Annotated in this window: 77 protein-coding genes (2 of these 77 cut by a window edge); 15 read left to right on the top strand and 62 right to left on the bottom strand. The window is 72.3% G+C overall.

The annotated features are described in order from the left end of the window. Positions 1-84, top strand: the end of a protein-coding gene (locus tag R4Z62_RS16585) for a helix-turn-helix domain-containing protein (RefSeq protein ID WP_491520204.1). It extends 141 nt beyond the left edge of the window; the window shows 84 of its 225 coding nt (coding positions 142-225); its start codon lies off the left edge, out of view; it ends in the stop codon at positions 82-84. Positions 85-155: 71 nt separating this feature from the next. On the opposite strand, the gene R4Z62_RS16580 is transcribed toward R4Z62_RS16585, so the two are convergent. After that, positions 156-335, bottom strand: a complete 180-nt coding sequence (locus R4Z62_RS16580) for a hypothetical protein (RefSeq protein ID WP_491520203.1) — start codon at positions 333-335, stop codon at positions 156-158. Positions 336-666: 331 nt separating this feature from the next. Here R4Z62_RS16580 and R4Z62_RS16575 point away from each other — a divergent pair, with 331 nt between their 5' ends. Beyond that, positions 667-903 carry a GntR family transcriptional regulator gene (locus R4Z62_RS16575; RefSeq protein ID WP_491520202.1) on the top strand — a complete coding sequence of 79 codons (237 nt, stop codon included), beginning with the start codon at positions 667-669 and terminating at the stop codon, positions 901-903. Positions 904-943: 40 nt separating this feature from the next. On the opposite strand, the gene R4Z62_RS16570 is transcribed toward R4Z62_RS16575, so the two are convergent. From R4Z62_RS16570 to R4Z62_RS16405, 34 genes are all read right to left on the bottom strand, one after another. Next, positions 944-1,312, bottom strand: coding sequence for a hypothetical protein (locus R4Z62_RS16570; RefSeq protein WP_491520201.1), 369 nt, complete (start codon positions 1,310-1,312; stop codon positions 944-946). Continuing rightward, on the bottom strand, positions 1,302-1,733 hold the full coding sequence (locus tag R4Z62_RS16565; protein ID WP_491520200.1) for a hypothetical protein: 432 nt from the start codon (positions 1,731-1,733) through the stop codon (positions 1,302-1,304). The genes R4Z62_RS16570 and R4Z62_RS16565 overlap by 11 nt, the downstream gene beginning before the upstream one ends. Further along, positions 1,733-1,999, bottom strand: a complete 267-nt coding sequence (locus tag R4Z62_RS16560; RefSeq protein ID WP_491520199.1) for a holin — start codon at positions 1,997-1,999, stop codon at positions 1,733-1,735. The genes R4Z62_RS16565 and R4Z62_RS16560 overlap by 1 nt, the downstream gene beginning before the upstream one ends. A 3-nt stretch (positions 2,000-2,002) precedes the next feature. After that, positions 2,003-2,782: a peptidoglycan recognition protein family protein gene (locus tag R4Z62_RS16555; RefSeq protein ID WP_491520198.1), complete on the bottom strand. Its 780-nt coding sequence runs from the start codon at positions 2,780-2,782 to the stop codon at positions 2,003-2,005. 10 nt (positions 2,783-2,792) lie between these two features. Next, positions 2,793-3,272 carry a hypothetical protein gene (locus R4Z62_RS16550; RefSeq protein ID WP_491520197.1) on the bottom strand — a complete coding sequence of 160 codons (480 nt, stop codon included), beginning with the start codon at positions 3,270-3,272 and terminating at the stop codon, positions 2,793-2,795. A 1-nt stretch (position 3,273) separates the two neighbouring features. Further along, positions 3,274-4,482, bottom strand: coding sequence for a hypothetical protein (locus tag R4Z62_RS16545; RefSeq protein ID WP_491520196.1), 1,209 nt, complete (start codon positions 4,480-4,482; stop codon positions 3,274-3,276). Between the two features lies 1 nt (position 4,483). Then, positions 4,484-5,629 carry a hypothetical protein gene (locus R4Z62_RS16540; protein WP_491520195.1) on the bottom strand — a complete coding sequence of 382 codons (1,146 nt, stop codon included), beginning with the start codon at positions 5,627-5,629 and terminating at the stop codon, positions 4,484-4,486. 12 nt (positions 5,630-5,641) lie between these two features. Continuing rightward, positions 5,642-6,496, bottom strand: a complete 855-nt coding sequence (locus R4Z62_RS16535) for a phage distal tail protein (protein ID WP_491520194.1) — start codon at positions 6,494-6,496, stop codon at positions 5,642-5,644. A gap of 1 nt (position 6,497) precedes the next feature. After that, positions 6,498-9,335, bottom strand: coding sequence for a phage tail protein (locus R4Z62_RS16530; RefSeq protein WP_491520193.1), 2,838 nt, complete (start codon positions 9,333-9,335; stop codon positions 6,498-6,500). A 9-nt stretch (positions 9,336-9,344) separates the two neighbouring features. Next, positions 9,345-9,497, bottom strand: coding sequence for a hypothetical protein (locus R4Z62_RS16525; protein ID WP_491521885.1), 153 nt, complete (start codon positions 9,495-9,497; stop codon positions 9,345-9,347). Further along, the gene (locus tag R4Z62_RS16520; RefSeq protein WP_491520192.1) at positions 9,470-9,994 is read right to left on the bottom strand and encodes a hypothetical protein; all 525 of its coding nucleotides are present in this window, start codon (positions 9,992-9,994) and stop codon (positions 9,470-9,472) included. The genes R4Z62_RS16525 and R4Z62_RS16520 overlap by 28 nt, the downstream gene beginning before the upstream one ends. A gap of 93 nt (positions 9,995-10,087) precedes the next feature. After that, complete coding sequence (locus R4Z62_RS16515; RefSeq protein WP_491520191.1) at positions 10,088-10,651, bottom strand: major tail protein; 564 nt, start codon at positions 10,649-10,651, stop codon at positions 10,088-10,090. A 35-nt stretch (positions 10,652-10,686) separates the two neighbouring features. After that, positions 10,687-10,989, bottom strand: a complete 303-nt coding sequence (locus R4Z62_RS16510) for a hypothetical protein (RefSeq protein ID WP_491520190.1) — start codon at positions 10,987-10,989, stop codon at positions 10,687-10,689. Further along, a complete protein-coding gene (locus R4Z62_RS16505; RefSeq protein ID WP_491520189.1) occupies positions 10,986-11,438 on the bottom strand; it encodes a hypothetical protein in 453 nt (150 codons plus the stop codon). The genes R4Z62_RS16510 and R4Z62_RS16505 overlap by 4 nt, the downstream gene beginning before the upstream one ends. Further along, entirely contained in the window at positions 11,438-11,887 is a 450-nt protein-coding gene (locus tag R4Z62_RS16500) for an HK97-gp10 family putative phage morphogenesis protein (protein WP_491520188.1), read from the bottom strand. The genes R4Z62_RS16505 and R4Z62_RS16500 overlap by 1 nt, the downstream gene beginning before the upstream one ends. A gap of 20 nt (positions 11,888-11,907) precedes the next feature. Beyond that, the gene (locus R4Z62_RS16495; RefSeq protein ID WP_491520187.1) at positions 11,908-12,594 is read right to left on the bottom strand and encodes a hypothetical protein; all 687 of its coding nucleotides are present in this window, start codon (positions 12,592-12,594) and stop codon (positions 11,908-11,910) included. 3 nt (positions 12,595-12,597) lie between these two features. Then, on the bottom strand, positions 12,598-12,876 hold the full coding sequence (locus R4Z62_RS16490; protein WP_491520186.1) for a hypothetical protein: 279 nt from the start codon (positions 12,874-12,876) through the stop codon (positions 12,598-12,600). Positions 12,877-12,937: 61 nt separating this feature from the next. Continuing rightward, positions 12,938-14,227, bottom strand: coding sequence for a phage major capsid protein (locus R4Z62_RS16485; protein WP_491520185.1), 1,290 nt, complete (start codon positions 14,225-14,227; stop codon positions 12,938-12,940). A 366-nt stretch (positions 14,228-14,593) separates the two neighbouring features. After that, complete coding sequence (locus R4Z62_RS16480; RefSeq protein ID WP_491520184.1) at positions 14,594-15,259, bottom strand: HK97 family phage prohead protease; 666 nt, start codon at positions 15,257-15,259, stop codon at positions 14,594-14,596. After that, on the bottom strand, positions 15,259-15,609 hold the full coding sequence (locus tag R4Z62_RS16475; protein ID WP_491520183.1) for a hypothetical protein: 351 nt from the start codon (positions 15,607-15,609) through the stop codon (positions 15,259-15,261). Before R4Z62_RS16475 ends, R4Z62_RS16480 begins: the two co-directional genes overlap by 1 nt. A gap of 2 nt (positions 15,610-15,611) precedes the next feature. Beyond that, the gene (locus R4Z62_RS16470) at positions 15,612-15,869 is read right to left on the bottom strand and encodes a hypothetical protein (protein ID WP_491520182.1); all 258 of its coding nucleotides are present in this window, start codon (positions 15,867-15,869) and stop codon (positions 15,612-15,614) included. A 2-nt stretch (positions 15,870-15,871) separates the two neighbouring features. Beyond that, positions 15,872-18,187: a phage portal protein gene (locus tag R4Z62_RS16465; RefSeq protein ID WP_491520181.1), complete on the bottom strand. Its 2,316-nt coding sequence runs from the start codon at positions 18,185-18,187 to the stop codon at positions 15,872-15,874. Between the two features lie 7 nt (positions 18,188-18,194). Further along, positions 18,195-19,547, bottom strand: a complete 1,353-nt coding sequence (locus R4Z62_RS16460; protein WP_491520180.1) for a terminase large subunit domain-containing protein — start codon at positions 19,545-19,547, stop codon at positions 18,195-18,197. Then, entirely contained in the window at positions 19,544-19,966 is a 423-nt protein-coding gene (locus R4Z62_RS16455; protein WP_491520179.1) for a hypothetical protein, read from the bottom strand. Before R4Z62_RS16455 ends, R4Z62_RS16460 begins: the two co-directional genes overlap by 4 nt. A gap of 176 nt (positions 19,967-20,142) precedes the next feature. Beyond that, the gene (locus tag R4Z62_RS16450; RefSeq protein WP_491520178.1) at positions 20,143-20,607 is read right to left on the bottom strand and encodes a hypothetical protein; all 465 of its coding nucleotides are present in this window, start codon (positions 20,605-20,607) and stop codon (positions 20,143-20,145) included. Between the two features lie 126 nt (positions 20,608-20,733). Then, positions 20,734-20,979, bottom strand: a complete 246-nt coding sequence (locus R4Z62_RS16445; RefSeq protein ID WP_491520177.1) for a hypothetical protein — start codon at positions 20,977-20,979, stop codon at positions 20,734-20,736. Further along, positions 20,976-21,254 carry a hypothetical protein gene (locus R4Z62_RS16440; protein WP_491520176.1) on the bottom strand — a complete coding sequence of 93 codons (279 nt, stop codon included), beginning with the start codon at positions 21,252-21,254 and terminating at the stop codon, positions 20,976-20,978. Before R4Z62_RS16440 ends, R4Z62_RS16445 begins: the two co-directional genes overlap by 4 nt. Before the next feature lie 168 nt (positions 21,255-21,422). Then, on the bottom strand, positions 21,423-21,875 hold the full coding sequence (locus tag R4Z62_RS16435) for a hypothetical protein (RefSeq protein ID WP_491520175.1): 453 nt from the start codon (positions 21,873-21,875) through the stop codon (positions 21,423-21,425). Between the two features lie 8 nt (positions 21,876-21,883). Further along, positions 21,884-22,021 (bottom strand): hypothetical protein, encoded by a 138-nt coding sequence (locus R4Z62_RS16430; protein WP_491520174.1) that lies wholly within the window; start codon positions 22,019-22,021, stop codon positions 21,884-21,886. Positions 22,022-22,155: 134 nt separating this feature from the next. Further along, on the bottom strand, positions 22,156-22,758 hold the full coding sequence (locus R4Z62_RS16425; RefSeq protein WP_491520173.1) for a hypothetical protein: 603 nt from the start codon (positions 22,756-22,758) through the stop codon (positions 22,156-22,158). Further along, a complete protein-coding gene (locus tag R4Z62_RS16420; RefSeq protein ID WP_491520172.1) occupies positions 22,755-23,267 on the bottom strand; it encodes a hypothetical protein in 513 nt (170 codons plus the stop codon). The genes R4Z62_RS16425 and R4Z62_RS16420 overlap by 4 nt, the downstream gene beginning before the upstream one ends. Further along, on the bottom strand, positions 23,264-23,833 hold the full coding sequence (locus R4Z62_RS16415) for a hypothetical protein (RefSeq protein ID WP_491520171.1): 570 nt from the start codon (positions 23,831-23,833) through the stop codon (positions 23,264-23,266). Before R4Z62_RS16415 ends, R4Z62_RS16420 begins: the two co-directional genes overlap by 4 nt. Before the next feature lie 7 nt (positions 23,834-23,840). Next, positions 23,841-23,987 carry a hypothetical protein gene (locus R4Z62_RS16410; protein ID WP_491520170.1) on the bottom strand — a complete coding sequence of 49 codons (147 nt, stop codon included), beginning with the start codon at positions 23,985-23,987 and terminating at the stop codon, positions 23,841-23,843. Between the two features lie 5 nt (positions 23,988-23,992). Further along, a complete protein-coding gene (locus R4Z62_RS16405; protein ID WP_491520169.1) occupies positions 23,993-24,790 on the bottom strand; it encodes a DUF2637 domain-containing protein in 798 nt (265 codons plus the stop codon). Positions 24,791-24,974: 184 nt separating this feature from the next. Between R4Z62_RS16405 and R4Z62_RS16400 the strand changes: the two genes are divergently transcribed. Together R4Z62_RS16400 and R4Z62_RS16395 are read left to right on the top strand one after the other, a co-directional pair. Then, positions 24,975-25,256, top strand: coding sequence for a hypothetical protein (locus tag R4Z62_RS16400; protein WP_491520168.1), 282 nt, complete (start codon positions 24,975-24,977; stop codon positions 25,254-25,256). Between the two features lie 53 nt (positions 25,257-25,309). Continuing rightward, positions 25,310-25,591 (top strand): hypothetical protein, encoded by a 282-nt coding sequence (locus R4Z62_RS16395; RefSeq protein ID WP_491520167.1) that lies wholly within the window; start codon positions 25,310-25,312, stop codon positions 25,589-25,591. Between the two features lie 63 nt (positions 25,592-25,654). Here the strand turns inward: R4Z62_RS16395 and R4Z62_RS16390 are convergent, their stop codons facing one another. The 22 genes from R4Z62_RS16390 to R4Z62_RS16285 all read right to left on the bottom strand — a co-directional run bounded on the left by R4Z62_RS16390 (position 25,655) and on the right by R4Z62_RS16285 (position 36,093). Then, positions 25,655-25,828, bottom strand: coding sequence for a hypothetical protein (locus tag R4Z62_RS16390; RefSeq protein WP_491520166.1), 174 nt, complete (start codon positions 25,826-25,828; stop codon positions 25,655-25,657). A gap of 80 nt (positions 25,829-25,908) precedes the next feature. Then, positions 25,909-26,118, bottom strand: coding sequence for a hypothetical protein (locus R4Z62_RS16385; protein ID WP_491520165.1), 210 nt, complete (start codon positions 26,116-26,118; stop codon positions 25,909-25,911). A gap of 2 nt (positions 26,119-26,120) precedes the next feature. Further along, complete coding sequence (locus tag R4Z62_RS16380) at positions 26,121-26,315, bottom strand: hypothetical protein (protein WP_491520164.1); 195 nt, start codon at positions 26,313-26,315, stop codon at positions 26,121-26,123. Further along, a complete protein-coding gene (locus tag R4Z62_RS16375; RefSeq protein WP_491520163.1) occupies positions 26,312-26,527 on the bottom strand; it encodes a hypothetical protein in 216 nt (71 codons plus the stop codon). Before R4Z62_RS16375 ends, R4Z62_RS16380 begins: the two co-directional genes overlap by 4 nt. Further along, entirely contained in the window at positions 26,524-26,760 is a 237-nt protein-coding gene (locus R4Z62_RS16370) for a hypothetical protein (RefSeq protein ID WP_491520162.1), read from the bottom strand. Before R4Z62_RS16370 ends, R4Z62_RS16375 begins: the two co-directional genes overlap by 4 nt. After that, positions 26,757-27,317 (bottom strand): hypothetical protein, encoded by a 561-nt coding sequence (locus R4Z62_RS16365; RefSeq protein ID WP_491520161.1) that lies wholly within the window; start codon positions 27,315-27,317, stop codon positions 26,757-26,759. Before R4Z62_RS16365 ends, R4Z62_RS16370 begins: the two co-directional genes overlap by 4 nt. A 33-nt stretch (positions 27,318-27,350) precedes the next feature. Next, positions 27,351-27,908 (bottom strand): WhiB family transcriptional regulator, encoded by a 558-nt coding sequence (locus tag R4Z62_RS16360; RefSeq protein ID WP_491520160.1) that lies wholly within the window; start codon positions 27,906-27,908, stop codon positions 27,351-27,353. Positions 27,909-27,953: 45 nt separating this feature from the next. Then, the gene (locus tag R4Z62_RS16355; RefSeq protein WP_491520159.1) at positions 27,954-28,406 is read right to left on the bottom strand and encodes an Lsr2 family DNA-binding protein; all 453 of its coding nucleotides are present in this window, start codon (positions 28,404-28,406) and stop codon (positions 27,954-27,956) included. 1,039 nt (positions 28,407-29,445) lie between these two features. Then, entirely contained in the window at positions 29,446-29,691 is a 246-nt protein-coding gene (locus tag R4Z62_RS16350; RefSeq protein WP_491520158.1) for a hypothetical protein, read from the bottom strand. Further along, positions 29,691-29,882 carry a hypothetical protein gene (locus R4Z62_RS16345; protein ID WP_491520157.1) on the bottom strand — a complete coding sequence of 64 codons (192 nt, stop codon included), beginning with the start codon at positions 29,880-29,882 and terminating at the stop codon, positions 29,691-29,693. Before R4Z62_RS16345 ends, R4Z62_RS16350 begins: the two co-directional genes overlap by 1 nt. Before the next feature lie 44 nt (positions 29,883-29,926). Continuing rightward, entirely contained in the window at positions 29,927-30,349 is a 423-nt protein-coding gene (locus R4Z62_RS16340) for a hypothetical protein (protein ID WP_491520156.1), read from the bottom strand. After that, positions 30,346-30,846, bottom strand: a complete 501-nt coding sequence (locus R4Z62_RS16335) for a hypothetical protein (protein ID WP_491520155.1) — start codon at positions 30,844-30,846, stop codon at positions 30,346-30,348. The genes R4Z62_RS16340 and R4Z62_RS16335 overlap by 4 nt, the downstream gene beginning before the upstream one ends. Beyond that, the gene (locus tag R4Z62_RS16330) at positions 30,843-31,127 is read right to left on the bottom strand and encodes a hypothetical protein (RefSeq protein WP_491520154.1); all 285 of its coding nucleotides are present in this window, start codon (positions 31,125-31,127) and stop codon (positions 30,843-30,845) included. The genes R4Z62_RS16335 and R4Z62_RS16330 overlap by 4 nt, the downstream gene beginning before the upstream one ends. Further along, positions 31,124-32,053, bottom strand: a complete 930-nt coding sequence (locus R4Z62_RS16325) for a hypothetical protein (protein ID WP_491520153.1) — start codon at positions 32,051-32,053, stop codon at positions 31,124-31,126. The genes R4Z62_RS16330 and R4Z62_RS16325 overlap by 4 nt, the downstream gene beginning before the upstream one ends. After that, on the bottom strand, positions 32,050-32,940 hold the full coding sequence (locus R4Z62_RS16320; protein WP_491520152.1) for a PD-(D/E)XK nuclease-like domain-containing protein: 891 nt from the start codon (positions 32,938-32,940) through the stop codon (positions 32,050-32,052). Before R4Z62_RS16320 ends, R4Z62_RS16325 begins: the two co-directional genes overlap by 4 nt. After that, a complete protein-coding gene (locus R4Z62_RS16315) occupies positions 32,937-33,347 on the bottom strand; it encodes an HNH endonuclease signature motif containing protein (protein WP_491520151.1) in 411 nt (136 codons plus the stop codon). Before R4Z62_RS16315 ends, R4Z62_RS16320 begins: the two co-directional genes overlap by 4 nt. Then, entirely contained in the window at positions 33,347-33,607 is a 261-nt protein-coding gene (locus tag R4Z62_RS16310; RefSeq protein ID WP_491520150.1) for a hypothetical protein, read from the bottom strand. Before R4Z62_RS16310 ends, R4Z62_RS16315 begins: the two co-directional genes overlap by 1 nt. Next, on the bottom strand, positions 33,604-34,077 hold the full coding sequence (locus R4Z62_RS16305) for a hypothetical protein (protein WP_491520149.1): 474 nt from the start codon (positions 34,075-34,077) through the stop codon (positions 33,604-33,606). Before R4Z62_RS16305 ends, R4Z62_RS16310 begins: the two co-directional genes overlap by 4 nt. A gap of 106 nt (positions 34,078-34,183) precedes the next feature. Next, positions 34,184-34,948, bottom strand: a complete 765-nt coding sequence (locus tag R4Z62_RS16300) for a hypothetical protein (RefSeq protein ID WP_491520148.1) — start codon at positions 34,946-34,948, stop codon at positions 34,184-34,186. Beyond that, on the bottom strand, positions 34,945-35,376 hold the full coding sequence (locus tag R4Z62_RS16295; RefSeq protein ID WP_491520147.1) for a DUF6197 family protein: 432 nt from the start codon (positions 35,374-35,376) through the stop codon (positions 34,945-34,947). The genes R4Z62_RS16300 and R4Z62_RS16295 overlap by 4 nt, the downstream gene beginning before the upstream one ends. A gap of 93 nt (positions 35,377-35,469) precedes the next feature. After that, the gene (locus R4Z62_RS16290) at positions 35,470-35,808 is read right to left on the bottom strand and encodes a hypothetical protein (RefSeq protein WP_491520146.1); all 339 of its coding nucleotides are present in this window, start codon (positions 35,806-35,808) and stop codon (positions 35,470-35,472) included. Positions 35,809-35,814: 6 nt separating this feature from the next. After that, the gene (locus R4Z62_RS16285) at positions 35,815-36,093 is read right to left on the bottom strand and encodes an XRE family transcriptional regulator (protein WP_491520145.1); all 279 of its coding nucleotides are present in this window, start codon (positions 36,091-36,093) and stop codon (positions 35,815-35,817) included. Positions 36,094-36,358: 265 nt separating this feature from the next. On the opposite strand from R4Z62_RS16285, the gene R4Z62_RS16280 reads away from it, so the two are divergent. Continuing rightward, complete coding sequence (locus R4Z62_RS16280) at positions 36,359-36,730, top strand: helix-turn-helix domain-containing protein (RefSeq protein ID WP_491520144.1); 372 nt, start codon at positions 36,359-36,361, stop codon at positions 36,728-36,730. A 494-nt stretch (positions 36,731-37,224) separates the two neighbouring features. After that, complete coding sequence (locus R4Z62_RS16275; RefSeq protein ID WP_491520143.1) at positions 37,225-38,466, top strand: tyrosine-type recombinase/integrase; 1,242 nt, start codon at positions 37,225-37,227, stop codon at positions 38,464-38,466. A gap of 303 nt (positions 38,467-38,769) precedes the next feature. On the opposite strand, the gene R4Z62_RS16270 is transcribed toward R4Z62_RS16275, so the two are convergent. From R4Z62_RS16270 to R4Z62_RS16260, 3 genes are read right to left on the bottom strand one after another with little or no spacing between them, the layout of a single operon-like run. After that, complete coding sequence (locus tag R4Z62_RS16270) at positions 38,770-39,993, bottom strand: polyprenyl synthetase family protein (RefSeq protein WP_491520142.1); 1,224 nt, start codon at positions 39,991-39,993, stop codon at positions 38,770-38,772. Further along, positions 39,990-40,802: an ABC transporter permease gene (locus tag R4Z62_RS16265; RefSeq protein WP_491520141.1), complete on the bottom strand. Its 813-nt coding sequence runs from the start codon at positions 40,800-40,802 to the stop codon at positions 39,990-39,992. Before R4Z62_RS16265 ends, R4Z62_RS16270 begins: the two co-directional genes overlap by 4 nt. A gap of 1 nt (position 40,803) precedes the next feature. Further along, entirely contained in the window at positions 40,804-41,442 is a 639-nt protein-coding gene (locus tag R4Z62_RS16260) for an ATP-binding cassette domain-containing protein (protein ID WP_355476619.1), read from the bottom strand. A gap of 212 nt (positions 41,443-41,654) precedes the next feature. Here R4Z62_RS16260 and R4Z62_RS16255 point away from each other — a divergent pair, with 212 nt between their 5' ends. Together R4Z62_RS16255 and R4Z62_RS16250 are read left to right on the top strand one after the other, a co-directional pair. Further along, positions 41,655-43,157 (top strand): class I adenylate-forming enzyme family protein, encoded by a 1,503-nt coding sequence (locus R4Z62_RS16255; RefSeq protein ID WP_491520140.1) that lies wholly within the window; start codon positions 41,655-41,657, stop codon positions 43,155-43,157. 236 nt (positions 43,158-43,393) lie between these two features. Continuing rightward, positions 43,394-44,662 (top strand): wax ester/triacylglycerol synthase domain-containing protein, encoded by a 1,269-nt coding sequence (locus R4Z62_RS16250; protein ID WP_491520139.1) that lies wholly within the window; start codon positions 43,394-43,396, stop codon positions 44,660-44,662. 407 nt (positions 44,663-45,069) lie between these two features. On the opposite strand, the gene R4Z62_RS16245 is transcribed toward R4Z62_RS16250, so the two are convergent. Further along, positions 45,070-45,774, bottom strand: a complete 705-nt coding sequence (locus R4Z62_RS16245; protein WP_064534109.1) for a DUF5324 family protein — start codon at positions 45,772-45,774, stop codon at positions 45,070-45,072. Positions 45,775-46,046: 272 nt separating this feature from the next. Here R4Z62_RS16245 and R4Z62_RS16240 point away from each other — a divergent pair, with 272 nt between their 5' ends. Both R4Z62_RS16240 and R4Z62_RS16235 read left to right on the top strand, forming a co-directional pair. Continuing rightward, a complete protein-coding gene (locus R4Z62_RS16240) occupies positions 46,047-46,580 on the top strand; it encodes a peptidylprolyl isomerase (protein WP_018569175.1) in 534 nt (177 codons plus the stop codon). Positions 46,581-46,717: 137 nt separating this feature from the next. Beyond that, a complete protein-coding gene (locus tag R4Z62_RS16235) occupies positions 46,718-47,608 on the top strand; it encodes a rhomboid family intramembrane serine protease (RefSeq protein ID WP_385490578.1) in 891 nt (296 codons plus the stop codon). Positions 47,609-47,942: 334 nt separating this feature from the next. Here R4Z62_RS16235 and crgA read toward each other — a convergent pair whose 3' ends face one another. Next, positions 47,943-48,197, bottom strand: coding sequence for a cell division protein CrgA (gene crgA, locus R4Z62_RS16230; protein WP_018569173.1), 255 nt, complete (start codon positions 48,195-48,197; stop codon positions 47,943-47,945). Between the two features lie 153 nt (positions 48,198-48,350). Between crgA and R4Z62_RS16225 the strand changes: the two genes are divergently transcribed. The 5 genes from R4Z62_RS16225 to R4Z62_RS16205 all read left to right on the top strand — a co-directional run. Next, complete coding sequence (locus R4Z62_RS16225; RefSeq protein ID WP_064534113.1) at positions 48,351-49,130, top strand: DUF881 domain-containing protein; 780 nt, start codon at positions 48,351-48,353, stop codon at positions 49,128-49,130. A gap of 164 nt (positions 49,131-49,294) precedes the next feature. Further along, entirely contained in the window at positions 49,295-49,456 is a 162-nt protein-coding gene (locus R4Z62_RS16220; protein WP_018569171.1) for a hypothetical protein, read from the top strand. Continuing rightward, positions 49,453-50,091, top strand: coding sequence for an aminodeoxychorismate/anthranilate synthase component II (locus R4Z62_RS16215; RefSeq protein WP_385490583.1), 639 nt, complete (start codon positions 49,453-49,455; stop codon positions 50,089-50,091). Before R4Z62_RS16220 ends, R4Z62_RS16215 begins: the two co-directional genes overlap by 4 nt. Continuing rightward, the gene (locus R4Z62_RS16210) at positions 50,088-51,212 is read left to right on the top strand and encodes a class E sortase (RefSeq protein ID WP_385490586.1); all 1,125 of its coding nucleotides are present in this window, start codon (positions 50,088-50,090) and stop codon (positions 51,210-51,212) included. Before R4Z62_RS16215 ends, R4Z62_RS16210 begins: the two co-directional genes overlap by 4 nt. A gap of 15 nt (positions 51,213-51,227) precedes the next feature. Beyond that, positions 51,228-51,312, top strand: the start of a protein-coding gene (locus R4Z62_RS16205) for a class E sortase (RefSeq protein WP_491520138.1). Its footprint extends 662 nt past the window's final position; only the first 85 of its 747 coding nucleotides appear in the window; its start codon is at positions 51,228-51,230; its stop codon lies beyond the right edge, outside the window.

The raw sequence follows: 51,312 nt of genomic DNA, 5'->3' as shown, positions 1-51,312 counted from the left end.
GCCGGCCGGGCCAACCCGACTTTGCGAACGCTGCTGCGCATCGCGCGCGCCATCGGCGTGCCCCTGCGTGACCTGGTGGAGTGAGCGGCCCGCCCCTGACGGGGGGCAGAGACGGGCCGCGGACCGCTCCCCGGTGGCGCATCCGGGAGCGGGATCTACCGGCTGCGGTGGAGGGGGCACTGGCACGGCGGCCACGCGGAGGTGACCGCGTACGGGTTGAACTGGTCGTCGGCTGTGACCTCTACCGCGGGCCGCTGCTCGATGATCCGGCCGTCGCGGATGCGGATGACCCGCATCGTCATGAGCCGGACGGGCCCGTCCGCGCGCCGGGTCACCGCACGGATCCGTGGTCGGTGACGCGGTGGCGGGCGAGAAGGACTCGCTGGTCGCTGGCGCCCGAGTAGTCCCGGCGCCGGGCGGCGTCCGCGAGCGCCGCCTGATGCCGCGCGCACTGGGCACATCCGGACTCTGCTGTGGCCGGGGCGGGTGGTCTACGATCCATGCGTCACTGCTCCTGCGGGTAGCGGTGGCCGTCCCCCGGGCCCTGCCAGGCCGCGGGGGATTTCTGTGCCGCCGACCATACCCCTGGTATGGGGTAGTACACCCTCCGCAACCATCAAGTTCTACCGATCGCGGTACAGGCGGGTCCCTGCCTACGGTGCCCGCGTGATTGAGTGGCAGGCAGATCGGCCGAGGTGGGAGCAGATCGCCGACGTGATCCGGGAGCGGATCGCGGACGGCACGTACCCGCCGAGGACCCGCGTGCCGTCCGTGCAGCAGCTGGTTGCCGAGTACGGGGTGGCCGTGGACACGGCGCAGAAGACGCTGGGGCGGCTGCGTGAGGAGGGTGTGGTGTACACGGTGCGCGGCCTCGGATCTTTCGTCGCCGACCCCCAGCCCTGATGAAGCGGCCCCGCCCTCCCGGAGGAGGACGGCGCGGCGGTCACGACGTGATGTCGTGCAGGTACGGGCGCACCTCGTCCGGGACCGGCTGCGGTGGCGGCGGGGGTTCGAGCTGCTGGGACCGCATGTAGCCAACCAGCGACCGCGCCCACCCAGCCAGATACCGGATCGCGAAATCCTGCGCCGTGATCCGCGCCCGGTCCCGCTCGGCGTCTTCCTCCAGCTCGTCTATCCGCTCGCCCTGGCGGGTGATCTCCCGGTCCATGCGGTCGGTGACGGCAGCGAAGTCGTCGCGGCGCCGCTGCCCGCGCGGCTGCCGCCGGCCGATGATGGCCGTGGCGATGCCGCCCACGGCCGTGACGCCTGCGACGGCGAGGGCGGACAGCGCGGTCAGCATCTCAGGGTTCACGTGGTGGCTCCGATCGTGCGGGTGGTTCGTCCCAGCCGATGGCCACCAGGCAGACCGCGCCGAACGCGCCGAAGACGAGCGCGATGACCCAGCCGTGCGGGGACTCGCATAGCGGCCACCAGGACACCAGGTAGGCCATGGCCCATGCCGACGCGATCAGCCACACCGCGACGAACCCGGGCCAGTCCCGGCGCGCGGGCAGCCACGCGCAGGACAGGGAGACGGCGCCCGCGCCGATCCACACCCAGCCCCAGCCGTGGAGGGGCAGCAGCCTCAGCAGCAGGGTGAGGCCGTGACTGTCGCCGGTCGGGGTGATGATCTGCCCGGCGCCGTAGCCCGCAGCGACGACACCCTTGAGGGTGAGGAGCGCGCCGCGGCGGCCTAGCTGCTGCCTGAGCCGCCGTGCCGCCGCGGCCGCCATCAGACGCCCGGCGCGGAGCTGGCGGAGTTCTTCTGGCCGACGGCCCGCGCGGCGAGGCCCTTCAGGAGGGAGAACACGGCGGCGAGCCCGGCCGCGCCCATGGTCTGCCAGAAGCTGGCGCGGAACATGTCGGCCGGGCCAGCAGCGACGCCGACCGCGCAGGCCGCGCCGACGAACGTGGCCACGGTGCGCTCGGCGAGGTCACGGCCGTAGGTGGCGGCGGTCTGGACGACGGTGTCGGCGGCGGGCAGGCGGATCTCGTCCATGGGTCAGGCATCCTTCGTGGCGAACTGCTTGATGAGCGCGGTCAGCTCGTCCACCTTCTTGGCCAGCGACTGCACCTCACCCTTCGTGCTGTTGGCGACGAAGAGGCTCGCGGCCGCGCAGCCGAGCGCGTACTCCACGCTGATGTCGGATCGGTTCTGGATCAGCTCGCCCGCCCACAAGAGCTTGGTCTTGCCGTTGACCTTCTCGGTGAGATTCACGCGGTCGTTGAGCTGCATGTCGTCGTTCTCCTTGGGAGTCGAGGGGGCTGGGGAATTGGCGGCAGGACGCGGCGCGCCCTTCTGGACCCAGGCGTAGAGCCGGGCCCCGGGGCACTCGGTGGCGTAGCCGTCCCGGTGCCCCTTGATCTCGTTGCCTGCACCGTGCTGGCGCAGCAGGTCGATGCCGTCGCGGAGCGCGCCGAGCATGGCGTCGGACGGCTCGGTGAGCCCGGACGATCCGACGAGCCCGACGATCGCGTAGTGCGCCCGGTTCAAATCCTGGTTGCCGTTGGCGCCGGTCCGCTTGCCGATGCCTCGGCCCTCCAGCAGGTAGCCGTGGGGGCAGGCGGCGTAGTTGTAGGCGACGTCGGAGTAGTTCTCCTGCTTGTTCGCCAGGTGGCTGGCGCGGATGGCCTTCCACTCGGCGATGCACGCGTCGTGGTCGGCGAGGAGCCGGGTGCTGACGGGCGTGCCCTCGTAGTGGATCTTCACGCCCTTGGTGGACGTCTGGGTGGGCGCGGCCGACGCGGGCCAGCCGAGCTGCGCGCGGGTGACGAGTTTCATGGGTTCCCTTTCAGAGGAGTCGGGCGTACCGGGGCGAGCCGCCGATGGAGCCGCCGCCCCCGTACCGACCGCCGGTCGTAGCCCCGCTCGTGCGACGTACCTGCACCTGCACCTTCAGCTGAGGCGCCGTCCGGTACGCGGCCAGGCCGAGCGACAAGGTCGGGAAGGTGTACGCGAACGTGGCGGGGACGTTGCCGTTCGCGACGACCGCCGCATCGAACAGCACCTGCCACTCCCCGCCCGTGTTGGTGCTGCTCACCACATCGCCGATCAGGACCAGGCCCAGATCCAGGCGGCTCGTGCGCGGGCTGATGATCGTCTCCCACAGCGTGATCCAGCTCGTGGCGTCCTCGTAGACCAGGCCGTGCAGCGACGTCGGGTAGAACGGGACCTCGTCCCGCTCCCACCCGGACCGGCGGAGACCGGCGAGCTGCTGCTCGACAGTGGCGAGCCGCTGGAGAATGCTCGGAGTGCTGGCTGACCTCGGCATGTCACACCGCCGCGCAGGTCAGACGGACACGCTCCGGGCCCGCCGCTGAAGTGTTCTCGATGCCGACGATCCGCAGCACCGCCTCGCGGCCCGCCGGGGACAGTGGCTCCGGGTCGACCACGAACAGCGCCTCGTCGCCCACCGAGTAGGAACCGAAGACGGGGTCGGCGTCCGCGGCCACCACGAACACCGGCTGCACCTGCGCCTGCGACTGGGCGGTCAGGTCCGAGTTCGTCAGCCCCTGCACCTGCGCCTCGTCGGTCACATCGTCGTAGGTAGCCACCCCCTCGAGCAACGGCCAGCCCGACGCCAGGAGATCCCCGGCCGACGCCGTCTTCACGATGCGGGCATCGCCCGTACCGGCGCCGAGCCCGGTCATCTCGGTCACCATGCTCGTGCCGTCCTCGGGCCAGTCGTAGGAGAGGATCGACCCGTAGCCGCCGCCCTTGCTGAAGACCAGCCCGGACTGGGCTGCGGTCCGGCCCCGCCGGGGGAACCAGGTGCGCGCGCGCCGGTACCGCTGCGGCGCCACGTTGTTCGCGACCTGCGTCCACCCGACCTCCACCGCGAAGTCGAACCCGTTGTCCGCCGCGGCCAGTTCCTCGATCGCCTTGTAGATCTCCGGCCGCTCGTAGCTGTAGTAGGTGGCGGTGCGGGACACGCCGTGCGCGGGCCCGGCCAGGGCATCGAAGTTGATGCCGATGTCGCCACCCGGCTGGGCGGTGGCGTACCGCAGCAGCGACCAGGCCAGCCACATCTGGTCGGAGTACAGGCGCTGCCCACCCGCTTCGACGTACGCGGTGTTGGCGATCTGGGCCGGATCAGTGGACAGAGTCTTCTTCACGTAGCGACGCTGGTAGTAGGACAGGAACTCGCTGGCTTGGATCTCCTTGCCGCCGCGGGCGTTCGCCCGGGTCCACACGATGCCGCCCCACACGATGACCCCGTCCCGGTCCACGTACACCGTGGTCCGAGCCGGGGTGGTCGCGGTCTCCGGGTCGAGAGGGATCGTCTCCGAGTTGTACGGGACGGTCGCCCGCAACTGCCCGATCCCGTTGAGGGTGTAGTTGTAGGTGACGTCGGTCAGAGGCAGCTCGGCCAGGATGGTGTCGGTGCGCAGGTCCGCGAACAGGTAGGTGTAGGTGTGCTGCGCCTGCTCGTCGCCCGCGGCGAGGCGCTGCGGGACCAGCGCGGTCAGGTCGGCCGCCATGTCAGGCCACCCTGGTCAGGACCATGTGCGATCGCGCCTTCAGCGTGACCGTTCCGAACGAGCCGGACCGGCCCCACAGCAGGGTGAAGGCGCCGCCCGCCGAGTCCGTCTCCACCAGACCAGTGGACTGGATGGTCAGGTCGGCGCCGCGGACCGCGCCCATCACGGTCGCACCGCTCGTGACCGCCTGGGTAGAGATGCTGCCCGAGGTGCCCGCGCTGCTACCGTCCTGCCCGATGAACGCCCACTCCGCGGTGCTACTGCCCGGGAGCTGCCACTGCAGAGAGATGTCCCCGGCCGCGTCGGTCGTCGACACGAACAGGGTGGCCTCAAGCCGGTACACCGCGTTGGGCAGGAGCGTCACCGACAGGTTCGGGTCGGCGGTCAGGGTGGTGCTCGTGCGGTCCAGGCCGGCGGTCTTGCGGGCGAAGAGGGATTTGCCGACCGTGCTGCCGCCGGAGGAGTCCAGCAGGGCCGCGGTCGTGCCGTCGGCCTTGCCGTACACGAACGTGTCCGTGTCCGTGCGGTAGCGGACCTGCCCGGGTGCCGGGTGGTTCATGTCGACGCTGGACAGGATCGGCACGATCCCGCCCGCCGCGACGCTGTAGTTACGGACGTCGCCGATGTTGCCCGCGGCCACGCTCGTCTGGTTCGGGCCCACGCTGATGTCGGCGAGGATCTGCGCGTTCGGCGGGAGCGAGCCCCGCACCGTCGCTCCGGCGCTCGCCGCGTACGGGCCCTGGATCGCCTCGATCCGGAACTCGTTCGTGGCCCCGGCGGTCTCGGCGTCGTACACCGAGGCGACGATGCAGTCCTTGCGGTACTGTCCGTCTCCTCCTGCGGGGGCGATGGTCACGGTGTAGTCGGCGTCGTTGACGCAGACGTAGGTGCCGTACCCGCCGACATCGTGATTGTCGACAAAAGCGAACCCGGCGCTGACGATGACGGTCATGTTCGGGGTGGCCGCCGCGCGCACCTTGAGCTGCTGATTCTGGTAGGAGGGCTTGACGCCCTGCCGGATCCGCAGCGGGGTCGCCTCATCGGTCGAGAAACCCGGGTACCCGAGGAGCGCGGCGAGAACAAGCCGGTCCGTGCGGGCCGGGTAGCTTCCGGCCTGCATCCAGGCGGGCGGGCTGATGGGTGCCACGGGCGGGCCTCCTTACAGGCTGGTGTCACGCCAGGTGACGGTGAGCAGGGACATCTGGCCGGGGTCCCCAGGCAGAGCGGAACCGCGGAACGTGAGCGTGTTGGGGCCGGGCAACAGCAGCGGCCACGTGGACCCGCCGCGCACCCAGGAGCGGCGCGGCGACGACCCCATGTAGAGCACCGCCCGGGACCGGGTGTCGATCAGGACGTACTCCCCGGCCTGCAAGGTGACGTCCAGCACGAGCAGCGCCCCGGAGTTGGGCTGCTCGATGCTCGGCGAGGCGATCGGACCGCTCACCCGCAGCAGCGGGTACGCGGGCGCCGCTCCGTCATTCGGCGCGCTGATCTGCCCGCTCGTACCCTGCGCCCCGTACGAGCGCGGGGGCAGCAGCGGGTAGGAGCGGCCGGCCGCCGGACTGTAGGCGGTCGTGGACGCGGACCGCTCGGCGAGCCCGTAGAGGTGTGGGTCGGCGCAGTACCACTCGATCGCCGCGTCCCCGATACGCCACAGGTACTCGGCGTCGTACGGGATGCTGCGCCGCCTCACCTTGGCGTACACCAGAGTGTCCTGGTCGAGGAGCTGCAACGGGGCCGGCTGGTCCTGCGGCTGCGTCGCGGCGCGCAGGGCCAGGGTGAGCGCGCGGAGGTCGTCGGGGCTGTCCCCGCGCAGACCGAATTTCATCTGGATCGTTCGGGCCCCCACGTAGTCCGGGCCCGTGTACGTGCCGTGCTGCCCGGGGCGGTCCACGTCCTCGCTGCGCACATCGGGCAGGTCGTCCAGGCCCGACACCGCGGTCACCGCGTAGGGGCTGCCCGGCCCGAGCAGGAGGTCCCCCCACTGGACTCGTCCCAGTCGCTGCTGTGCCATGTCAGCCCTCCACCAGAGCACGCCACGACAGGGCGTCGATGATGCCGTCCGGGCTCGCGTCGGAGCCGTACAGGTGGAACGTGTTGCTCTGGCCGCCGGTCCCGGGGCGCGCGTACAGGGCGGCGAGCTGCCCGCCGGACGGCGCCGTCACCTGCGGCAGGACCGCCATCGCTGACGCGTCCACCGACGCCCCCAGACTCAGCATCCCGGGAAGCTGCCGAGTCAGCTCGTGCAGCTGCCGCCGCAGACCTGGCGTCGCCTGGTCGATCCCGGTCATGAACCCGCTGATGAGCAGACGGCCGGCCGGGGTGAGGATCGTCGCGTCCCTGTCCGGGGGCCCCTTCCAGTCCGTCAGGCTGTCGGTGAGGCCGCCCAGCTTGGACTTCACCGCGCCGAACATTGAGCTGATGCCGTTGATGAACCCCTGGATGAGCTGGCGGCCGGCCGCCGTGAGGATCCCGCCGAGGCCGCCGAGCGCGGACTGGGCGCGCGAGGGCAAGCTCTTCACGTAGGACACGGCGGAGCTGATCTTCGAGGAGATCGCCGAGGCCATGGCCGCGCCCGCGTGGGTGGCCGCGTTCACGAGCGCGGAGTTCAGGCCCGAGATCGCTGATGCCGCCCGGGACGGCATGCCCTTCAACCAGTTGATCGCCGCCATCACGCCCTGCGCGATCATCGGTCCGATCTTCTGCGCGACCTGCCCGATGAACTGGCCTGCCCTTGACACGGCGTCCTTCGCGATCGTCCAGGCCCCGGAGAAGTCGCCCTTGAGGAGGGCCACGACGATCTTCAGGACGGGCACGACGACGCCGGTCAGCATCGCCGAGAGGCCCGTCGCGAACACCTTCGCGAGCAGCCCGATGAGGGAGATCAGCGGGTTGATGATCGGCATCAGCGCCGTCAGCAGCGTGACGACCAGATCTCCCAAGACCCCGAGGAGCGGAGCGACCGCGACCATCAGCGTGGCGAACGTCTTCCCCAGCGCGGCGAGCATCGGGGCCAGGGCCACGACCAGCTTCGCGAGGACGGGGAACAGGGTCTGCGCGAGCTGCACCAGCAGCGACGTGAACGGCGCGATGATCGTCGGGAGCTGGGCGATGATCGGTGCCAGTGCCGTCTGCAACGCCTTCGCCAGGAGCAGCACGACGGGTGCCGCAGCCGCGACGACCTGGCCGACGGCGGCCAGCAGCGGCGACAGCGCGGGCAGCAGCGCGGCCACGAGCTGGCCGACGACCGGCAGCAGCGGTGCGATCGCCGTCAGCAGTTTGCCGACGGCGACGGCCGCGACCTGGAGGACCGGTCCGAGCGCCTTGATGATCGGGGACAGCCCGGCGCCCAGCGCTTTCACCACGGTCTGGATCGGCGGGCCGAGCGCGGTGAACACCGGAGCGACCGCCTGAAGCGCCTGACCGAGAAGCGGCGCCACCGTCGCGCCGATCGTGCCCATCGTGGCGAACAGCGCCTTCAGAGCGTCCTGCACGCCCGCGCTCTTCGCCACGTCCGCAATGGCCGCCGTGACCTGCTGAAGCATCGCCAGGGCGCCGCCGCCACCGGCCGGGACCGCGTTGAAGACTGCCCCGATGATGTGGCCCACGTTCCCGGCGATCGTTCCGAGCTGCCTGATCAGGCCCACCGCCTGCTCGATGGCCTTCTGCATGCCGCCCGACTGGAACGCGGTGGCGAGCTTGTCTCCGATCCCTGCCGCGCCCCGGCCCGCCGCCGCGGTCAGCCGCTCGAAGGACGGGCCGGCCGCCGCCGCCACCTGCCCCAGCCCGTTGACGATGACCGCCGGGATCCCGGACAGATTGCGCAGGCCGGCCGACGCGGAGCCGAGCGCCTTGCCCAGGGTCCCGGACGACCCCAGGTAGCCGGCGGCCGTGAGCGTGCCGGTCGCCATGTTCCGCATGGCGACTGCCGACGAGTCCAGGTTGGTGCGCAGTACGGGCAGCACGGCCTTGCCGGTGCGCTCCAGGCTGGCGCCGAGCCCGTCGAAGAAGCGGTCCTGCACGCCCTGCTGGAGGGACTTGAGCGAGGGGCCCATGTCCCGGATCGACTTCGCGAACTCGCGCGCGTTCGGGGCCAGGCCCTTCAGCGCCTCGTTGAACTCCTTCGCCTTGCTGGGGTCGAGCGCGTTCGACAGCGCATCGCCGACGCCCTTCGTGGCCAGCTTCACCGTGCCCACGGCCAGGCCCACCGCAGCTACCCCGGTCGCGGCGATCCCGGCGGCCGGAGCCACCTGAGCCAGCGTCGATACCAGCCCGGCCGCGGCCGGGACGGTGGTGCCCAGCGCGGCGCCCACCTTGGCGACCGACCCGGCGATCCCGCCGATCGGGCCGGCCATCCCGCCGAGCTTGCCGAGCAGGCCGTGGAAGCGGTTGATGCGGTCCTCGTGGACATCGACGTCGATGTCCACGTCGGTGTCGTCGGCCCGCTGAGCGGCGAGCCTCAGTTCCTCGAGCTGGCGGACGGCGCCGCGCGTCGCGGCCTGGACGTTGACGTCGTGGTGCTCGTCGCTGATCCGGCGGAGGTGGGTCTCCAGATCGTCCAGTTGGCGGAGGGCGTCGGGGACGGAGATGTCCACGCCGATGCGCTGCGCGTCGAGTTGGGCGAGCTGCCGGTGGACGCGGGCCAGGTCGCGGTCCAGGGGCTCGGAGTCGCCGTCGATCTGTACCTGTGGCAGGTGGCGGAGGATGTTGTCGAGTTCGCGGTGGATGCCCGTGCCGAGGGCGGAGCCCATGGCTGAGCCCTGCCGGGAGGCGTCCGCCAGTTCGCCGGACACCGAGTCGATGTGCACGCCGAGGTGGGAGACGAGGTTCGGCAGGTTGATGTCGTTCGCCATGCCACCTCCTCAGGTACGGCGCATCGCGGCGAACCCCAGGAGGGAGGCGCCGTCGGCGGGTTCGGATGGTCGGTTGCCACCGGTCTGGTGGGCGGCCTGGTACTCGTCGGCCAGCGTCATCAGCTGGCCCAGGGTCATGTCCCAGAAGGCGTCGGGTGGAATGTGGAGGGCACCGACGGCGAGGTAGTAGAGCTGAGACCAGGGGAAATCGTCTCCACCGTCGTCGTGGTCGCCCCGTCGGCCTCCGGGGCGTCGTCGTTTCCCAGGCCTTCCAGCGCCGTGCTGAACGCGGCGTTGAAGCAGTCCATGTAGCGGTTCATCTGCGCGGGCAGCAGCAGGTCGGCGAGGTCGGCGCCGTCTGTGCGCCGCCGGTACACGATGTCGCCGCTGATGCGCCGTTCGCCCTTGGCGTCCTGGTGCTCGCGGTAGTGCGGCTCGAACCCGCCGGGCCCGACGCAGCCCGCACCGATGAGCTGGATCATCGGGCCGAACGCGGCGCCCTGGCCGCTGATGTCGACCGCGGTCTGCACGGCGACCACGGACCCGTACCGGGCCTCCAGCAGGGCGAGCGCGCGGAGCGGGTAGCGAAGGGTGATCTCGGTGCCGTCGGACAGCGGGATGGTGCCGCCTCCGCCGAGGAGGTCGAGGCCTTGCGTCATGGTGATGGGGTCCCTACGTGAGTGCCGGGGTTCGGCCTGCGGGTGGGGTGGGGGCCGGGCGGGCGCGTTGAGCGAGGACGCGCCCGCCCGGCGTCAGGCGATCGCGGCGGCGGTCTCGTTGACCGTCACCTTGATCCACTTGCCGGTGGAGATGAGCGGGACCGCGCGCGCCTCGGTCGCGATCGTGCGGTAGTCCTCCTCGGCCAGGCCGAGCCCGGGGAAGCTGGACATGATGCACTTGTGCAGCGTGAAGTGGACGTCGCCGCCGATCAGGTCACCACCGGAGACCGGGGTGACACCCTCCACCTTGAACGGCTTCGGCTTGGCGGTGTTGTCCATCTCCCACACGGACGACTGCGCGGGCGTGGTCCCGGAGTCGGTGACGGTGCTGGAGATCAGCGCCATCAGCACGTCCAGGCTGAGCTTGGCGTGGGGGAAGCTCACGGTGATGTTGCTGATCGACGAGTCCGAGTCGAGCAGCGTGTTGTCGCCGCGGAGCTCCTTGACCTCGATGTCGCCGCTGATCTCCATGGACTTGATGCCGGGCACATCGATGAGATCCCCGTACGTGGGGCTGCCGCCCTCGGGGTCGGTGAGGAGCGGTGAGATCTTCGCGTCCTGCACCGCGTACAGCTTGGTGACTCGCGAGATGGGCATGGCGGGTATGTCCTTCCTGGTGCCGGGTTCCGGCCCTACGCGGGCGCGTCCGCGCCGAACGACGAGGTCGGCGGGGGGAGTTCCTCATCCGGAGGAAGCGTGATCATCTCGTCGCCCTCCAGGCCCGGCGGCGGCCCCGCATCCTGCGGCACCACCACCCCGTCGACCACGTACCAGCTGATGCCGGGCTGACTTCCCGACTGCACCGCCAGCACCCCGTGCCCCTCCTCCGACAGGAAGCGGACACGCTCGTACGTCGTGCCCGGACGTGCCGGCCACGCGGTGCCGAGGTAGCTGAGGACGGCGTCCCGGTCGAGTGGTAGGAACGTGATGGTCATGCGGGGATCACCTCGCTGCGCAGCAGCTCCCGCCGGATCTGGACGGTGAGGGAGTGCCTGACGCGGTTGTCGCTGATGGGGATGCGGTCGATGTCCTGGACGCGGACGGCGTGTACGGGCGCGGGGTGCGCGGGGAGCTGGCAGCCGTGGAGGGCGTGGGCGATGGCCTCGGCGAGCCCGTAGCGTTCGGCGTTCTTCGTGGTGGTCGCGCTGGCCTTCACCCGGGCCAGCTGGACCAGGTCCACGGTGACGGTCTCGATGATGTTGATCTCGGCGTCCGGGTCGCCGAAGTCGCCGTTGGCCGGGCCGTCCCACCCAGCGGGCATGCCCTCCTGGACGACGATGTACGGCGGCGCCTGGCCCTCGCGGGGCCCGTCACGGAAGACGGGCACACCGAACGCCAGGGACTCCAGGCGCGCTTTGATGGCGGCCGACGTGGTGGCGGCCATCAGCGCCTGCCGATCTGGGAGGCGTGCGCCCGGAAGAAGATTTCCGCCATTTCCACGGCCGGACGGAGGAACGGCTGCGCCCGCGTGCCGGGATGGTTGACCTTGCCGACCGGGTGCGCCGCGCCCGGCCAGTACAGAGCCTTCTTCTTCGACGGCTTGATGACGTGCGGGCTGGTGCCGTACTCCACGGCCGCCGCGTAGCTGACGTTCGTGCCGATCACGTACCCGACCTGCCGCCCGGACCTCTCGGTCCGGGACACGATCGAGGACCGCAGACGGCCGGTGTCCACCGGCGCCCGCCGCCGTGCCTCGTTCTGCACGTCGATGCGGGTCCGGTCGACGGCGCGCGCCACGTCGTCGGACATGCGCCCGAACCAGCGGCGCACACCCTGCTCGTAGGCGCGGGTGTTGACCGTCTGCGAGACGGACGCGTTCAGCCGGACAGGCATCCGGACACGCGCGCGAGCCATCACACACCTCCGATCACGCTGGGGCCGCGGTTGAGGTAGCCCGCCACCAGGGCGTCGACCTGCGTCGATCCGGTGGACGCGGCGGCCGAGACGACGCCCGACGTCCCGTCGTCGGCGGTGTCCTCGATGCGGACGTTGTTGCCCTCGTCGTCCACGTCGAGGCCCGGGTCCTGGACGGCGTCGGCGTCGGACGGGGCGGCCTGCGCCTGGAGGTGGGCGGCGAGCAGCGCGCACGCCTGCGCGACGAGGAGCGGCGGCGCGTCGTAGCCGAACTCCCCGACCACCTTCACCTGCTCGGCGCCCCACCGCTCCCACAGGCCGAGCCAGCCCCCGTTGTACGACTCGGCCCCCACCACCAGGTCGTCCCAGCCGCCCCACGCCAGGTGCACGGCGTCGACCTGTCCGAGCACGTCAGACGACGTGACACGCCACGCCGACGACGGAATCGACGGGCCGTCGTCGGCGGCCAGGACGGGCATGACCGCAGTGACCTGGCGGACGCGGCGCGGCAGGATGACCAGTCCGTCCGCGCCCACGTCCGCCACCACCACCAGGTCGGTGGGTTCGAAGACCTGCTGCGTGTACCGCTCGATACCCTCCTGGGCAGCCGTGATCCACGCGGCGACGACGGCGTCAACGCCGGTGCACCCCGCGTCTCTCGCGGCCTGGATCGTGCAGTACGCCACAGGTCAGCCCTGCTCGCCCTCGGCGGTGTCCAGCTCCCGCTTCACGCCCTCCGTGATCAGACCGCCCTTGGCGACGATCTGCCGGGCGTACCCGCCCGGGTGCGAGTGGACGACCGGCCCCGTGGGTTCGCCGGAGCCCGCAGCGTCGAGCGCACGGAACGCGTCCTCGGGCGCGGTCTGGCCGACGTCCCAGCCGGTGCCGGCGGCGTACTCCTGGGTGCGGACGGCGGCCGGGGCCGGCTGCTCGGGGGTCTCGTCGGGGGTGGGCTTGCGTGTGGCCATGGGTGGCTCCTCTGGGTGCGGAGGGCGGGCGCGGCCGGGGAGGATGCCGCGCCCGACAGGGTCAGGAAGTGGCGGCGGCGAACGTGATCTTCACGAAGCACTGGGGGGTGTGAACCGCCAAGTTCGCGCGGCGCTCGGCCAGCACCACCAGCGTGTTCTTCACGAAGAAATCCGCGTGCGAGTCGGTCATCAGGATGGTGATCCCCTGCCGCTCCCACAGCGTGGCGCCCATCCGGAACCCGCCGAGCAGCGCCGTGCCCTGCGCCATCGCCACGGTGGTCACCACGGTCAGACCCCACAGGCGCGTCGCGGCGCCCGCGTCCAGCACTGACGTGATCACCCGGAACTGGCCGTTGGCGTCCTCGTCCAGCTGGATGTCCTGCCAGTCGATCGGGTTCATCACCACCGAGTCCGGCGGGTACAGCGCCAGCTCGGCCTGCGTACGCGCCTTGCGGACCGTGATCAACTTGACGTCCGTCGACCCGACCCCGGGCTGGTACGCGCCGATCCCGGGCGTGGTCAGCACACCCTGGACCTCCGTGGTCCCGTTGCCGACCAGGCACTCACGGTCCAGCTTGTAGTCGAGCCCGTAGCTCAGCCGCCCGTTGATGTAGCCCATCAGCTGGCCGTTGTCGTCCGCGGCCTGGCGGGTGATCGGCACCCAGTGGGCGACGGTCTTCAGCGTGGTCGTGATCGTGTCGAAGCTGAACGGCCCGGTCTGTGGCTTGGTGTCACCCTCGGGGACGACGGCCGCCTTGTTCCACGTGGACTGCGGGCCGGACGTGTCGCGCAGGTACTCCAGCGTGCTGCCGTCCGACGTCTGCCGGTCGAACAGGTTCGCCACCAGCAGCGGCAGATCCGGGTTGTTCGGGATGATCCCCGGGACGCGGGTGTTCTGCTGCGGGATCGTGCCGGTGGTCACAGCGCCGGAGACCGCGGCGCGGAACTCGACCGCACCGGACTCGCCGCGGCAGCCACGCTCACGGAACGCCTCCAGCGCGGCGGACCGGACGAACGCCTCGGCCGCCGACACCGGGTCCGGGTTGCCGCGGTCGTCGGGCTGCATGCCCGGCTGCACGCGCGTGTCGGGGTCCGGGTCGCCGGCGGGCAGTGCCGCGGACTTCAGCGCGCGGAGTCGGGCGTCGCGCTGGTTGGCCTGCTCGATCTTCGCGGTGACGTCGTCGGCGCGCTTCAGCAGCTCGTCGATGTCGCCGTCGTAGTTCGGGTCGGCGAGGAGCTTGGCGACCTCGTCGCGCTGTTCGAGGAGGGTGGGGGCGCCGCCCTTGATGGGGTAGATCGGTCGTCCGTCGCGGCGGCGACCGATGGGGCGCGCCTTGGCGAAGTTGCCCATCGCGTGTCCCTTTCCGGTCCGTGGACGGCGCGCAGCCGCCCAGATGTCTGGGTGTCTGCGGTCCGTCTTTCACGGCCGGTGGATCGCGCCCGGCGGTGCCCGCGGCTTTCACGTCCGGTGCGAGCGGCCCGGATGGGTGGAGGGTAGATCGACTCGGGGGGTGCGCGCGGGTGGGGGCTGCAATCCGCGCGCCCGACGCCCGTCTACCTGCGTCGTCGGCCCCGGACGCCCCGGCCCCCGTGGTGCTGCGGCAGCGTCTTGTACGGCTGCTCGCGCTGGTTGCGGTGCGCCCACTTCCGAGCGAACGGCATCCGGCGAGCGAACATCGCCCGCCACTGCGCCTTGGACACGAACCGGCGAGCCACCTCACGCACCTCCCACGGTGGTCAGCTTCAGCAGGGCCGCGCGGCGGGCCCGCTCCTGCATGCGCTTCTGTTCCTGCTCGTACGCGAGCGCCGAGTCGCGGCCGTGCTCGCGGTCGTACTCGGCCAGCCGCTCGGCGAGGGTCGGCTCGCCAGCCTCGGTGTAGAGCGCGCCGAGAGCCGAGCGCACCGTCTTCAGCTTGCTGCCCGGCACGGCCGCCATCCGTGCGGTGATCTGTGAGACCTCCACCAGGCGCGCGCTGCGGATGTTCTCCAGGACGTCGGCGCGGTCCTCGTCGCCCATCTCGGCGAGCTTCTTCCACTCGGGTAGGTCCGTCCGGACGAACCCGACGGACAGCTCCCTCGCGCTGCCGGACCGGGCCATGGCCCGCTTGTCCCGGCCGGACTGCGTGTCGTCGTACCGGCCGCCGATGTGCAGGAGGTTGGGCTGCTCATCGGCGCGGAAGGTGCCGATCGGGTCGAACGGGCTGTGCATGAAGAGGTAGGCGTACGAGCCCTTGTCGATGCCGCGCCGGAAGACGCCGGGGTGGAAGGTGGTGCCGTAGCTGTCCTTCTTCCCGTACTGGCAGGCCACGCCCTCGAAGGTGCCGTCCTCGTCCTCGCCGACGCGGAACTCGTGCTGGTCGAAGACGCGGAACTCGATCTCCATCACTGGCCTCCCTTGGCCTGGTTGAGGGCGGCCTCGGCGTACACCTCGGCCACGCCGTGCATCACGTCTCGGTGGGAGCTGCTGAGCTTGGGCGCATACCGGTAGACGGCCCGCCCTTTCTTGTCGCGGCCGTCGTACTCGTAGACGACCTGCCCCTTGCCGAACGTCATCAGGCGGGGCAGCTCGCCGTCCGCGTCCGGGCATACGACGATGTCCGTCTTGCCGTCGAACGGGCCTCGCCGGACCTCGGCGAACGGCACGCCGGGTGGGCAGTACGCGCCCTGGTACTGGGCGAGCCCGGCGGGCTGGAGGATGGCGCGGACCTCGCCACGCAGCAGGGTTGAGGCCATGGTCAGTTGCCTCCCTCGAAGCGGCTTCCGCCCGGCTCTTCCTCACCGAGGATCGCGGCGCGGACCGCGCAGTCCTTCGCCTCCAACAGCTTGCGCAGGGCGGCGCTCGTCTCAGGGCAGTGCGGCAGTGTGTACGCCATCTGCCAGGCCAGGCGTCCGAATGCCTCGCTGTGGTCCCGCAGCTCCGGCGGCAGATGGGAGGCGTCGAACCACCGGAGGACCGGGTAGGCGCGGCGCAGCTCGGCGTCGTTCATGGTCATGGTCAGGACTCCTCGAACTCGAAGGTCAGTGCGCACCGGCACTGAATGGACTGCGCGGCCGGGGCGGACGGATCCGCTGGCCAACGGGACTTGGTGAGGGTGAACCGCTTGTTCATCGGGACGGCGTTGCCGTTCTCCTGCCGGTGCGTCTCCCGGGTCCGCTGGTCGGCCGTGGCCACCCACGTCTTCCGCACGGCACCGGCGTCCAGCGCGGCCAGGAACGACGCCTGCGAGTAGCCACCCACGGACTCGGTGCGCGCGATCATCGTCGCCCGGAAGTCGGACAGGTTGGCGAACACCTGCTGCAACCGGGCCCGCAGCTCGGGCACGCTGTCGCCCTGCGCGATCCCGTGCGCCAGGATCTGCGACCGCAGCACCTGCTCCGTGGTCGCCGTGATCTGCCCGGCCAGCTCCTCGATCCGGTCCTTCAGCGCCGTTGCCACATCCGGCTCGTCCAGATCGAACGAGCCGCTGATCTCCGCGCCGCCGCGCTGCCACGCCCGCTCCACGAACGGGCGCACCACCTCCGCCGTCCGCCGCCGCCAGTACCGCGCGTCGAACAGGTCCCGCACCTTGATGCGCTCCTCCCAGCCGTCCGGGCCGGTCGCGATGTCCATGTCCGTCATGCGGGCAGCCGGGACCTCCTCCGGGTCGGGCGGGGCCAGGCGCACCGTGTCCTCGCGGGCGAGCGCGCATGCCTGCGCCCGCGTCTCCTCCAGCCACGCCGCCGACCGCTCGGGCTTCCGCATCAGCCGGTCGAAGTCCCTCAGCACCCGCTCCCGCTGCTCCCGGGCAAGGGCCTGCACCGCGCGCCGGCCGGACGCCTCCAACTCGTCGTACGCCCGGTTGATCGCCGCGAGCGACGGCGACGACGGGGCGTCGTCCGCACGGGACAGAGCGGGGCGACGGGGCGACGGGCGAGCGTCGACCTGCGGTGACGGGCCGCCGAGCAACCGTGCAAGCGCGGCTTCCACCGCCCGTTCCACAACGGCCCCGACGTCAGGCTGCGGCAGACGGGAGAAGTCAGCATCCCATCGGGCCTCGTCCCCCGTGGGCTGCCCCTGCACCGGAGCGAACAGGGCCCGGTAGGGGGTGAGCGTGTGCTGCCCGATCCCGCCCGGCAGCGGGTCCAGACCGAGGGCGGCGCGCGACTCATCGATCATCATCACGTCCGCGTACGTCGAGGCGCGCACCCTGTTGGCCACCGAGTCTTGCGAGTCCTGAAGCGCGGCCACCCCGGACAGATCCCATTCGGCCTCCTCGGCGTCCGAGGGCAGCAGTACCCGGTCGATCTCGCTGCCGATGACCTCCAGCTTCGGCGCGATCGTGTCGGACCAGAGCGTCGCCTTTGCCGCGCTGCGGTTCTCGTACGTGGTGCCGGCGGCGAGGTAGTCGTGTGGCACGCCGAACGCCATCATGACCTCGGCGCTGTTGGCCATCCTGGACTCCAGGTAGGCCATTTCCTCGGGCGTGAACGTCAGCCGCTCATAGCCGATGCCGGCCCCGGAGCCACCCGAGCGGGGCTCGGACCGCACGAGCAGGTTCTTCCCCGCGTTCTCCGGGCCCTGCATCGAAGAGCGCCACGCGGCCTTGACCGCGTTGAACTCGGCCTCGTTCATGTCGCCGAGGTAGACGACGCCCGTCGGCCGCGCCCCGTTGGCGTAGGAGGCGCGCTGCCACTCACGGGCGTAGGCGTCCATGTCGACTGCGTGCCGGGCGGCACGCCACGGCGGGAGGCAGCCGAGCGGATCGAACGGGTGCGGGTACCTGAGCCAGAGCATCTCCTCGGGCAGCACCGGCACCTGCACGCCGTCGAGGCGGCGCACCATGAACCCGACCACGTCGGCCGTGGTGGGCCGCTGCGCGATCGGCTTGTCCACGATGACATCGACCTGGTCGTAGACGAGGTGCATCTGCGTGACGGGGCCGAGACCGGTCTCTCCGCGGTCGAGCCAGACGAACGCCTGGCCGGCGAGTTCGGCCTGCTGGAGCAGCAGCGACTTGAACACGCGGGCGGACATGAGCGGGTTGGGCCGCTTGTTGAACAGCTGCGCGACGGGGTGCCCGTCGATGACGCTGCCGTCCTGGCGGCGGACGACGAGGGGCACCGACGACCCGTTGTCGGCGATCGCCGCCACGCACCGGTACGCGACGGCGCTGTTGGCGTAGCCGCGGGCCTCGGCGTCCAGGGCCAGCGTCAGCGTCTGCTGTCCGCCGATCGACGCTACGGTGACGGGCTGCCGGTCCCGGAGCGTGTCCAGCCCGCCCGCGCGGGTCTCGGCGGCCCGGCGCAGGGCCCGGTTCCGGTAGGTGCTCATGGTCCTCCTAGGCGACCGCGGCGAGGTTGCCCGCGGGCGCGAGCATGAGATCGGTGAGGGCCCACACGTACGCGTCGAGCCGGTCGGGGGAGTCGTCGCCGGGCACCCACGTGGTGAGCTGCTCCTCGAGGTCGGGGAGGCTGCCGACGATGTGGGCGCTGCCCTGGTCGGTGAGCGCGGCCACGGGCTCGGCGCGGGTCTGCTTGCCGCGGGAGGCGTGCACGGTGCGGTAGTTCACGGTCGGGTCAACCTGCCGTACGACGGTGCCGATCCACTCGCCGCCGTTGTTGACCTCGGCGACGATCGCGTCCGCCCGGTGCTCGTGGTACGCCTGGATCGCTTTGCGCGCGGCCTCGATCGGCGGCATCCGGCCGGACAGGTCGTCCAGGGCATAGCCGTGCTGGCGGGCGAACCCGTTGCGGTCCGGGATGTACGAGGCGCCGCGACCGGCCACGATGATGCCCATCTCGTCGGCCTCGCTGCCGGACGTGGCCGCCGGGTCCATGGCGACGACGACGCGCGCCAGCTGCGGGGCCGCGCCGACCCGCGCCGCGTCCAGCCCGGCCCACGTCCAGAGCGCACCCTCGATGTCCTCGAGGAGGACGCCGTCCAGCTCCTGCGCCTCGATGCGGGTGCCGGCGTACTTGCGGATGAGGTGGGCGCGCTGCTCGGCGGGCAGGTGCGTGGCGTCCCGGGTCCGGCCGCGGGTGACGGTGACGTCGTCGCGGCGGGTCAGCTCGATGAGTTCCTTCCGCGGCTTGGGCGTGGTGGACGCGATGTAGTGGGGGTTCGCACCGAGGCGCAGGCCCATCTCGCTGTGGGTGATGGCGTCCTTCAGCCGGCGCATGGCGGCGGCCTCTTCCATCCACACGAGGCAGCGGTTACCGCCGGCGCGGAGCCGCTCGACGTCATCCGGGGTGTGCGCGCCGAACAGCTTCGCCTCGGCACCGGACGGCCAGCGGGCGAAGGTGCCGCCGGTGGTCTGGCGCAGCTTCACCCGCGGGTCGTGCGCGCGCAGTCCCGACGGGCCGTTGACGCAGGCTTCGGCGGCGTCGCCCTGTGTGGGGGCGATGATGGCCATGCGGTGGCCGCCGGGCAGCCGCGGGTCGCACGGGGGCCCGTTGACGTGAGCGACCATGTAGCGGGCGCAGCCGTCCGTCTTGCCGGTGCCTCGGCCGCCGAGCTGGAGCCACCAGCCGAGCGTCTCGATCCGGTCGGGTGGGACCTGCCACGGGTACGGCGTCCACCGGTCCCAGCGGCGCCGCCACAGCCGGTTCTGGAGCTGCTCTTCGAGGAGCGCGAGTTCTTCGGGGCCGAGTTCCTGGAGGCGGGCGCGGACCTGGTCGCGGGTGAGGGTCACGGCGCACCGTCCAGCTCGGCGATCTGGTCGGCGAGTTCGAGGACGCGGGCGGTCATCTCGTCGGTGACGGTGGCGTTGACGCGCACGGGGGCGTACAGGCCGAGGATCTTCGCTTGGTGGTCGAGGAGCCGGACGAGGGCCTCGTTCGAGCGGACGTCGCCCTTGACGACCTTCGGCATCAGCCCGTCGATCGCGACGTTGAGGACGGCGAGCTGCTCGCCGAGGTACTGCTGGTGTGCCTCGCGGGCCTCCTCGGCGAGCTTGGCCACGCCGCGCTTCCAGGCGTTGTGCGCGTTCTTGACGTCGCAGCCGAGGCGGTCGGCGATCTCGCGGAAGGCGAGGCGGTCGCGGGTGCGCAGGCGTACGACCTCGTGCTCGCGCACGAGGCCGAGATCGTGGTGAGCCTGTCGCCGCGGCACCGTACCTCCCTGTCAGGGAAGGTACGGATTTTCGGGCGGGCCGGATCTTGGGGGCTGCAATCCGCCAGGCCGGGCGTCGGTACTCCGATCGGGTGAATCCCCCAGCGAGCCCGTGGCCGCCCGGCCCTCCCGGTGGTTACCTGGCCGAAGGCCAGGCCGCGCGAGACCGCCGCCGGTCAGCAGGCGTCGTACTTCCAGGCGTCGCCCTCCCGCGCCCACGGCTGCTGCGCCTGGTCGAACTTCGGCAGACCCTTCACCCGGTACGAGACACGAGCCAGCTCCCCGGACACGGACGCGTGCACGTCCGTCGCCGGGTGGTCGGGGCCGTACTCCTTCGCGGCCTGCTGCACGGTGGCCGCGTACATGTCCGGGTCGGCCGTGCCCTGGCAGCGCTTCGACAGGGCGGCGTACGCGGTCTTCGCGTCGCCCTTGAAGTACGCCGCGGTGTACTCGGTGACGGCCTTCTCCAGGTCGGTGGCCCCGTCGGCCGGGGCGCTCGCGGTGGGCGCGGTCGGGGCGCTGCTCGCGGTGGCCGGGCTGCTGCTCGCCGGGGCCGTCTTCGCGTCGTCGTCGGAGGACGAGCAAGCGGTGAGCGCGAGGAGCGCGGCGGCGGCGAGCGTGACGGCGGTGGTGGTGCGCATGGTTCCCCCCAGGGTGGGTGTGGTGTCCGGGCATGCTGCCACAGCGGGACAGGGGTGGGCCCCGCCGTCGGGGGAATTCACGGCGGGGCCCTGGAGTCAGTGTGCTACGAGGCTGTGACAGCGGGGTCAGAACGGGGCAACGCTGCGGCGCTCACGCCGCTGGCGGCGGCGCTGGCGTGCGGCGTCAGCAAGTCGGTCATGAGCTGTGCCGCATCCGCACAGCGTCACCCCGTCGTACCCCTTGGGAGCCGGGTACTTGTCCGGGCTGCCCTTGGTGTGGAACAGCCCCCGGCCCTGGCAGGCCCCGCAGGGAGGGCCGCTGTGGCGACGGCGGACGATGATCTCGAACGGCCCGATCCGCATGGTGGTCATCCCTTCTTCGAGGTGTCGGGGTGGGGAGGTTCCCCCGTCGGCGAGATGGGCAGGTCCGGCCGGAGGCGGCGGAGTGCGTCCGAGGTGACGACCGACCACTTCGCGGCGATGGCCACGAACCGGGCCCCGCACCCGGCCGGTCGCGGACCCGCGCCGTAGGCGTATCCGACGATCTCCGTGTGGTGGGTGTCCGTCGCGGACGCGCCCTTCCCGCACCCGCTGCACTCGGAGGTGTAGGGGCTGACGAGGAGCACGGCGTGGGCTTCTTCAGGCATGGAGGCGTCATCCTCCCTTCGGGGCGCTGGGGAATCCGTCGGGAAGCCACGTGGCCCGGTATCGGGGGTCGCGGCCGGTCCCGTCCAAGTTGCCCGCCCAGCGCCGCCCGAGGTCCCGGAGGTTGGTGACCGCCCGCCACCGCAGCAGAGGCGGGTGGTCCTGGTTGGTCAGGTCGACACGGGCCGGGTCACCATCACGCGGTACCCGACCGCAGCGCGCCTGCCGGGTGACCCGTCGGGAAGCCCGGCGATGTCCTCGCCGTAGCGGGTGTCGAGGAAGGCGGCCAGAGCGACGGCGTCCTCGACCTGCTCTTCCGTGAGCGGTGTGACGCTCGGCTCGGCGGCCGGCTCGACTTCCACGGCTACGGCGGCAGCGGCTTCAGCGCCGGGGCCGGCGGACTCGTAGGCGACGCGCACCCGGGTCACCTTGACCAAGTGGCTGTGCAGCTCGATGATCTGGCCTTCGGTGGGGATGGGCAGAGGCGTGGCGGGCTCGAAGAGGGCGACGCTGGTGCCCTGGTGCATGAACTCGTAGACGTACGTGACCGGGTCGCTGTTCAGGTTGGCCTCGTCGTGGGCGTCGGCGATGCGCTGGAGCTCGGGCGGCAGGTGCTTGGTCATGGCCGCCATCATCCCTTCGACGGGGTGCCGGGGGTGGGCTTCTTCGGCGTCTTGACCCAGCCGCCCCGGCTGCCCTGGTAGGTGGTCTCGTTGCCGTGCAGGCGGGGGTCGTCCTTCTTGAACGGCTTTGGGAATCCGAGTGCCATGATGGCGGTCTCCTGTCTCGTGATCGGGATGGGGACCGGGGCGGTCGGATCGCCTGGCAGCAGCGGCCGCCCCGGGGTAGATGGGCCCGTAGACGCGCGGTAGATCGCGGTAGACGAGCGGGTAGATGTGCAGGTCAGGCGGCGGTAGACGGGGCGGTAGACGCCTCCTGGGCGGCGGCCGGGGAAGGGGTCTCCAGGTCGCGGCGGCGGACCCCCCAGGTCGGCACGCCGGCCACCTTCACGCCGCGCTCGTGAGGCACCCCCGCAGCGGCCAGAGCAGCGCGCAGATCGGACACCGTGCGGCCCTCCCACTGGCCCCTCTCCTGGAGGTGGGCGAGGACGGTGCGGAGGTGCACCGCGGGGGCGTCCCCCATGGCCTCCAGCAGGAGGGTGCGGACGGCCTCCCGGTCGGAGGCCGGGTGCGCCTCCTCGGGGGTCTCGGCCAGGGCCTCGGCGGCGGCCGGTTCGGGGGCCCGACCGGACCGCCATGCGGCGGCCAGCCACCCGGCGGTGAGCAGCACCATCAGCGCGGGCAGCGCCCGCACCAGGCGGACGAGCAGGTACACCCCTCCGGCGAGCAGTGCCAGGCGCAGCAGGATGCCGAGGACGGCGCGCCAGCCGGTGAGGTCGTGGCGGCGGCCGCGCGCGCACCAGGCGGCGGCGCGCGCGGCCAAGTGGCGCAGGATCAGGTGCGAGCCGGTGGCGAGGCGGGCGGCCGGCCGGGCGAGACGGCTCACAGGACGCCCGCCCCCTGGAACGCGGCCACGATCGCGTCGCCGCAGCCGTTCAGTGCGCCCGGCAGCCAGGTGAGGGCCCCGGCCACGCCTGCGGTCAGCAGGAACGTACTGCCCACGAACGCGCCGCCGACGATCCGGCGCTTGTCCGCCTTCCCCGCGGCCTTGTAGGCGAGGACGACCAGGAGCACGCCCAGGACGACGACGATGGCGCCGGTGACGCCGAGCCCGCCGAGTCGGCCACTGGCCACCGCGCCGCTTGAGGTGAGGCCGGTGGTGCCCTTGCCGATGCTGCCGCCGGCCCCGTTGGCGACGCCGCCGGTGTGGGTGTGAGTCCAGCCGAGGATCCCGCCGGGGCAGGCGGCGGCGAGCGCTGCGCCGGTGAACCCCTTGCCGAACGCGGCCAGCTGCTTCATCTCGCGGCTGCCGCGGTACCAGGGGTGCAGGTTGAAGACGAGGACGACGAGGGCGGCGAGGAGGCCACCGAGGGTGAGGGTGGTGGTGCCGGTCATCGGCGAACTCCGGTGAGCAGGAGGAACGGGTCCCACCAGGACAGGACGCCGAAGGCGCCGAGGCTGGCGGTGACGAGGAGGAAGCGGGGGAGGGCGCGGCCGGTGCGCCGGTCCAGGGCCCAGGTGGCGGCGACGGCCACCGCGGCGATGACGTAGGCGGCGCCGACCCCGGCCTCGGTGCGGGCCTGGTGGACGGTGTGCGACCAGATCCCGACCGGGCTCTGCCCTCCGGCCCAGGGGGTGAGGGCGGCGAGGATCGCGGCGAGCATCCGCCAGGTGACCAGCCGGTCCCACAGCCGCGCCCAGAGCCGCTCGCGCAGGGTCGGCTCGGGCTCGGGCTCCACGAGGACGAACTCGTGGACGTGCCGGACGTGCTGGACGACGACGGCCGCGGGCGGCGGCTCGGGCGCGGGAGGCGGTGGCGGCGGGTCCGGGACCGCGGGCGGCGGGGGCGGGGAAGGCGGGAGGCGCCAGGGCGGGACCTCACCAGGCTCGGGCGCGCGGGCTGGCAGCGGGGCGCCAGCCGGGATGATCCGGGTCGGGGTGATCGGGTGGTCGTCGGACACGGGGGCCTCAGTGGAGGACGGCGACGGCGAGCGCCGCGAAGGTGAGGATGAGGGCGCAGGTCCCGGTGACGGGGGGCACGGTGCGCCAGTCGAGGAGGGCCAGGGCGAGGAGTGCGCCGGCGGCTGCGAGCACGAAGAACACGGCGAGGAGCACGGGGCTCACCCGGCGCGGTGCAGCTGGGTGGGCCGGGCGGGGAGCGCCGCGAGGGCGGGCTCGTGCTTCTCGATCTCAGCACGGAGGACACCGCGCAGCGTCGAGGCGGACGGCGCCGTCAGCTTGGCGGCTTCGAGGGCGGCGCGCATCTCGCCGGTGGTGGGCCGGTAGCCGTCCTCGTACAGGGGGCGGAGGATGGCGCACCGCGGGTCCGAGTAGCGGATCGCCGGTCGCTCCGGTCCCTGCGGCTCCAGCTCCAGTTGCTGCTCGACGGCGGGCGGGAGCGGTGGGGCCTGCGCGGGCATCGGGGGGACGGGCGGCTGCTCAATGCGCTCCAGCGGCGGCACCGCGGCGGGCTCGGCGGCGCGGCGGGCGAACCAGAGGTGCATCTGCCGCATGAGCGCGCCGAACGCGAGCAGCGCGGCCACCGGCGGCACGGCGGCCACGGTGTACTCCAGCGCGTTGGCGCGGGACCCGACACCGGCCACGTTCAGGGTGATCGATCCGAGCGCGCCGACCGCGGTGAGGGCGATCGCCCAGGGGTCGACGGTGCGGAGGTAGGAGGCGCGCAGGATGAGGAGTTCGCCGGCGAGGTAGAAGAGGTCGAGGACGGCGGGCCAGGCCCAGGCGCGGGCGGGGTCGATGCCGAGGCCGTTGTGGGCGGCGACGTCGTGCAGGTGGTGGTACGAGAGCCAGAAGGCGATGCCGGTGATGGCGGTGATGATGACGGCGGCGCCGACGGCGAGGCCGAGCCCGCTCGTAGCCGCGGGGGGCGGGGTGTGCGTAGGCTTCTGCCTAGCCATGGAGGTCACTCTCCGGTGGTCAGGCCCTCGTCAGTGTTCCCGCACTGTCGGGGGCCGTTCTGTTGTGGGGCGTCGTCGGGGTGTTGGGCCCGTCGTGACGCGGTGTCGGGTAGCCGACACGGTGGAGCGTACCCGACACGGGGCGGTGTGTGCAGACCTACGCTCGCGCGGGGAGGTGACTGGCGTGGCGGATGAGAGCGACGAGGCGCGCGCGGCGGCGGACGAGGTGCTGGCGGCGGTACGCGCGGCGCTGCGCCGGCTGGAGGCGATCCCGGACGCCGGGGTGCGGGCGCGGGCGGCGGGCATGGTGCTGCGGGAGTGGCCGGCGGAGAGGTCGTTGGCGACGGAGATCCGTCAGCAGGCGGTGGACGCGCTGCACCGTCAGGGTCTGGACTTCCCGGAGATCGGCCGGTTGATCGGGACGGATCGGTCGCGGGCGTGGCGGATCTGGAAGGGCCGGGACTGAGTGTGCCCCTGTGCGCTCTGCCTGTGCGCCGGGGTTGCTCCTACGGTGTCGGCATGACGACAGCTGATGAGGAGCCGGTGGATGTCCCGTGGGCGCGGGTGCGGCTGGCTGATCCGGCGGGGCCGGATGGGTGTGCGCACTGCGGCGGCCCGGCGGTGCTGGTGTTCCGCGTGGAGTATCAGCGGCGGGGGGCCATGGTCCTCGATGACGGCGAGCTGGGTGAGGTGGAGAGCGAGGACGTGCAGCAGGACTCGTTCGCCTGTCTGAGCCATGCCGGGTTCGTGGCGTATGGGGTGTCGCTCGAGGTGGTGTCTGCGCGGTCGGCTCTGTTCTGAGGGAGTGCCGACGCCCCGTCACCGGCCGTTGTCGGGCGGGGTGACGGGGCGTCTGGCCTGCGTCTACCAGATCGGGACGCCGCCGCCGGACTCCAGCACGGCCATGTTGGCGGGCTCGGCGTAGTACGCGTCGTCCTCGGCAGTGATCGCGTCGCACCGGCAGGCGGGTCCGCCGCCGGTGTGGACCGGGCACTCGTCGTAGTGGTCGGCGTTCGGGGTCTGCTGGGTGTCGGCCATGGGCGGTGCCTCCTGGGTAGTGGTGTTACGACGGTAGGTACGCGCGGTGGTCTTAGCTGGCGTTCGCCGGTCTTAGGCGGTCAGTCCTCCGTAGCGGGCTGCTCGGTGACCGTGGTGGCCCGCTCCATCAGCCGGTGCTCCCAGGATGGCTGCATGCGGCGGCGGTCGGCGAGCCTGCTCAGTGCCAGGCGCTTGTCGGCCCACGACACGTTGACGCCGGTGGCGCGCTGCCAGGGTGCGCCGGGGTGGGGGCGGGACTGGACGAAGTAGGCGGTGGGTTGGTCGGGCATGGTCACTCCTTCGTGGTGGTGGGCTGCTCGGTGCCGTCGAGGGCGTCGCGCACCGCGAGGGCCGCGCGGCACCCGGCCTCGGTGCCATCGGCCAGTTCGTCGGCGGCGGCGCGCACGCGCTCGATGGCGGCCTGCGCCTGCTCCAGCTCGGCGCGCGCTTCCTCGGCGGCCTGCGCGGCGGAGGGCAGACGGTTCACCGGTGCTCGCCTCGCAGTGCCTCGGCCACGGCCACGAGCGCCGAGGCGATGGCGAGGTTGGAGCGGACCGTGAGGATGCCGACGGCGGTCGGGCCATCGACGTCGCGGGGGCGGCCGTCGGGCAGGGTGACCACGCCGTTGATGCCCTGGTCCACGCTGTTGACCAGCCAGAGAGCGTGGTCGTACGGCGTGCGGGCGGTTGGGCGGTTCATCGGGGTGTCCTTCCTGGGGCAGTGGGGTGGATGACGGCGACCACGGCGGTGGCGGGCTGGGGGCCGTGGCCGGAGCAGGCCGGGCAGTAGTCGCCGTTCGCGGTGGTCCGCCAGCCGCGGGCTCTCCCGGCCGCGCGCGCTTCGTGGCGGGTCTCGGCGTCGGTCATGAGCCAGCTGGCGCAGGCGGACGCACGCCACACGGTGTTGCAGTGCAGGGTGATGCGGACGCTCATGACGGCTGCGCCCCGTCCTGCCGCGCCCCGGCGGCGGGGCAGTCGGCGTAGTGTCCAGCCGGGGCGAAGCAGGCGCCGGAGTTCGCGCACGTACACTCCACCCCGCCCGGCTGCGTCTCGTCGGCCAGACGGCGCAGCTCGCCGTCGGCAAGCGCGAGCAGCCAGCGGCGCACGCCCTCGGCCGCTGATGAATGGACGTTCAGGTGCGCACCGTTCGCGGCGTCACGGAAGGCAGCGGCCCGGATCTCGGCGGCCCGGTCGGCAGGCTCGGGCAGCACGGCCAACACTGCGTCGGCGAGGTGCGTGTCCCAGTCGTTCTCGTCGTCCGCCTCCGCGCCGGGCTCGCGCCAATCGCCGCACCGGCAGGGCATGTTCCTGTCGGCGTCGGCCTCGTCGCGGTTGGTGGACAGGTAGTGCTCGCGCAGCGCCTCGGCGATGCGCTGACGGAGCGCGGCACGGTCCACGGACGGCTGCCCCACGGCGGGCAGGTGGGCCGACGGATCGCCACAGCAGTCCTGTGGCTGGCACCCAGGGGTGATCGGGGTCTGGTCGGTCATGGTCGTCTCCGTTCGGTGGTGGTGGGTGATCGTTCAGGCGGCCCGGGAAGCAGGCTGTACGCGCCCAGGACGGCCCGGCACGCCCTCAGCGGCCCTCCGCCCGCCCAGAGCCGCCACAGGCCCCCCAACGGCCGCACGCTCCCGCTCCCGCCGCACCGCCGACTGAAGAGCCACCGCCCGCTTACACGGCCGGCACGCCTCCTCCCCGAGACGCCGGTGCATCCAGTAGCCGCGGACCGTCCCCCCCACCGCGTGCGCCTCGGCCAGCCGCCGACGCCGGTCGGCGTCCACCGCCTCGTCGTGCGCGCCCTGGCACACCGGGCACGGCTGCTCACCACGCGTGCGGTGCGCCCGGTAGCCGCGGTCCGTGCCGCAGCCGGCCGCGCGGGACCCGAAGTCGACGCCGCCCCACACGCCGTGCTGCTCCCCGTTGGCGAGGGCGTACTGCTGGCAGGCGAGCAGCAGGGGGCAGGTGTGGCACTGGCGGGCGGCGCCGTGGCGTTTGGTGGGGTTGGTGCTGAACCAGAGTTCGGGGTCGAGGCGGCAGGGGAGGCCGGGGGTTTGGGCGGTGAGGGTGGCGAGGGTGGTCAAGGCGTGCTCCCCGGGGGTTGGTCTTGGGGCGGTTGGCCGGGCTGGTCAGGCGGTGGGGTTGGGCTGGGTGGCGGTACGCCAGGCGTCGAGGACGCGCTTGGGAATCTGGCCGACGCGGGGGCAGTCGATGCCGTTTTCGTTGGCCCAGGCGCGGACTTCGCGGGTGTCGTAGTCGCGGGTGTACGAGCCTCGCTTGCGTTTGGCCTTGGTCTTGGCGGGCGCCAGCTCGGCCTCACGGGCGTGGAGTTCGGCGAGGCGCTTTTCCAGCTGCTCCCGCTCTGCGGTGAGGGCGGTGAGTTCGCGGTCTGCGGAGTACCGCTGGCGCAGGCCGGTGAGGGCGATGCGGGCGCGGGCGGCTTGGTCTTGGACGTCGGGGTCGGTGTGCTGGTCGCCCCAGGCGAGGAGTTTGCCGACGGGAAGCTCGGGGTTCGAGGCGGTGGTCTTCAGCTGGACGTCGATGGTGGGCGGCATTGGGCGGATGGTGGGCGCGGTAGTCATGGCGGTGGCTGCTCCTGCGTCGGGGAGGTGGAGGTGGTTGTGGCGGGCGGCGTCGGGGCCGCCTTGGCTGTCGATCTCGTCAAGGAGGCGGCGGAGGGCGGCGATGGTCATGCGCTGTGCCTTCCGTGCGTGGCGGCGAGGCGGTGTTCGCAGCGGGCATGGACGCTGCGGTCGGGGCGTCGGGGGTCGGGGAGGATCGGGCGGCGGCAGACGGTGCAGCGGGACCAGGTGGCGGGGTCGTCGCTGGGGGTGTCGTCGTGGTGGTGTTCGTGGGATCCGGCTTGATCAGCGGGGGGCCCAACTACCTGAGGTTGAGGAACTGCCTCAGCCCCGTCTTGGGAACCCCATGGGAACCCCCCTGGGTTGTTCGGGGGGCGGTCCCCCGAACCGTTCGGGGGGCGGTCCCCCGTTCTCATTCGGGGGGCGGTCCCCCGTTCTCCGGTTTCGTTACCGCCGGTAAGTCCGGGGGGCGGTCCCCCGTTCTCCGTCTCATCCAGTTCGGGGGACCGCCCCCCGTTCTCCTCGGACCACGGAGCCGCCCGCCGTCCGGCCTCCCGCCGCTGCCGCGCCTCCTCCCGAGACGCCTTCGCGCCCTCGAGGTAGGCGACCGCCGCGGCCCAGTCCGGGAACGGGGAGGGGAGGATGACGTACAGAGCTGAGCGGCCCCGTCGGCGCTCCCCGGCGACCCGGACGACACCGGCCCGTATCGCCGCTTCCAGGCGGTCGCGGCAGTCCTTCTCGTCGCAGCCAGCCGCGCGTGCGATGTCCTTGATGCGCATGGGCTTGCGGTCGGCGAACCGCAGTTCGCCGGACGCGGACGCCATGGAGCGGAGGGCGTAGAGCAGCGTGTGCAGGTGCGCGCGCTTCAGCGCGGCCGGCATGCCGGGTACCCACTTCCAGGCGAGCGCGTTCCCGTAGGCGTTGGGGACGCTGCCGGCGGGGGCCTGCTCTTCGCTGCTCAACTCGTTCTCTTCTCACGCAGGGTGGCCGGGGCCGGGGCCCGGGACGGCGCGCGGTGGGGCCGTCCCGGGCGGTGGGGTCAGCGGACGTACTCGTCGCGGCGGGCCTGCTCCCGGCGTGCCTTGTACGCCTTCAGGTCGCCCTCGGACGGCTTCGACGCGGTCAGGTCCGCGAGGTCGGCGGACGGGCTGATGGGGCCCTTGCCGACCTCGTCGAACGTGCCGTCGATCTGGCGGCCGCGGTACATGGCGCGCTTGGCCTCGAGGAGCGCGGCGGCGCTGTCTAGCTTGACCTCGGGGACGTCGGCGGGGCTGAGCTTGGGCATCAGGTTCCTTCCTGGTGGTAGGCCGCTTGGGCTTCGGCGGCCTGGGTGGCAAGCGCCTCCTCGGCGCAGACCTTGTGCGCGGGCTTCATCCGGGAGTCGCGGGTGTACGCGGGGGAACCGCAGTACCGGCACGGCAGGGGCCGGTCGGACCAGTGCGAGGAGTCGCGCCAGTCGAGGAGCGTCCCCGGCACGTAGTCCGGCTCTACGGGCGGGGCACGGCGCCGCCGGCGGGCCGTCACGGCTTGGCCTTCTGCGAGCCGGTCAGCCGGTACCGGCGGTCAGCCGCCGCGTTCGCCGCCCGGCAGACGTCGCAGCTCTCGCCCCGGGCCAGGTGCCGCCGGTACATCCGGGGTTCTCCGCACTGGGGCTCGGGGCGCTGCTGCCTCGGTGCTGCTCGGCCCGGCTTCCACCCGTTGGCCTTCCAGCCGCGGACGGTGGCAGCGCTGGTCCCGAGGCGGTATGCGATAGCAGCCACGTCCATGCCGCGCTCGTCCAGTAGCCGTGCGGCGTGGAGGCGTTCGCCTGTGCTGAGGTGCACCGGTTCGCCGTTGAGGGCGTGTTCGATGGCTATCAGGTCGAGGTCCGCAGCCTCGTCGTACGTGTCGGTGGTGGAGGCGTACAGGTGCTCGCGCTGGCCGCCGATACGGGTGCCGTTCATCGGCTCACCACCCCGTACCCGAGCGGGTCTTCGTCGGGGGCGAGGCCGCGGACGACGAGGACGATCTGCCCGCCGCGCCGCTTCTCTCCGAGGCGCATGTCCGGGCCGACGACGTGCAGGTGGTCGTCGTCATCGACCAGGCCAGCATCGACCAGCCCGTCCACGGCCGCCTTGAAGCTCCCGTACCAGTTGGCCGGGTCCCGGCGGCGGCCCGCCGATGACGGGTGCAGCACGCCAAGGATGTGCGCCCGCTGGAACAGGGGGCCCGGCTTGGCGGCGTCCAGCGCGTCCATGAGCGACGGGCACTCGCTGACCGCTTCCATCGCGGCGGCGCGGATCTTCTTCGTCAGCCGGGCGCGGGCCTTCTCGTGGATGCGCTGGTTGGCGTTGATCAGGTCCATGCCGGTGGGGAGGGCGATGACGAAGGGTCCGGGCCGGGGCCCGGCCGCCGTGGTGGCGGCCGGACGCTCCGGGTCGAACAGGGTCGGGGCGCTCATCGGGCACCGTCCGCGGGGGTGAAGTGGCGGCAGGTCCAGCAGCGGCGCCCGGACCGGTAGTAGGCGTGCAGCCGCTCAGCCTGCTCCGCCGGGCACCACCCGGCGTCGATCACGGACGCCTCGTGCGGGCGGAACATCTCGACGAGCGGGGTGGTCTCCTCGGCGGCCGGGGCCGCGCGGTGCGCCCCGGACGGCGTGAAGAGGAGCCGGGACAGGACGGCGCCGACGGCGAGCGAGGCCATGAGGACGGCCGCACCGAGCGCCAAGTTCCACTCGATCACGACGCCGCCCCCGTCCCGGGCTGGCGGGCGGCCGGCCACTGTGCCGAGCCCTGCGCGGGCTCCTGCTCCGCAGCCGGGGTCGGCTGTCCGGCGGGCTCCTGCTCCTGGTGCTGGCGGGTGATCTCGGCGACGGTGACCCGCTGCTGCGGGAACTCCTCCTCCACCGTGACCTCGCCGCGGCGGATGGACTCGGCGATGATCTGGAGCTGGCCGAGGTCGAGGTTCGTCCACCGGCCAGACGGGCGGCCGGACCGGTTCTCCTCCAGCTGCTCGATGGTGACGCCGAGGCCCTCGAAGTGGGCGATGCAGTCGGCGACGCGCTGCGCGAGGGGCTTGTCCCCCTGCCCCTTCTCCAGGGTGTTCGTGGCGATCGTCTTGGCCTGCTCGCGGAACCAGTCCGGGAGCACACTGAAGATCATCTCTCGCAGGCGGCGGGCGCCGTTGTTCGAGTTGTTCTCGTAGACGTCCCGGGGGTCCTCCAGGCGCGTCGACCCGTTCGTCTTCGTCCACCGAGAGTGCGGGACGATGAACGTCGTGCTGGCGCGCTCGTTGGTCTCCAGGTCCCACGCCCACGCCTGCATCTCGGACTCGCCGGCCGCGTCGTCGCGGCGCAGTTCGTGGACGCCGTAGTGCACGTTCGTCCAGCAGCGGGCCAGCTCCTTCGCGAACTGGATGGTCTCGCCGGACACGTTGGACCCGCCGCGGCTGAACCGGAAGAAGGAGCGGACGGCGAGGCTGTGCTGAGCGAAGCCGGTGCGCATCTTCGCGATGGCCTGCGCCTCGTTCCGGGGGAACTGACGGGCCACGATCACCGCGGCCTGCACCTCGGCGACCGCGCGGGACTGCTCCACCGCGGTGCCCTGCCCGATGAACGACGGGGCCGGCGCGGCCGGGACCGCGAACTGCTGCTCTGCTACGGGGTTCACAAGTACTCCAGGGAGTCGCGAGTCTCAGCCCAGCCGGGCAGGGCGACGGGCACGACGTCGTCGCTGTAGCCGGGCCAGTAGCCGGTGGCGGTGCAGTGGGCGAAGGTCTCCAGGGCGCGCCGGTTGCGGGCGGCGCCGATCCGCCGGGCGATCGCGTTCACCTCGATCACGGTGATCACGTACGGGGCGGTCTTCTCCTGGCAGACGAAGACGAAGGCGGCGTCCGCGTCGGCGATGCCGAGGGCGTGGCAGGCGGACCGGTAGGTGTCGTCCTGCTGGTGGTAGCCCAGGTCCTCGATGACGCGTTCGAGCTTCTCGGGCTTCGCGGAGACGCACGTCTTGTAGTCGGGGATGATCAGGCGGCCGGTGCGCGGGTTGGGCAGCCAGTCCAGGCGGGCGCGGCGCATGACGCCGGTCGGCGCGTCCCGCCAGAACAGGGACCGCTCGGGGGTGCCGTGCTCGGGGTCGAACAGCAGCGAGGCGATCGGGTGCCGACGCAGGGCGTCCGCCATCTCGTGGACCTGGTCCCACTCGGCGCGCTTCAGCGGGACGGCGCCCTCGGCGCGGGCCTCGGCGACCTCGGCCTTGGCAACCTTGGTGTCCCACCGCTCGTAGTCGACCAGGCGCAGCTCGGGTCCGTTGCCGAGGACGAGCTTGTGGGCGGCGTTGCCGATGTCCCACACCTTCTTCACCGGCTGCGGGTGGTCCTGCTCGTAGCGGAAGTGCGCCGGGCTGGCCTCGATCAGCCTGCGGGCGCCGGACGAGGAGAGGGCGTACCGGTGGGAGTGGTACGTCTCGTTGTCCATGTCGTAGATGCCGGGCTCGGTGATGGGGTCCGGGCCGGCGGCCGGGGCGACCGCCCCGGCCTGCACGGTCGCATTGGTCATCGGGCCGCTCGCTTCTTCATCTCGTACCGCCGGGTCGCCGCTCGACGGCAGGCCCGACAGTCACGGCGGCCAGCGCCCGTGTAGGTGTTGGCGTCGTCATACGGGTGTCCCTGCGGGCAGTGCGTCTTCAGCGAATTGGAGGGGATGCCGCGCCGGGTGTTTTCGGCGAGCGTGACCGCCTCCATGTGATCGGGGTTCACACAGTTCCGGACCCTGCACAGGTGGTCGATGACCAGCCCCTCAGGGATGGGGCCCACCAGCGCCTCGTACGCCGCTCGGTGTGCCTTCTCCCGGTGGTTGTCGATGCTGATCTGTCCGTAGCCGTAGCGGTCCAGCGCACCGGTCCAGAGCCAGCAGCCATCAGTGCGCTGGGCCCGGTGCATGATGCGTTCGATCAGGGTCGTCATCAGGCGGCTCCGCCCTTCGGCTGCGGCTTGACGCCAGCGGCGTCGTACCAGGCCTTGCAGTCCCGGGGCGGGAGGCCGCTGTCGGCCTCGCCGTCGACGGGCGCGCCCATGGCGGTGGCCGCGGCGAGGGCGAGCGTGGCGTGCACCTGCGCGAGCGCGATGATCTGCTCGTTGCCGTCTTCGACGTACACGGCGCCGGTGTCAGCCGTGAGTCCCTTGATGAGGCGCTCGGCCTCGCGGTAGTGCTCGGGGCCGGTCATGAGCGGCCGTCCTTCCGGGTGCTGAGGATGTAGTGGCGGTTGCCGGGCTCGTCGACCAGGACCAGGTGCCCGGCCCGGTGCAGGGCGGCCAGGTCCCGGCGGCCGGTGCCGCGGTGCACGACGTTCGGGTCGGTCAGCGCGTACAGGGCCAGGACGCGGCAGGTGTTCCACTGGCCGCCGTAGGTGCGGATGGCGTCGAGGAGGCGGGCCTGCCGCGGGGTGAGGTCGGGGGTGGCGTCGGCCGCCGGGCGGCTGCTCTTCCCCTCGATCCCGTCCGCCGTGCGGCGCAGGCGCTCGGCAGCGTCGCCCCGCCCGGGGTCGCGCTCGTAGTCCTGCGGCAGCGCGTTGATCGCGTCGGCGGCCCGCCGCAGCACGGCAGCCTCGGCCATCGCGAGCGCACGGCTTGCGGCCGCCGGGTCCGGGTGGTGGGCGATCAGCGTGGAGAACACGAAGTCGTCGGTGGTGCTCATCGGCGGCCTCGCTTCCAGCGGATCACCAGCGCGGGCGCGTCGAAGATCGCGTAGAGGAAGAACACCGACCAGGCCAGGGCCACCCACAGCAGCCATTCGAGGATGCTCACGAGGCATCACCCGTCTGCGGCAGGTCGTGGCCGACGCGGTAGGGGTGGTACAGCGGCGAGTCGTGCGGGTCCTCATCCCAAGGGGCGACCAACGGGATGCCGAAGATGGTGCGGAGTTCGTCCTGCGAGACGTAGTCCTGCGTCACCAGCGCCGGGGTCCGGTCGGGCTTCCACTCCTGGCCAGCGCGGAGCCGGGCCGCCAGCGCCTTGCGCTGCGTCTCCAACTCGGCGACCTGAGCCCGGAGCGCCCGCACGTCCCGCTCGGCCTGGACGAGCGACGTCGTGTTGGAAGCCGCGACGCCGACCAGGTCCGACCACTCCATGCCCGTGTACCCGACCGCAGCAGCCACATCGTCATGCCGGTCCGCGCGCTCGGCCATCAGTCTGGCAACCTGAGCCCGCAGCCGCTCGGTCTCCCGCAGCAGCTTCGCCGCCACCGGATGCCGCCGCGCCTGGTCTTCCTCCCACGCGGCCTGCACCTCGTCCCGGTTCGGATCCTCCAGCAGCCACGCCCGCACCCGAGCACGGGCCGCAGTCGCCCCCGAGTCCGCGACGACCCAGCCCCTCTCGTAGTGCTCGTGCGCCACGTCGAGCACCTCGGGCCAGGGCCGGTCCTTCAAGCCGTGGTACCGCTCAGCGGGCAAGAGCCATGACGCGCGCGCCACCTCAGGGATCTGTACGTACACCTGCGTCTGCTGCTCGCGCGGGTGAGCGAAGTCGTAGTTGTCCCGGGTGATACGGACGAGGATCGAGTCGCTCATGCGGCCACCGCCATCTCCGCCGCGCGCTCCAGCATCGCCACCGCCGACTCCGTGGTCCGCGACTCCACGTCGCCCCACGCGTCCACGTGCGCCTCCAGGTCGAAGATCCCGCCGAACAGCGGGCCCTCGCCGTCGACCTCCAGGCGCAGCGCCAGCTCGGCGATCGCCTGGTCCGACAGCAGGGAGGTGCGGTGCGGGTCGCCGGTCGTCGCCGTCCGCAGCGCCGCCACGATCGACATCGGCCGCAGGAAGTGCGGGATGCACATCTCCCGGTCGAAGCTGTCCGGGACGAAGTCGCCCTGGTACAGGCCGTTCGAGGCGAGCAGCCGAGCCGCCACCCGGAACACCCCGGGCACGGTCGTCGGCGCCGCCTGCGGCGACTGGTGCAGCGGGAGAACCCTGCTGCTGGTCTGCAATGATGTGGCCACTGGTGGCCTCTCTTCCTTGTTGGAGGGGTGCGCCGGTCTGGGGGGTCGCCGGGCCTGCAAGCGGGCGGCCCTTCGGCGCGTTCAGGGGGTAGGTCAGGCGGAGCGACGCCGCCGGGCGGGGACGAACTCCGGGGCCGGTGGTGCGGCCGGGTCGGAACCCGCTGCCTCGACGGCGGCGTCCAAGGCCGCCTCGGTGGCGGCGTCCAACGCGTCCCCGGCGGCCTCGGCGGCCATCCAGTCCCGCACCGAGGCCGGGTTGAACCGGCGCCCACGGAAGGCCGTCGGCTCGACCGGGCACCCGCGCTTCACCCACTCGTTCACCGTCCAGTTGCTGACGCCGTACAGCGCCATCAGCTGCGCGGTCGTCAGGAGCGGGGAGAGCCCGGTGGGGGCGAGCGTCTGGGAGCGCTCAGCGAGGGTCTGAGTCGCCATGGGGGTTCACCTTTCCACTGTGTCAGTAGAAACTGAGGGCATGTCGAAGTGCTGCTGCAAGGGCTCCTCCAGCGCCGTGGCGATCAGCCATGCCGTGCGGAGCCGGCACTTCTCGGCCGCCGTCTTGCCGCGGCCGGTGACCTTGATGACCGTCGCGATGCTCACTCCCTGTCCGCGGGCGTCGACCGCCCGGGTGCGGGCGGCGAGTTCGGCCTGGGTCACGCCGTGGCGCTTCATGGCGTCTCGGAGTGGCTGGCCGTCGCCCTTGCGGATCAGGTCGGTCATGTGTGCCTCGCGGTTCGGGGTCCTGCCCGGCACCCTGCGGTGCCGTTGACACATTTCTACTGTGTCAGTGTCAGTGAGGTCAAGTGAGTGGTCGTGAGTTTCAGTGAGGGCGTGTCGCGGTGGCGGTAATCGAATGACTGTTCTACCGTGGATGCACACGGCAGATGCGACGGAGCGTGCCGGGGAGGTCGCGCGCCGCGCACACATCGCGCCACGCTTCTACTTTCACTTGCGAAAGTAGAAGATCAACACGCATGCTTAGCACGTGACAGACCAGGAGCGCACCGAAGATCTGGCGCAGCTTCTCGCCCGGCTGAAGGACACCTACGGGGTCAGCGAGAGCGAGATCGCGCGCCGCATCGGCGTCGCCCCCGCCACCGTCAACGCCTGGGTACACCGCAAACGCGGCACCGGCCGCGGCCCCAACCGCGAGAAGCTGCGCGCCCTCGCCGGTGCTTTCCCGAAGTTCACCGAGGCCGAGATCTTCGCCGCCGCCGGCCGCGAGACGCCCGGCCCGCTCAGCGCCGAGTCCGAAGCCCGCGTCCTCGAGCTGTGGCGGGGCCTCACCCAGGAGCAGCAGCGCGCGAAGGAGATCGAGATGCGCGCGCTCGGCGAGGCCAACCGCACCGGCCAGTAGGGCGTACAACCTTCTGCCCTGCTCGTGAGTCTCCGCCAAATGGGCTGTAACTGTCCGTGAGATTCGATCGACAACTTGTTCAACAGGCATCGATATTTTCCCCGCAGCGGGGTACCTTCGGTCGGACCGACGCTCCTCCTCCCCCGTCGGCAACAGGTCCATCCCACCTGCGATCCCGGGGGTGCGCATGTGCGTACGAGTCCAGTTCGTCCCGCCCGACGTGGCGCCGTCCTTCGACGCCGAGGCCCGCTCCATCACCGTCCCTCGCGGCCTCTCGCCCGCACGCACCGTCACGCTCGTCCGAGCCATTCTCGGCGAACTCGCCGTGGCCCAGCCCGAGTTGGGTGCAGTCTGTTGGTGCGGGGCTCCGGTCGATCTGACCCCCCGCATCCCTCTCCAGCGAAGGAGCAATGAGCAGGTGGTGAAGCATGGGGCGTAGCGCCTCGAACAACCCCCGACAGCTACGGCAGAAGAGCTGCGGGTGCCCGAAGTGCATGGAGGAGTACCCGCCCGAGCAGCACGGCGACCGCGCGCGGCGCCGGGACTGCATCGGCAGCTGGCAGGCACGCTACCGGGACGCCAACGGCACCCAGAAGGCAAAGAACTTCTCGAAGAAGAAGGAGGCAGACGCCTTCCTCGATAAGGTCCGCGATGCGGTCCGGGCCGGGACCTACCTCGATCCGAAGCGCGGCGAGATCACCCTCGCCGCCTGGTGGAAGGAGTGGTGGCCCGGACACGAACCAGCCCGCCCGACCACCCGCAACCGCAAGCTGTCCCTGTGGACCGCCCACATCGAACCGAAGTGGGGCCGGCGCAAGCTCGCCTCCATCCGGGCCGCCGAGGTGCAGTCCTGGATGCGGACGGAGGTCAAGGGCCACGCGACGCAGGTCAAGGTGCACGGCCTCCTCCGGTCGCTGATGCGGGATGCGGTCGTGGACGAGCGGATCGCGAAGAACCCGCTCGACGCGGTCCAGGTCACCGCGACGGCGCCCGCCCGGCACCCTGACGAGCTGCGCCCCCCGACCGAGGCGCAGTACGCCGAGATCCGCGAGGCCATCCCCGCGTGGTACCGGCCAGTCGTGGACTTCGCGCACGAGACGGGCATGCGGTGGGGGGAGATCGTCGGCCTGCGTGCCTGCTACCTCGACCTGGAGGACGGGACGGCGGAGGTGCGGCACATCATCGTGGACGACCGCGGCACTGTCGTCCGCCAGCGGATGCCCAAGACGGTCGCCGGGTACCGCACAGTCCCGCTCACCGCGTCCGCCGTGGAGGCCGCCCGGCTGATGCTGGAGCGCCTGCCAGCGTCCCGGGCCGTCACCGATGTGGAGGACGGGCTGTGCCCCGAGGAGCTGATCTTCCGCGGGCCGCAGGCCGGCGAGGTCCGGCCGCTGCGGGGGGAGAAGGTGGAGCGCGCGGGTGTGCTGCGGGGCAACAACTTCCGCCGGCGGATCTGGATCCCGGCGATCAAGGAAGTGGGATTGGCGCGGCTCATCAAGAGCCCGGAGACGGGCCGCAAGGAGTACTGGCCGCGCTTCCACGACTACCGGCATGCCCTGGCGAGCCGCCTGCACGCGGCCGGGGTGAGCGAGAAGGACGTGCAGCTCATGCTGGGGCAGGAGCGCGGCGGCCGGGTCACATGGTTGTACACGCACGGCAGTGAGGGGGCTGCGGACCGGCTGCGGGCGGCGCTTGAGACGGGGGATGGGCCGCGTCACCTGCGGGCCGTCTCGTGAGTCCGACGGGCGTGGAGTCCACATCGAGTCCACGAAACCCCCTCACTGGTCCTCATCGAAGCTCACTGAAGCTCATTCGGGGGCGGGTGTCGTGTCGCTGACCTGCACTCACTGGGGCTCACTGAAACTCACTGATCCTCACCGGGTAGGCCATGTGTCTTTGCATGGCAGATGTCAGGGGTTCGACTCCCCTAGGCTCCACTTCTTCCACCCCCTCTGATGTGCGGGAACGCGATCAGAGGGGGTGTTTTCGTGCCTCCTTGTGCCCTCGACCCTCAACCCTCAGACCTCAACCCTCAGACCTCAGGCGAGGCGGCTGCGGCGTACGGTCGCGCGGCCGAGGGTGTGCAGGCGGGTGGCGGCCTCGGACGGGGGCAGATGGGGGGACAGGGCGGTCCAGGCCCGTTCCACCAGGTGGTCGGCCTCCTCGCGGGCCGCGCGCAGGGCGCCGCAGGAGACGAGGGCGGTGATCGCCTCCCGTACGGTCCCGGGGTCAGCTCCGGGGGTCCGTACGCTCTGCCACAGCGCGGTCAGCTCGGCGCGCGGGAGCAGGGCGACGGCGTGGGCCAGGGGCATGGTGACCTTGCCGTTGTGCAGGTCCTCGCCGATCAGCTTGGTCGGGGCGCCGTCGCGGACCACTCCGGTGAGGTCCTGGACGTCGTCGGTGATCTGGTAGGCGGTGCCGACCGCTTCGCCGTACCGGACGAGGGCCCGGCGCGGCGCGTCGTCCGTCCCGCGTGTGTGGGCGACCAGCTCCATCAGGCAGCGCACCGGGGCCCCGGACTTGAGGCGGTGGGTCAGGCGCACCGCTTCGAGCACCGGCCGCGCGTCGCCGGTCGCGGCCGCCGCGTCCATCACCTCCCGGTGACCGGCGATGTCCAGGCCCTGGCCCGCGTGGGCCGCGCGGAGCGCCGCCATGAACGACCGGTACATGGCCACCTGGGTCAGCGGGTCGCGGGACAGGTGCGGCACCACCCGGTCCAGGGAGAAGTAGGCGGCCGTCCCCGCGTTGACGGCCGCGGCGAGGCCGAACTCGACGTGGACCGCCGGTGCGCCCCGGCGCCGTACGGCTCCGTCCTGGACGTCGTCGACGATCAGCGAACCGGTGTGGAGGATCTCCGCGGCGGCCAGCAGCGGGCCGAAGCCCGCCGGGTCGCCGCCCAGGGCCTCGACCGCGGCCGTGGCGAGGCGGGGCCGCCAGCGGCGCCCGCCTCGCTCGATCAGCCGGCGCACCGGCCGCACCAGGGCGTCGTCGAGCCGGACAGCCGTCCCGGGCGGCAGCGCGCAGTCGTCCGGCAGTGCGGAGATCTCCCGTAGCTCCGCCTCCCCGGGCCGCGCCGGATACAGGGCGTCGATGTGCGCGCGCAGTCCGGCCGCCGCGTCCGCCCGCTCCTCGGCCCCGCCGGCCGGGGCAGAAGAGGGGGCGGGGGCAGGGGCGGGGGCCGGGACGCGTACGGGCTCGGCGGCCGCTGGTCCGTCGCCCGTGCCCGGGGCCGTACGCGGCCGTGCGGAGGTCGTGTCCGTCATGAGGCGCCCCCGTCCGCGACGCGGTGGACGCGGTGCAGGAACGGGATGCGGTGTCTGCGGTCGTGGGTGCGCAGCCGGAAGGCGAGGCCCGCGACGGCGACGCTGCCCAGGAACCACAGCGGGCCCAGCAGCAGATGAGTGGCGGGCACGGTGTGCAGGAAACCGGCGGTGATGCTCGCCTGCATGGGGCCGTAGCAGGGCAGGAAGCGGACGACGGCGCTGCCGGAGTCCGGGTTGGAGACGGGGTTCTGGAGCCCCGTGTCGATGATGCTGAGCATGATGATGAGGAACATGCCTTCCAGTTCGCCGCGCAGCAGCGCGCCGAGCATGACGCCGATGCCGCCGAAGGCCAGGGCCGCTCCGAAGACGGCGAGCCAGAGCACCCCGGGCTGGCGGGGCGTCCAGTACCAGCAGATGACCGTGACGGCGTAGGCGCAGATGAGCGCGGACACGGCGACCAGCGAGGTGAGTTTGGCCGCGAGGAGATGGGTGCGGGGGTACCCGGCGCCGGCCAGCCGGTGGTCGAAGTCGGCGGACCGGTAGGTGACGATGAACATCATGAAGCCGACGATCAGCGTGACGGCGTTGAGCGCGCCGGAGAGCTTGCTGGCGTCGTTGCCGTCGACGGTGATGGTCTGGTGGGTGGCCCGCACGAAGAACGGCACGTCGGCGTCGGTGATCACGAGGACGACCAGCGTGATCCACAGGGGGATGAAGAACACCACCAGCGCCAGGGCCAGCCGGTTGCGCAGGTGTTCGACGACGGCGTATCCGGCGGCGGTGGAGTAACGGGTCCAGGCGCGCCGCATCTCAGCTCACCGCCGCTGCGGGGTGTCCGGTGCTCCGGCCCAGGCGCCCGCCGTCCAGCCGCCACACCTGGTCGAAGCGGTCGGTGTCGAAGGCGATGTGGGAGATGACCAGGATCGAGCGGCCCCGGGCGCGCAGGCTCGCCGCGAGGTCCCAGAAGCTCTCGTAGGTGTCCCAGTCGAAGCCCTGGTAGGGCTCGTCGAGCAGGAGCAGCGGCGGGTCGTGCATGAGGGCCAGGGTGAGGTTGAGCTTCTGCCGGGTGCCGCCGCTGAGGGTGGTCACCCGGTGGCGGCGGTGGCCGGAGAAGCGGAGGATCTCCAGCAGCTCGTGGGCCCGCCTCAGATCCGGCAGGTCGTAGGCGACCTGGAAGAACCGCAGGTGCTGGTCGACGGTGAAGGCGGGGTTGAGCACGGTGTGCTGGGGGCAGTAGCCCAGGCCGCCCCGGTGCTCGACGCTGCCCCGGTCGGCGGTGAGGCGGCCGGCGAGGATGCGCAGCAGGGTGGACTTGCCGGAGCCGTTCTCGCCGACGACGCCGGCCAGCAGGCCCGGCGGCAGTTCGAGGTCGACCCCGCGCAGGACGCCGCGGGCGCCGTAGGACTTGTGCACATCGCGGACGCGGAGCGTGGGTGGGGGAGGCGTCATACGTGGTCTTCCTGGGAGGTGGCGGTCGCGGTCGAGGGGCCCGGTACGGCGGCTCCCGGTGCGCGGGCGCGGCGTGACGGCGGCGCGTCGGGAGTCGTTGTACGGCAGGGCCACTCGGCATAACGCGCAAGAGGGCGAGCGGTGTTGGGGCAGTACGCGCGCGGAAGATCCCATCAGCCCTGCGCATAAAGGCGGATGAGTACCATGTCGCCGTGTTCTGTGACGAACTGCCCTTCCGGACCGCTCTGTTCGCCGCCGTCCGCGCCGGTGGCGAGCGCCCCGCGCTGGTCACGTACGAACGGGTGCTCTCCTATCGCGCGCTCGACCGGGAGTCCGACCGTGTCCGGGACGCGCTCCTGCGTGCCGGCGCCGGTCCCGGCACGGTCGTCTCGCTCGCCCTGCCCAATGGCTGGGCCTGGGCGGTGGCGCTGCTGGCGGTCCTCAAGTGCGGAGCCGTGCTCGCGCCCGCCAACAGCCTGCTCACCGCCGCCGAGACCACGGCCCTCGCCTCGGTGACGGGCCCCGCCGTCGTCCTCCGGCACACCGGGGACCTCGACGGCCCGGCACGGGCGCGGCCGCGCGGGGACGACGGGGTCCGGCCGCCCGTCGGCACCTACGCGCTGGCCCACACGTCGGGCACCACGGGCACGCCCCGGGCGGTCGTCCAGACGGAACGGGCCGTCCACGGCGCCGTCGCGTACTGGGCCCGGCAGCGCCGGGCGGACGACGTGGTGGCCACGGCCCTGCCGCTGGCCCACACGTACGGGCACCTGGTGGCCGCCAGCACGTTCCTGGCGGGCGCCACCCTCGTGCTGGCCGGCCGCTTCCGCCCCGCCGGACTGGCCCGGCTGATCGTCCGGCACCGCGCGACCGCCGTCGAGGCCGTGCCGACGATGTACGCCCGCATGCTCGCCCATGTCCCGTCCGGTGCGCTGGGGCACGTGCGGTGCCTCTCGTCCGGACAGGCGCTCCCCGAGGGACTGTCCCGCGCCTGGTACGAGCGCACCGGCGCGCCGCTGACCGAGTCGTGGGGGATGACCGAACTGGCCGGACCCGGACTCGCGTTCGACCCTGGCCGCGCCGGGCGGGACGGCTGGGCGGGCTATCCGGTACGCGGCCACGAGTTCGCCCTGCGCCCCCTCGCGAGCGTCGCGGGACGACCGCCCGGGGCCGCGGGGGCCGGGCAGGCCGACGGGACCGGTGAGACCGAGGGGGAGCGGGAGACGGGCGAGATCCTGGTCCGCGGGCCGGAGGTCAGCCCTGGCTGCTACGACCGGTCCGCCGGGGTCGTCCCGCTCGCCGACGCGGACGGGTGGCTGCACACCGGGGACGTGGCCGAGCGGGACGCTGAGGGCTGCTTCCGCGTGCTGGACCGCTGCAAGGACCTGATCAACAGCGGTGGTCACAACATCTTCCCCACCGAGGTGGAGAACGTGCTCGCCCGGCATCCGGCCGTCCTCTCCGCGGCCGTCGTCGGCGTCGCGCACCACGACCTGGGCGAGGTCCCCCGGGCCTATGTGGTCCCGGCGCCGGGACGCCCCGCCGACGCCGGGGCGCTGCTGCGGCACTGCCGCGCGCACCTGGCGGACTACAAGGTGCCGCGGTCCGTCGTCTTCCGCGACGACCTGCCCGTCACCGGCAGCGGCAAGCTCCGGCGCAACCGGCTACGGGACACCGAGCCTCCGGGCCCGCCTCCGGGCCCGTGTCCCTCGTGACGCGTACGCGGGCGCGTCCACCGTTGTGACGCGTACGCGTACGCGGGCACGTCAGCGCGGCGCACCCCCGCGGCGCCGGTTTCACTCCTTCGGGCAGCGGGCCGGTCCTTCCGCCCCGGGGCCGGGCCGGACGGCACATCCTGCCTGTCATGCCGTACAGCCGCCGAAGTCCAGCGGGCCGGACGACCCCCGCGCCGGACGAGCCGCGCCCGCCCGTTCCGCCGCCCCGTGTGGGCGTGCTCGACGCCGCCTTCCTCGCGCTGGGACGGCACCACTCCCCGGGGGCGGTGGAGACCGGGATCCTCGTCCTGATGAAGGGCACGCCCCCGCCGCTGCCCGCGCTCGCGGAGCACGTCCGCGAGCGCGCCGAGTGCGTTCCCGCGCTCCGGTTGCGCCCCGACCGGACCGGTCCTTCGCTGCGGCGCCCCCGCTGGCACCACGACAGCGCGCGTGACCTCGGCGCACACGTCGGTGAGACGCGGGGCGGCGGACAGGAGACGCTCGCGGACCTGGCCGGGAGGACGATGACCCGGCCGCGCCCGTCCCCCGACGCCCCGCCGTGGTCACTGGAACTGCTGCACGGCGCCGCCGGACCGGGGGGCGCGGACGCGGACTTCGCGCTGCTGCTGCGGCACCATCACGCCCTCCTCGACGGGCTGGGCGCGATGGCCGTCCTGCGCGGTCTCCTGGGCGACGGCCCGGCCGTCGCGCCGCCGCCCCCGCCCGGCCGGACCGCCACCGCGCGGCCGGGCCCCGCCAGGACGGCCGCGTACGCGCTGCGCGGGACGGCCTCCCTGGCCACCGACCTCGTCCGTACCGCGCCCCGGTTGCCCCTCCTGCGTGCCCCGGCCGCCTGGCCGTGCGCCGTCGGCTGGACCCACGTGCCGCTGGAGGTCTTCCGGGACATCGCGAAGACATCCGGTACGACCGTCAACGTGGTGTATCTCGCCGCCCTCACCCTGGCGCTGCGCGACCATCTCGCCGCCCACGGGCAGCCGGTGCCGCCCGCCGTCGTGGCGACGGTGCCGATGGCCCTGACGCCGTCCGCCTCCCCGGCGGTGGCGGGGAACTCCATCGGCCCCGCGCGGTTCCGGCTGCCGACCGGAGCCGAGGACCCGGGGGAGTGCCTGCGCGGCGTCCACCGGGCCGCCCGGACGGTCAGCCGGGCCCGCCGCCGGGAGGGGAGCGAACTGGTGCTGCGCGCGGGCCGCCTCCTGCCCTCGCCATGGACCCGCGGGCTGTTCAGCGCGTCGATGGGGGCGCGGTCCGTCAACCTGGTGGCGAGCAACCTGGGCCTGATCCCGGACACGCTCGCCTGTCCGGGCGGGACGGCCGCGGCGGTGGCACCACTGGTGCTGCGGCCGCTGGGCGGCGGTCTGAGCAGCGGTGTCGCCACCTGCGGGACGACGGTGACCGTCTCCTTCGTGACCGGTCCCCGCACCGACCCGCACGGCACGCTGCCCGAGCGGTTCCAGCGGGCCGTGAGCGCGCTGCGGCGACCGTGACGACCGCCAGGATCACGGTGCCGGCCGATCCGGGCCTCGGCGCGGTCGGCCGCCGTCCCCGGACCGCCGCGCTCCCCAAGACCACCCGGGAGCCCCGGAGAGCGGCCGTCGCGGCGACCGGCCGTCCACGTCTTCTGCCGGGCCGCGGCCTCGCCCGCCGGGACGCCGACGGCGGCGGCCACCCGGCCGCCGCCCAGCACCGCCCGGCTCCTGGACCGGGACCGGCGTACACCGGCCCTTTGCATCCAGGAACGTTTCCGCCCGGATCTCCCCGATCCCGCGACCCCGCCCCGCCCGGCCGGATGGCTCTCCGGCCGAAGCGTCAACGGCCTGCCCTGACCAGGGAGGACCGTCCGGTTCGTACCGGCCGGAAGACCCTGCTCGTCGCGTCCCTGCTCGTCGCGGTCCTACTCGTCGCGGTCCTTCTCCTCCTCGGCCTCCTTCGCGCGGACCTCGGGGTCCAGCACGCTTTGGCCGCTGCCGTCCACCGAGGACAGCCGACCGGTCTCGGGGACCTCGGTCGGGGCGGGCGGCTCCACCAGCCAGTCCGGGTTGGCCTGCCGGTCCCACCACTTCCAGGCGGCGAAGGCGCCGCCCGCGACGACGCCGGCGATCACGAACACCTTCGCGACGCGCCCGGCGCGCGCCCGGCAGCTCTGCCGGCGGGCCAGCTTCTGGATCTTCCGGGCCGGGACCTGGCCGCGCAGCGCGGCCAGCGCGGCGGCCCCGCGCGCGGCGGCCTCGTCCGCGACCGGTGCCGCGGCGGCCCTCGCCTGCTCGATCCGCGGCCTGGAGTACTCGGCGGCCTGGCGGGCGGCCCTGCGGGTCCGCTCGGCGGCCTCCTGGGCGGCCTGGTCCAGCTTCGGCGGGACATGGGTCATGGCCTGGGTGCGCGCCTGCTCCAGCCGGGGTGCGACGTAGGCGCCGTACTGGACGCGGGCCTGGTCGGCGGCGAGCGACACCTTCGGCGCGAGCCGTACGCGTGCCTCGTGCGCGTAGTGCGCGGCCCTGTCCCTGGCCGTGTCGGCGTAGGGCGCCACCACGTCCGCGGCGTGCAGCACGCTGTCCCTCGCCGAGCCGGTGGCGGCGCGCACGCTGTCGATGCGGGTCACGGGTTCCTCCTCCTCGGTGGCGTACGGTCATTCGACTTTCCACCCTTTTACGGATCATGCCTGCGAACGGCCCCGAAGGCATGCGAGGACGCGCATCCGGGTCATGCGCGCCCCCTGGACCGGAGCGACGCGCGCCCCCTGGACCGGAGCGAGCCGTCCCGGAACCCGCAACCGGTTCCGGCGGATCGGTGCCCGGAAGCGGCCGCCGGGCGACGCGGGGCGCGCGCCGTGCGAGGATCGGGGAGTCACAGGAAGACAACGGAAGGCAGATCGTGGCTGAGCAGCTCTACGCCACCCTGAAGACCAACAACGGCGACATCCAGGTGCGGCTCCTGCCGAACCATGCCCCCGAGACGGTCCGCAACTTCGTGGAACTCGCCAACGGTGAGCGCGAGTGGACGCACCCCGCCACCGGCGAGAAGACCACGGACCGGCTGTACGACGGCACGGTCTTCCACCGGGTGATCAGCGGTTTCATGATCCAGGGCGGCGACCCGCTGGGCAACGGCACCGGTGGCCCCGGCTACCAGTTCAAGGACGAGTTCCACCCGGACCTCGCCTTCGACCGCCCCTACCTGCTGGCCATGGCCAACGCCGGTCCGGGCACCAACGGCTCGCAGTTCTTCATCACCGTCGCCCCGACGGCATGGCTGACCCGCAAGCACACCATCTTCGGTGAGGTCGCCGACGACGCCAGCAAGAAGGTCGTCGACGCCATCGTGGGTACGCAGACCAACCCGCGCAACGACCGTCCCGTCAAGGACGTCGTCATCGAGTCGGTCGTCGTCGAGACCCGCGACGCCTGAGCCGGGGACCACTCCCGGCACCGCGCCCCGAGGGAACCAAACGCCCCGCTCGTCCGTAAGGATGAGCGGGGCGGTGCGTTGCCCGCGGTGAGCCGTACTGAGCCGTGCACCGTCCGTGACGAACGTGAGGGGACCCGATGGACCAGGCACCAGGCAGCCCGCAGGTCGGCCAGGGCGTGCCCACCTGCTACCGGCACCCGGACCGCGAGACCGGCATCCGCTGCACCCGCTGCGAGCGGCCGATCTGCCCGGAGTGCATGGTCAGCGCCTCCGTGGGGTTCCAGTGCCCGGACTGCGTCCGCAGCGGGTCGGGGACCGGGCACACACCCGCCGCGTCCCGGCCGCGCACGGTGGCCGGGGGCACGGTGAGCGCCGATCCGCGGCTGTTCACCAAGGTGCTGATCGGGCTCAACCTGGCCTTCTACCTGGTCCAGCTCGCGCTGGGCGACTCCTTCACCGACCGGTTCTCGCTCGTCGGCGATGCGTACATCCCGTCGTCGGGAGCCGTCGAGGGCGTCGCCGAGGGGCAGTGGTACCGGCTGTTGACCGCGATGTTCCTGCACGGCGGCTATCTGCACATCGCGTTCAACATGCTGAGCCTGTGGTGGATCGGCGGCCCGCTGGAGGCGGCCCTCGGCCGCGTCCGGTATCTGTCGCTGTACTTCGTCTCCGGACTGGCCGGCAGCGCGCTCTCCTATCTGCTCGCCGCCCCCAACCAGCCCTCGGTCGGCGCCTCCGGTGCGATCTTCGGCCTCTTCGGCGCCACCGCCGTGCTGATGCGCCGGCTCCGCTACGACATGCGCCCGGTCATCGCCCTGCTGGTGATCAACCTGGTCTTCACCTTCGGCCCGGGGCTGAACATCGCCTGGCAGGCGCACATCGGCGGGCTCGTCGCCGGTGTGATCACCGGCTACGCCATGGTGCACGCGCCGCGCGAGCACCGGAACCTGGTGCAGTACGGGGCCTGCGCGCTGGTGCTGGCGGTCGTGGTGGTGCTGACCGTGGTCAGAACCGCCCAGCTCACCTGAGCCCGCTCCCGTCGCCCGCCGTGCCGCCCTTCTCGCACGGTTGTCCACAGTGGGTGCGCGTCCTTGTGCACAGTGTGCGGGAACAGCTGTGCCCCCTGTCGCTCACCTGTGTCTGTGCAGGTCAGGCAGGGGGCAGTCCGCTACCGGCGGAGTGGTGCGACAGTCGTACCGGCGTCAACGGCTGATGAGTTATCCACAGATCGTCGGCTTTTCCCCAGGCGTTGTGTGGAAATTCGGCCCGGCCTGTGGATAACTCAGCGGATACCCGTGGGCAGAGCTGTGTTCACCGTACGGCGAACCGCGCTTCCACCGGGCCCGGCGGAGTCGGCAGCCGCTACTTCCACTGCGTGGAGACGCCGAACCCCGCGGCGATGAAGCCGAAGCCCACCACGATGTTCCAGTTGTCCAGCGCGTCGATCGGCAGCGAACCGTCGGTCACGTAGAAGACGACGATCCAGGCCAGGCCGATGACGAACATGGCCAGCATCACCGGGGCCACCCAGCCGCGGCTCTCCAGCTTGATGACCGTGCCCTGCTTGGCGGGCGGCGGCGTGTAGTCGGCCTTCTTGCGGATACGTGACTTCGGCACGAGGGTCTCTCCTGTCGATGCGCTGCGTGGCCGCGCAGGAATCTGGACTGGCTCCGGGGCAGCGTACAAGGGCACTGCGTGGGGACGACGAGTGCTCCCCCGGGGCGTCCGTTAGCGTAGTGCTTCCGCGGTGCCGAAGGAGATAAGGGTACGTTGAGCAATTCCGCCGACTCCCCGGGGCCGGGTGCCGACCGGGACCGCGCCCGCCGCTTCCCGCCGGTGCGGATCCTCACGGCGGCCGTGTTCGCGCTCGCCGGGCTGATCTTCTTCACCAGCTTCGACACGGCCAAGGGCACCAACATCCGCACGGACACCTCGCTGCTCAAGCTGTCCGACCTGGTCCAGGAGCGCAGCCGCAAGAACAAGGAGCTGGACGAATCCAACGCGACCCTGCGCGGCGACGTCGAGTCCCTCGCCCGCAGCGACGGCGGCGGCACGAAGGCGCAGGACGAGAAGCTCTCCGGCCTGGAGGACAGCGCGGGCACCCGGCCGCTCAAGGGCAAGGCGGTCAGCGTCACCCTGAACGACGCCCCGCCGAACGCGACCGCCAAGCTCCCCGGCTATCCCGAGCCGCAGCCCGACTACCTGGTCATCCACCAGCAGGACCTCCAGGCCGTCGTCAACGCGCTGTGGAACGGCGGCGCCCGCGGGATCAAGGTGATGGACCAGCGGCTGATCTCCACCAGCGCGGTGCGCTGCGTGGGCAACACCCTGATCCTCCAGGGCCGCGTCTACTCACCGCCGTACAAGATCACGGCGGTCGGCGACCCGGACCGGCTGCAGAAGGCGCTCGCCGACTCCCCGGCGATCCAGAACTACATGGTGTACGTCAACGTCTACGGCCTCGGCTGGAAGGTCACCGAGGACGGCACGGCCACGCTGCCCGGCTACACCGGGGCCGTGGACCTGCACTACGCGCAGCCCGTCGGCTAGCCACGGCGCCCGCGTGCCGGACCGGAGCCGGACCGGGAGCCGGACCGGGAGCCGGACCAGGAAGGGGGAACTGCTCCCGGAAGGCCGGAAACCGAGGGCATCGCGCCGTTAGTCTGGTGCGGTACGGCGTGCATCGGGTGCCGTGGGGAGACGGAAGGGACGGCATGTACGGCTGGATCTGGCGGCATCTGCCGGGCAACGCGTGGCTGAAGGCCCTGATCTCACTCGTGCTGGTCCTGGCCGTGGTCTACGTCCTGTTCCAGTACGTCTTCCCCTGGGCGGAGCCGCTGCTTCCCTTCAACGATGTGACGGTGGACAACCAGTGAGCGCGCGGATTCTCGTCGTCGACAACTACGACAGCTTCGTCTTCAACCTGGTCCAGTACCTCTACCAGCTCGGCGCCGAGTGCGAGGTGCTGCGCAACGACGAGGTGTCGACGGCGCACGCCCAGGACGGTTTCGGCGGCGTGCTGCTCTCGCCGGGGCCGGGCACGCCCGAGCAGGCCGGGGTGTGCGTGGACATGGTCCGGCACTGCGCCGCCACCGGCGTCCCCGTCTTCGGCGTCTGCCTGGGCATGCAGTCGATGCAGGTGGCGTACGGCGGTGTGGTGGACCGGGCGCCCGAGCTGCTGCACGGCAAGACCTCGCCGGTCGAGCACACCGGCAAGGGCGTCTTCGCCGGGCTGCCCTCCCCCTTCACCGCGACCCGCTACCACTCGCTGGCCGCCGAGCCCGCCACCGTCCCGGCCGAGCTGGAGGTCACCGCCCGCACGCACGACGGCATCATCATGGGCCTGCGCCACCGGGAACTGCCGGTGGAGGGCGTGCAGTTCCACCCCGAGTCGGTGCTGACCGAGCACGGGCACCGGATGCTGGCCAACTGGCTGGCGGAGTGCGGCGACACGGGTGCCGTGGCGAGGTCGGCGGGGCTCGCCCCGGTGGTGGGCAGGGCCACGGCGTGACCGCGCTGCGCCCCGAGCGCGAGTCCGGCGCCGACCGGTACGGCACGGAGGCGTACGCCTCCGGGGACCCGTACACGGAGGCGCCGTACGGCTCGCACGCCTCGGCGGCGCCCGGCTTCCGCGCCGGACCGGGGCCCGGCCCGGCGCCGGCCGACGACGAGACGATGGCGCTGCGGGTCGCCGATCCCGCCGCGGCGGCCGGTCCGGGGACGGGGACGGCACCCGGGGCGCGGGGGCGCTCAGCGGGCGCCACGGCCTCTTCCGGCTCCCCGGCGGACCAGGAGCCCCACGAGGGGCGCGCGGCCCGCAGAAAGGCCGCCAGGAGCCGTCACAGCCGCCACAGCCGCCGACGGGGCACCGGCCCCGCGGCCGGACCGTCCCCGGAGGACGGCGGGCCGTCCGCGCCGCTGACCCGGGTGGAGGCCCGCAGGCGGGCGCGGGCGCGGCGGCCGTCCCCCGGTGTCGTCGTCAGCCGGATCGTCGGCGAACTGTTCATCACCACGGGTGTGGTGATGCTGCTGTTCGTCACCTACCAGCTGTGGTGGACGAACATCCGCGCGCACGCGCAGGCGGGCAGCGAGGCCCACCACCTCCAGGACGACTGGGCGAGCGGCAGGCGCAACCCGGGCACCTTCGAGCCGGGGCAGGGCTTCGCCCTCCTGCACATCCCGGCGCTCGACGTGGTGGTGCCGGTCGCCGAGGGCACCAGCAAGGCGCAGGTGCTGGACAAGGGCATGGTCGGGCACTACGGCAAGGGCGACTTCGACACGGCGATGCCGGACGCGAAGACGGGCAACTTCGGACTCGCGGCCCACCGCAACACCCACGGCGAGCCCTTCCGGTACATCAACAGGCTCAAGCCGGGCGACCCGATCGTGGTGGAGACGCAGGACGCGTACTACGTCTACAAGATGACGTCGACGCTCCCGGTGACCTCCCCCGGCAATACCGCCGTCCTGGACCCGGTGCCCAAGGGCTCGGGCTTCACCAAGCCCGGCCGGTACATCACGCTGACCACCTGCACCCCGGAGTTCACCAGCAAGTACCGCTTGATCGTCTGGGGCAGGATGGTCGAGGAACGGCCGCGCAGCAAGGGGAAGCCGGATGCGCTCGTCAGCTAAAGGGCAGAGGGAACAGTGGCAGCGACCGCGGACGACACGGCAGAGCACACAGAGGACGGCCCGGCACCGCGCCGGCGCCGCCGGCGCGGCGGCCGGGTGG

This window comes from Streptomyces sp. PL-25, from assembly GCF_058344915.1.
The sequence above is the reverse complement of the archived record's forward strand: the minus strand, read 5'-3'. Positions and strand labels throughout refer to the sequence as shown.

Excerpts from the sequence above, each read along its gene's own strand:
- R4Z62_RS16565 (WP_491520200.1), bottom strand. The coding sequence starts at position 1,733 with ATGGCGGCCGCGGCGGCACGGCGGCTCAGGCAGCAGCTAGGCCGCCGC.
- R4Z62_RS16560 (WP_491520199.1), bottom strand. The coding sequence starts at position 1,999 with ATGGACGAGATCCGCCTGCCCGCCGCCGACACCGTCGTCCAGACCGCC.
- R4Z62_RS16555 (WP_491520198.1), bottom strand. The coding sequence starts at position 2,782 with ATGAAACTCGTCACCCGCGCGCAGCTCGGCTGGCCCGCGTCGGCCGCG.
- R4Z62_RS16550 (WP_491520197.1), bottom strand. The coding sequence starts at position 3,272 with ATGCCGAGGTCAGCCAGCACTCCGAGCATTCTCCAGCGGCTCGCCACT.
- R4Z62_RS16545 (WP_491520196.1), bottom strand. The coding sequence starts at position 4,482 with ATGGCGGCCGACCTGACCGCGCTGGTCCCGCAGCGCCTCGCCGCGGGC.
- R4Z62_RS16535 (WP_491520194.1), bottom strand. The coding sequence starts at position 6,496 with ATGGCACAGCAGCGACTGGGACGAGTCCAGTGGGGGGACCTCCTGCTC.
- R4Z62_RS16530 (WP_491520193.1), bottom strand. The coding sequence starts at position 9,335 with ATGGCGAACGACATCAACCTGCCGAACCTCGTCTCCCACCTCGGCGTG.
- R4Z62_RS16520 (WP_491520192.1), bottom strand. The coding sequence starts at position 9,994 with ATGACGCAAGGCCTCGACCTCCTCGGCGGAGGCGGCACCATCCCGCTG.
- R4Z62_RS16515 (WP_491520191.1), bottom strand. The coding sequence starts at position 10,651 with ATGCCCATCTCGCGAGTCACCAAGCTGTACGCGGTGCAGGACGCGAAG.
- R4Z62_RS16510 (WP_491520190.1), bottom strand. The coding sequence starts at position 10,989 with ATGACCATCACGTTCCTACCACTCGACCGGGACGCCGTCCTCAGCTAC.
- R4Z62_RS16505 (WP_491520189.1), bottom strand. The coding sequence starts at position 11,438 with ATGGCCGCCACCACGTCGGCCGCCATCAAAGCGCGCCTGGAGTCCCTG.
- R4Z62_RS16500 (WP_491520188.1), bottom strand. The coding sequence starts at position 11,887 with ATGCCTGTCCGGCTGAACGCGTCCGTCTCGCAGACGGTCAACACCCGC.
- R4Z62_RS16490 (WP_491520186.1), bottom strand. The coding sequence starts at position 12,876 with ATGGCCACACGCAAGCCCACCCCCGACGAGACCCCCGAGCAGCCGGCC.
- R4Z62_RS16485 (WP_491520185.1), bottom strand. The coding sequence starts at position 14,227 with ATGGGCAACTTCGCCAAGGCGCGCCCCATCGGTCGCCGCCGCGACGGA.
- R4Z62_RS16480 (WP_491520184.1), bottom strand. The coding sequence starts at position 15,259 with ATGGAGATCGAGTTCCGCGTCTTCGACCAGCACGAGTTCCGCGTCGGC.
- R4Z62_RS16475 (WP_491520183.1), bottom strand. The coding sequence starts at position 15,609 with ATGGCCTCAACCCTGCTGCGTGGCGAGGTCCGCGCCATCCTCCAGCCC.
- R4Z62_RS16470 (WP_491520182.1), bottom strand. The coding sequence starts at position 15,869 with ATGACCATGAACGACGCCGAGCTGCGCCGCGCCTACCCGGTCCTCCGG.
- R4Z62_RS16465 (WP_491520181.1), bottom strand. The coding sequence starts at position 18,187 with ATGAGCACCTACCGGAACCGGGCCCTGCGCCGGGCCGCCGAGACCCGC.
- R4Z62_RS16450 (WP_491520178.1), bottom strand. The coding sequence starts at position 20,607 with ATGCGCACCACCACCGCCGTCACGCTCGCCGCCGCCGCGCTCCTCGCG.
- R4Z62_RS16445 (WP_491520177.1), bottom strand. The coding sequence starts at position 20,979 with ATGACCACCATGCGGATCGGGCCGTTCGAGATCATCGTCCGCCGTCGC.
- R4Z62_RS16440 (WP_491520176.1), bottom strand. The coding sequence starts at position 21,254 with ATGCCTGAAGAAGCCCACGCCGTGCTCCTCGTCAGCCCCTACACCTCC.
- R4Z62_RS16435 (WP_491520175.1), bottom strand. The coding sequence starts at position 21,875 with ATGACCAAGCACCTGCCGCCCGAGCTCCAGCGCATCGCCGACGCCCAC.
- R4Z62_RS16430 (WP_491520174.1), bottom strand. The coding sequence starts at position 22,021 with ATGGCACTCGGATTCCCAAAGCCGTTCAAGAAGGACGACCCCCGCCTG.
- R4Z62_RS16420 (WP_491520172.1), bottom strand. The coding sequence starts at position 23,267 with ATGACCGGCACCACCACCCTCACCCTCGGTGGCCTCCTCGCCGCCCTC.
- R4Z62_RS16405 (WP_491520169.1), bottom strand. The coding sequence starts at position 24,790 with ATGGCTAGGCAGAAGCCTACGCACACCCCGCCCCCCGCGGCTACGAGC.
- R4Z62_RS16395 (WP_491520167.1), top strand. The coding sequence starts at position 25,310 with ATGACGACAGCTGATGAGGAGCCGGTGGATGTCCCGTGGGCGCGGGTG.
- R4Z62_RS16390 (WP_491520166.1), bottom strand. The coding sequence starts at position 25,828 with ATGGCCGACACCCAGCAGACCCCGAACGCCGACCACTACGACGAGTGC.
- R4Z62_RS16385 (WP_491520165.1), bottom strand. The coding sequence starts at position 26,118 with ATGCCCGACCAACCCACCGCCTACTTCGTCCAGTCCCGCCCCCACCCC.
- R4Z62_RS16375 (WP_491520163.1), bottom strand. The coding sequence starts at position 26,527 with ATGAACCGCCCAACCGCCCGCACGCCGTACGACCACGCTCTCTGGCTG.
- R4Z62_RS16370 (WP_491520162.1), bottom strand. The coding sequence starts at position 26,760 with ATGAGCGTCCGCATCACCCTGCACTGCAACACCGTGTGGCGTGCGTCC.
- R4Z62_RS16365 (WP_491520161.1), bottom strand. The coding sequence starts at position 27,317 with ATGACCGACCAGACCCCGATCACCCCTGGGTGCCAGCCACAGGACTGC.
- R4Z62_RS16355 (WP_491520159.1), bottom strand. The coding sequence starts at position 28,406 with ATGACTACCGCGCCCACCATCCGCCCAATGCCGCCCACCATCGACGTC.
- R4Z62_RS16350 (WP_491520158.1), bottom strand. The coding sequence starts at position 29,691 with ATGCCCAAGCTCAGCCCCGCCGACGTCCCCGAGGTCAAGCTAGACAGC.
- R4Z62_RS16340 (WP_491520156.1), bottom strand. The coding sequence starts at position 30,349 with ATGAACGGCACCCGTATCGGCGGCCAGCGCGAGCACCTGTACGCCTCC.
- R4Z62_RS16335 (WP_491520155.1), bottom strand. The coding sequence starts at position 30,846 with ATGAGCGCCCCGACCCTGTTCGACCCGGAGCGTCCGGCCGCCACCACG.
- R4Z62_RS16320 (WP_491520152.1), bottom strand. The coding sequence starts at position 32,940 with ATGACCAATGCGACCGTGCAGGCCGGGGCGGTCGCCCCGGCCGCCGGC.
- R4Z62_RS16315 (WP_491520151.1), bottom strand. The coding sequence starts at position 33,347 with ATGACGACCCTGATCGAACGCATCATGCACCGGGCCCAGCGCACTGAT.
- R4Z62_RS16310 (WP_491520150.1), bottom strand. The coding sequence starts at position 33,607 with ATGACCGGCCCCGAGCACTACCGCGAGGCCGAGCGCCTCATCAAGGGA.
- R4Z62_RS16305 (WP_491520149.1), bottom strand. The coding sequence starts at position 34,077 with ATGAGCACCACCGACGACTTCGTGTTCTCCACGCTGATCGCCCACCAC.
- R4Z62_RS16300 (WP_491520148.1), bottom strand. The coding sequence starts at position 34,948 with ATGAGCGACTCGATCCTCGTCCGTATCACCCGGGACAACTACGACTTC.
- R4Z62_RS16290 (WP_491520146.1), bottom strand. The coding sequence starts at position 35,808 with ATGGCGACTCAGACCCTCGCTGAGCGCTCCCAGACGCTCGCCCCCACC.
- R4Z62_RS16285 (WP_491520145.1), bottom strand. The coding sequence starts at position 36,093 with ATGACCGACCTGATCCGCAAGGGCGACGGCCAGCCACTCCGAGACGCC.
- R4Z62_RS16275 (WP_491520143.1), top strand. The coding sequence starts at position 37,225 with ATGGAGGAGTACCCGCCCGAGCAGCACGGCGACCGCGCGCGGCGCCGG.
- R4Z62_RS16270 (WP_491520142.1), bottom strand. The coding sequence starts at position 39,993 with ATGACGGACACGACCTCCGCACGGCCGCGTACGGCCCCGGGCACGGGC.
- R4Z62_RS16265 (WP_491520141.1), bottom strand. The coding sequence starts at position 40,802 with ATGCGGCGCGCCTGGACCCGTTACTCCACCGCCGCCGGATACGCCGTC.
- R4Z62_RS16260 (WP_355476619.1), bottom strand. The coding sequence starts at position 41,442 with ATGACGCCTCCCCCACCCACGCTCCGCGTCCGCGATGTGCACAAGTCC.
- R4Z62_RS16235 (WP_385490578.1), top strand. The coding sequence starts at position 46,718 with ATGGACCAGGCACCAGGCAGCCCGCAGGTCGGCCAGGGCGTGCCCACC.
- R4Z62_RS16220 (WP_018569171.1), top strand. The coding sequence starts at position 49,295 with ATGTACGGCTGGATCTGGCGGCATCTGCCGGGCAACGCGTGGCTGAAG.